We start from the raw sequence: 54974 nt of genomic DNA on the forward strand, positions 1-54974 counted from the left end.
TGGTCGGTCAGCGGGCGCATGCGCTCACCACGCCCGGCCGCCAGAATCATTGCTTTCATGCCCACACAATCAGCCCTTGACGCTCAGTACCGGGTAGGCCGATTGCAACTCGGCATCGGTCTCGTCCTTGCCCACCAGTTGCAACAACAACTGGTACAGCGGAGCCAGCTCCTGATAGCGGCGGGTGGTGCGTTTGAGGTATTTGATGAAGCGCGGAATCTCGCTGCGATACTTTTCCTTGCCGTCACGGTGGTAAAGTCTTGCAAAGATTCCAGCCACTTTCAGGTGGCGCTGCACGCCCATCCATTCGAAATCACGGTAGAAATCATCCACGCTTTCCGGTACCGGCAAGCCAACGGCGCGGGCTTTTTCCCAGTAGCGGATGGCGACATCCAGCACGAAATCCTCTTCCCACTCGATGAAGGCATCGCGCAACAAGGACACCAGATCGTAGCTGATGGGGCCATAGACTGCGTCCTGGAAATCCAGCACACCGGGGTGGCCGGAGGTCAGCATCAGATTGCGCACAATGAAGTCGCGATGCACGAAAACCTTGTTTTGCGGCAGGATGGCGGCCAGCAGTTTTTCACAGCCGGCATCCCATAACTGGCGCTGCGCAAAGTTGAGCGGCTTGCCCAGTTCCTTGGCGCAATACCATTCCGGAAACAGGCTGAGTTCCCGGCGCAGCAAGGCTTCGTCGTACTCTGGCAACACATCGGGACGGCTGGCTTGCTGCAAGGCTACAAGGGTATCCACCGCCTCCAGCAGCAGATGACGATGCACCAGCGGACGCGCGTCGTGTTCCAGCGCTGCCAGCAGGGTGATCTTGCCCAGATCCTCCAGCAACATGAAACCTTGCTCGCGGTCGCGGGCGATGATCTGCGGGACATTGACCACCGCAAAAATCTCACGAACCTTCACATAAGGATCGGTATCCATTTTCTCTGGCGGCGCATCCATGACGATGCGCGAAGTACCATCCGGGAAGTGGGCACGGAAGTAGCGACGGAAGTCGGCGTCGGCCGCGGCAAACTCCACCATGATGTCGGTTTGCGGATACAGGCTGTCAAGCCAGCTCTTGAGTTGTTCCAAACGTTGCATGTCGGTTCGTCACGATGCTGATAGAATCTGCTGATTTTAACCTGCTCACCTGTCCACACGATATGGCTTTGTGCATGCTCAAACTGCAGCCCACGAAAATGACGCTGGCTCTGGCAGCCGCTTTCTCGGTTTCTGCCGCCCAGGCCGCAGACAATGCGCCGGAAGCGCCTAATACCCCGCCCACCACCCAGGGGCAAACGCATGTCACTGCCGACCACATGGACGGGCAGATGCAGGACAAGCTGAAAGCCAGTGGCGATGTGGTGGTGATTCGCGACAACCAGACCCTGGAAGCTGACTGGCTGGACTACTACCAGCAACAGAACCGGGTCAAAGCCGGTAATCACTTCCGCCTGACCCGCGACAAAGACGTCGTCACCGGTACCACGCTGGACTACTGGATGGATGAACATACCGGTTCGGCCCAGCAGCCATCCTTCCAAATGGGCAACCCGGATACCAATAACAAACCCGGCGGTGCCAAGCGCAGCCTAGCGAAATCTGGCGTTGCCTTCCGTGGTGATGGCAGTGAAGCTCAGTTCACCGGGCCGGACCAGTACCGTCTGATCAACAGCCGGGTGAACTCCTGCGTAGTCGGCGATGACTCCTGGTACCTGAAGTCCTCCACGCTGGACCTAAATTACGCCACCAATATCGGTGTAGCCCGCAATGCCCGGCTGGAATTCCAGGGTGTTCCCATCCTGTACACGCCCTGGATCGACTTCCCGCTGGATGGCAGCCGCAAATCCGGCCTGCTGACGCCCACCTTCCGCTCCGGCACCACCGGCTTTGACATTGCGTTGCCCTATTACTGGAATATCGCGCCCAATTTCGATGCCACCTTCACCCCGCACATCAACCTCAAGCGGGGAACCATGCTGGCTGGTGAGTTCCGTTACCTGGAACCGGACTACGAGGGCAGCATTTATACCGAGCAATTGCGCAACGACAAGCTGACTCACACCAACCGCTACGCCTGGTACGCCACCCACAAGCAAACCCTGCTGCCGGGCCTGACCTTTGGCTACGACTACAACTACGTATCGGACGTCAATTACTTTAACGACTTTGGCGATCGCACCCTGCAGGCCACCAATGTCAACCTCAAGCGCGAAGCCTGGGTGAAGTACAGCACAGGCTGGCAGGGTGGCAATGTCGACACCATGCTGCGCACTCAGCGCTACCAGACGCTGGAAGATCCGGTCATTGCCGCCGACCAGCCCTATGCACGGCTGCCGCAAATAACCTTGGTGGCCAATCAGAAGCTCCCGGACGGGCTGAGCTTCAACCTGCAAGGTGACCTGACGCGTTTCTCGCACCCCACTTTGCAAACCGGTGATCGCTTTGTTGCCTATCCCAGTGTCACATGGAATGTATTAAGTAAAAGTTGGGGCTTCCTCCGCCCCAAATTCGGCGTCAACTACACCAAGTACGATCTGAATCCACTGGGCAGCAATACTACGCCAGGCAGCACCATCACCCGTACCTTGCCGATTTTCAGCACCGACTCCGGCTTGTACTTTGAGCGTGATACGCAATTTAGTAGCAGTGATTATGTGGAAACCTTGGAACCGCGTCTGTTTTACGTCTATATCCCAGCCAAGGACCAAAGCATGATTCCGAACTTTGACAGTTCGGAAAACGACTTCAACTTCGCCCAGTTGTTCTCGGAAAACCGCTTTTCCAGCTGGGACCGCATCAATGCCGCCAACCAGTTGACAGCAGCCCTGACCAGCCGCCTGATCAGCAGTGAAACTGGACGCGAACGCCTGCGGGTGATGCTGGGTCAACGTTATTACTTCAAAAACGAAGACACCTCGCTGTATGGCAACCAGATCACCCTGCAGAACAACAGCAAGGGCCTGCTGGGCAGCCTGGGCGGCGATCTTGACCAGGCCTGGCGCCTGGACAGTACCTATGAGTACAACCAGGATCTGGCCAAAACCCAGCGCTACAGCATGCAGGTCCGTTACAACCCGGCACCGGGCAAAACCGTCAGCTTGCGCTACCGCTATGGCCGTTATGAACAAATTGGCGATACCACTCAATATGGCCCGCTGCGTCAGATCGACCTGGGTGTGCAATGGCCGATCGTACGCCAATGGTATGCCGTGGCACGCGAGAACTATTCGCTGATCGACAACAAGCCTCTTGAGCATCTGCTCGGGGTAGAGTACAACGACGGCTGCTGGACGGCTCGAGTGGTACTCAAACGTGACTCGACTCTGGCGACAACCATCTCTTCGGCCACCAAGAGCACCGGTGTATTCTTCCAGCTGGAACTGCGCGGTCTGGGCAGTCTGGGCAGCAGCCCGGCATCCGACCTGAAGCTGGCCATTCCGGGCTACTCCAACATTTCTGATACCCGACCCAATTGACCATGAAAAAAACCCTGCTTGCTCTGTTGATTGCAACACTCGTCCAGACGACCCACGCAGCACCGGCCAACCCGGTCAATGAAATGGATCGTATCGTGGCGGTGGTCAACAAGACCGTCATTACCAATCTGGACCTGCAAAACCGCATTGATGCCGTCATCCAGCAACTGAAGGGGCAGAATATTACCCCGCCGTCGCGTGACGTTCTGGCGCATCAGGTGCTGGAACAGATGATCACCGAGCAGACGCAGCTGGAATACGCCAGCAGCAACGGCATCCGTGTTGACGACCATGACCTTGACCTGGCGATTGCCGACCTGGCCAAGCAGAACAAGCTGGATGTAAAAGGCCTGCAAGCCCAGCTGGCCAAGGAAGGCGTGCCGTTTGCCCGCTTCCGTGAGGAAATCCGCCGCGAAATCATCCTGGCCCGACTCAAGAACAATGAAATCGGCTCGCGCATCAACGTGACGGACAGCGAAGTGGATCAGGTACTGAAAAGTGCCCAGAGTGCCAATCGCAACGAATACCACCTGGCCACTATTCTGGTCAGCACCCCGGAACGCGCTGACGCCAAGCAGCTGGACAACCTGGCGGCCAAGGCCAGCAAGGCACTGGCCGAACTGAATGACAAGCAGCCGTTTGCCAAGGTAGCAGCCACTTACTCCGACGCACCAAACGGCATCAAGGGTGGTGACCTGGGCTGGCGTCCTGCCGCCACCTTGCCGCAGGAATTCGTCTCCTTGCTGGACAGCCTCAACCCGGGGCAACACACCGGGGTGATTCGCACGCCGCAAGGTTTCATGATTTTCCAGCTGATTGAAAAGCGCGGTGGTAACCAGCCCATGCTGGTGGAGCAATATCACACCTCGCACATTCTGATCCGCACCAATGAAGCGGTTTCCGACACCGACGCCAAAAACCGCATCCTGCAAATCCGCGACCGCATTCTGCGCGGTGCCAAGTTTGCCGAAATGGCCAAGCTGTATTCCGAAGACGGCAGCAATGTCAAAGGTGGCGATCTGGGCTGGGTGAACAAGGGCGACATGGTGCCGGAATTCGAAAAAGCCATGCTGGCGTTGCCGGTGGGCACCGTATCCGAACCGGTACGCAGCCCGTTTGGCTGGCACCTGATCCTGGTGGATGCCAAACGCAACCAGGATGTTTCGGCCGATCGCGAACGCCAGACCATCAAGCAACAGCTGCGCCTGCGCAAGCTGGACCAGGCGTATCTGGACTGGGTGCGTCAGCTGCGTGATTCAGCCTTTGTCGAACAGCGTCTGGATGACAAGTAAACCATGACTGCGGCACGCCCCCTGCTGGCCGTCACCGCTGGTGAGCCAGCCGGCATCGGTCCGGATCTGGTCCTCACACTAGCCGATCTGGCGGTAGACGCCCGGCTGGTGGTGATTGCCGACCTGACCTTGCTGCAACAGCGTGCAATTCAGCTGGGCTTGCACCAGCTGCACTTTCAGGCTTGCCAGCCCGGCCAGCCTGCCCCGGCTGCAGGTACGCTGGAGGTGCTGCATGTCCCGCTGGCTGTGCCGGTCACGCCGGGCGTGCTGGATGCGCGCAATGGCCGTTATGTGCTGGATACGCTGGATGCAGCCATTGCCGGTTGCCTGTCCGGTGAGTTTGCCGGCATGGTGACTGCGCCAGTACACAAGGGCGTGATCAACGATGCGGGCGTGCCATTCAGCGGCCATACCGAATACCTGGCAGAACACACCGCCACCCCACGCGTGGTGATGATGCTAGCCGGGGCCGGCATGCGGGTGGCGCTGGTCACCACCCATCTGCCGCTGCGTGCCGTGGCCGACGCCATCACCAAGCCGGAGCTGGAAGCCGTCATCCGCATCCTGCATGGCGATTTGCAGCACAAGTTTGGCCTGGAGAATCCGCGCATTCTGGTGGCAGGGCTCAACCCGCATGCCGGGGAATCCGGCCACATGGGGCGCGAGGAAATCGACGTCATCGAACCGGTATTGCAAGCATTCCGCGCCGAAGGCATGCAGCTGATCGGCCCGCTACCGGCTGACACCCTGTTCAACCCGGACAAGCTGGCCACGGCTGATGCGGTACTGGCCATGTACCACGACCAGGGCCTGCCGGTGCTCAAGCACGCCAGCTTCGGCGCCGGTATCAATATCACGCTGGGCCTGCCCATCATCCGCACCTCGGTGGACCATGGCACGGCGCTGGACCTGGCTGGCACCGGCCAGGCCGATCCGGGCAGCCTGTATGAAGCCGTGCGTCTGGCTGCACAGCTGGCTGCCACACAGCCGTGAAACTGCCGCCAAAACACCACAGCCCCTGCTAATAACAGGGGCTTTTCCTTTTGTGGCAATACCTTAAGGCTGACGGGCCTGTTTTGTCGGACAACATCCAGAACAGGTCGGTATCTTTATATCAAAATGTAAAAATGACGTGAACGGCATTTTTCGCAACGCAGCAATTGGGCTAAACTAGCCGCTAATGTATTCAAACAATTACAGCAGCACGGACCATGACCACCAGCACCCATCAGCGTCTCCGCGAGATCCCCTATAACTACACATCGTATTCGGACCGGGAAATCTTCATCCGGCTTCTGGGCGCACCCATGTGGGCGCTGCTGGAAGAGTTGCGCAGCGAGCGCAAAACCGGCCGTTCCGCCCGCATGCTGTTTGAAGTGCTGGGGGATATCTGGGTGGTGGACCGCAACCCCTACCTGGTAGACGACCTGCTGGACAACCCCAAGCGCCTGTCCGCGCTGGTGGAAGCCATGCACCACCGCCTGCAGGAAGTGGAAAAGCGCCGCGAAGGCAATGACAAGGTAGGCCAGCTGATTGCCGCCGCCCGTGAAGCGGTGAACCGTTTCGAGCATCAATTTGCCGAAACTCGCGACCTGCGTCAGGCCATCCTGAAAAAGCTTAGCCGCCACACCCGCCGCGACAACATCCTGTTTGACGGCCTGGCTCGTGTGTCGCACGTGACCGACGCCACCGACTGGCGCGTCGAATACCCCTTCGTGGTGCTGTCGCCGGATACCGAAGAAGAAATCGCGCCGCTGGTGCGGGCGCTGATCGAGCTGGAACTCACCATCATCCCGCGTGGCGGTGGTACCGGCTACACCGGCGGTGCTGTGCCGCTGGACCGCCGCAGCGCCGTCATCAACACCGAAAAGCTGGTACAACACAACGGTGTGGAATACATCGCCCTGCCCGGCCTTGACGGCCAGCGCGCCACCATCCAGTGTGGTGCCGGTGTGGTGACTGCGCGGGTGGCCGAAGCCGCCAGCGCATCAGGTCTGGTGTTTGCCGTAGACCCCACTTCGGCCGAAGCCTCCTGTATTGGCGGTAACGTCGCCATGAATGCCGGCGGCAAGAAAGCCCTGCTATGGGGCACCGCGCTGGACAACCTGGCCAGCTGGAAAATGGTGGACCCCAACGGCAACTGGATGTTCATCGAACGCGTCGGCCACAACTACGGCAAGATCCACGACGTGGACGTCGCCAGCTTCCGCATCACCCGCTACAAGGAAGACGACAAGACCGTCCTGTCCACCGAGCAGCTGGACATCCCTGGCCCCACCTTCCGCAAGGTGGGTCTGGGCAAGGACGTGACCGACAAATTCCTGGCAGGCCTGCCTGGCGTACAGAAGGAAGGTACCGACGGCATCATCACCAGCGCGCGTTTCGTGCTGCACCGCATGCCGGCGCACACCCGCACCGTGTGTCTGGAATTCTTCGGCACCGTGGCACAAGCCACCCCAGCCATTGTGGAAATCACCGACTACTTCAAGCAAGGCGGTGCCGGTCATGCGGCCGGTGTGCAGCTGGCAGGCCTGGAGCACCTGGACTGGCGCTATGTGCGCGCCGTGGGCTATGCCACCAAGGCCAAGAGCAAAGGCCGCCCGAAGATGGTGCTGATCGCCGACATTGTCTGCGATGATGAAAACGCGGTGGCAGAAGCCGCCAGCCAGGTGGTGCGCTTTGCCAATGCCCGTACCGGCGAGGGCTTTATCGCCGTCACGCCGGAAGCGCGTAAGAAATTCTGGCTGGACCGTTCGCGCACTGCCGCCATCTCGCGCCATACCAACGCCTTCAAGATCAACGAAGACGTGGTGATTCCGCTGCCGCGCCTGGGCGATTACTCCGACGGCATCGAGCGCATCAATATCGAACTGTCCATCGCCAACAAGCTGCGCCTGCTGGACACGCTGACTGAATACTTCCAGGGCAATCTGCCGGTGGATACCGAAGGCGGTGCTGTCTCGGCTGACGAAATCATCGGCGAGCGCCGCAGTGCTGCGCTGGAGCTGATCACCACCCTGCGCCAGCGCTGGCAGTGGCTGCTGGACAATCTCGACGCCCCGTTCGCCCAGTACCGCAGCTTGTGGCCGGATGCACCGCTGGTGGATGCCAATGCCAGCCCGTCCAGCGTATTCATCGCCATGCGTGACTTCCAGCTGCGCGTCAGCTGGAAGGACGAGCTGCTGAACGATCTGGAAAACCTGTTCTCCGGCAAGGCCGACGCGCCGATTCTGGATGCCGTGCACGCGCTGCACCAGAAAGTGCTGCGCGGTCGCGTGTTCGTGGCGCTGCACATGCATGCCGGTGACGGTAATGTGCACACCAACCTGCCGGTCAACTCTGACGACTACGACATGCTGCAAACCGCGCACAAGGCGGTGGCACGCATCATGGACCTGGCACGCAGCCTGAACGGTGTGATTTCCGGCGAGCACGGCATCGGCATCACCAAGCTGGAATTCCTCACCGAAGACGAAATCGCCCCCTTCCGCGCCTACAAACAGCGCGTGGACCCCAAGGGCCATTTCAACCGTGGCAAGCTGCTGCCGGGTGCCGACCTTACCATGGCCTACACCCCGTCGTTCTCGCTGCTGGGGGCGGAATCGCTGATTCTGGAGCAGTCCGACATCGGAGCCATTTCCAACAGCGTCAAGGACTGCCTGCGTTGCGGCAAATGCAAACCGGTGTGCTCCACCCACGTACCGCGCGCCAACCTGCTGTACAGCCCGCGCAACAAGATTCTGGGCGTCGGCCTGCTGACCGAGGCCTTCCTGTACGAAGAACAAACCCGCCGTGGCGTCAGCCTGAAGCACTTTGACGAGCTATCCGACGTGGCGGATCACTGCACGGTATGCCACCGCTGCGTGAAACCCTGCCCGGTGAAAATCGACTTCGGTGATGTCTCGGTCGCCATGCGCAATTTCCTGCGCAAGACCGGCAACAAGCGCTTCAACCCCGGCACCGCGCTGGGCATGGCCTTCCTTACCGTCAAGGACCCGTCCACCATCAAGGCCATCCGTGGCGGACTGGTCGGCTTTGCCTACAAGGCACAGCGCCTGGGTTACAGCGTGGGCAAGAAGCTGCACCTGACCGGCGGGCAGACCAAGCAGCCGCCGTCCACCGTCGGCAAGGCCCCGGTGAAGGAACAGATCATTCACTTCATCAACAAGCCGATGCCTGGCGGCCTGCCCAAGAAAACCGCCCGCGCCCTGCTGGATGTGGAAGACGCCAACGTGGTACCGGTCATCCGCAACCCGCAGCTGGCGGAAGACGCCGAAGCGGTGTTCTACTTCCCCGGCTGCGGCTCGGAACGCCTGTTCAGTCAGGTGGGCCTCGCCACCCAGGCCATGCTGTGGCATGTGGGTACCCAGACCGTGCTGCCGCCGGGCTATCTGTGCTGTGGCTACCCGCAAACGTCGGCAGGCTATGCCGACAAGGGCGAAGCCATCACCACGGAAAACCGCGTGCTGTTCCACCGTCTGGCCAATACGCTGAACTATCTGGACATCAAGACCGTGGTAGTCAGCTGCGGTACTTGTTACGACCAGTTGGCGAAATACCGCTTCGAGGATATTTTCCCGGGCTGCCGCATCATCGACATCCATGAATACCTGATGGAGAAGGGCCTGAAGCTGGAGGGTATCGGTGGTCAGAAGTATATGTACCACGACCCCTGCCACACCCCGATGAAGGCTTACCAGCCGCTGGACGTAGCCAACAAGCTCTTGGGCGGCGGCGTGACGCTGAACGACCGTTGCTGCGGCGAATCCGGCACCTTTGCCGCCAGCCGTCCGGACATTGCCACCCAGGTGCGTTCGCGCAAGGAAGAGGAAATCAACAAAGATCTGGCCAAGATCGGCACGACCGAACAGCCGGTGAAGATTCTCACCTCCTGCCCGTCCTGCCTGCAAGGCCTGTCGCGCTACAGCCCGGATACCGGCACCGAAGCCGACTACATCGTGGTGGAAATGGCCAAGCACATCCTGGGCAAGAACTGGATGAAGGACTACGTGGAAAAAGCCCGCAACGGCGGTATCGAACGCGTGCTGCTGTAAGCCGTCACCCTGGCATTACCCTACAAACCGCAGGCTACGTCACGGCCTGCGGTTTTTTCATGGCTGAATGCAAGACGCCGGGCGATGCAGGTGATAGGTGCGCTGCAACCAGCCGTATAGCGGGCGCTGCACCAAGCCCTGCCGCCATTGACCCACGGCATCGGGCAGGCAATCCCGCATGGCCGCTTCATCACCATTCCATGGCAGCATCGGCCACAACAGGGCAGCAGCGGTCAGATCAGCCCGACTGAAGGCATTACCCACCAGATAGTCCCGTCCGTGCAAGGCAGCTTCCAGCGTATCCAGTGCCCGCTCCAGCTGTGGCAAGGCGGCGGCGGCACTGTGCGGGTTGATCTGCATCTTGTAAAACATGGCATGGCGGATCAGGCCGAACAGGGCTTGAAACACCAGGCCCTGGCCACGCGACGCACCGCGCAGCAAAAAAGCCATCGCGTACTGGCGCTGCCGCAGCACATGCGAATAGAACCACAAACGCAAGGGCACACCGATTTCCTCGCCCAGCCAACGCTCCCACTCCCGCGCTTGCCCGGCCAGTGCTGGTTCTGTCGGTGTCAGGCCAAGCTGCGGCCAGCGCAAATCCAGGAAGTCGATGATGGCCGACGAATCCTGCACGATGTACGCACCATCACGCAAAATAGGCAGCGAACTGGCACTGGCCATGCGCCGGCTCCACAACAGGTGCAAGGCAGGCAACAGGTTTACCACCCGGTAGGGCTGCTGCTTGAGGTCGAGCGCCCAGCAGGCTTTTTCGCAGAAATGGGAAAAGGGGAATTGGTAGAGTGTCAGCATCAGCCAGTCCGGCCCGTATTGGCAAAGCCTGCATGATGCCATGCAATGACATCAGCATTGACATCTGTTTGACTGGGTATTGCGCCAGATCAGACCGGTCATCACGCGCGGACCAAAAGAAAAGAGGAGGCTTTCGCCTCCTCTTGCTTGGGCACTACTTACTGCGAGTGAGCTGCCGCTGAACGGCTATTAATGCTGTTTGTGAGCAATCTTGTGGTGATGCTTCACCGCATGGCGATGGTGATGCTTGTGCACATGTTTTTTGGCAGCTTGCGCTTTTTGTGCGGCAGGTGCCGAAGCGGCCTTGCCCGCCTTCTTCACCTGATGATGTTTTTTCTTGGCATGGTGTGCCTTGGCATGCGCCTTGGCCGGAGCGGCTACAGCAGGCTTGGCAGCCGGGGCAGAGGCGTCAGCCGCAAAACCGGCAGCGGAAGCCAGACCAAACACGGCGGCAAGGGCAAGGGCGGCGATCTTTTTCATGGTCATTCTCCCGTGAGGCGACTTTGTTGGGTTCCGGGGGCAGCGTGTTTGCTGTCTCCATGAACTGCATCTTAGGGAGGGCCGCGCTGCGCGTCTGTGAGACTCTTGTAAGCCCGTGTAAGCAATCGTAACCGGTTCAGCCCGCCGCCGAAGCCGGTGTCTGCACACGGGTGACCAGTAGCTGGTCGATACGGTAATTGTCGATATCCACCACTTCAAACTTGTAGCCCGCGTACTCGACATGGTCGGTGCGCTTGGGAATCTTGCGCAGCATATACATCATGAATCCGGCAATGGTTTCGTAGTTTTCGTCATCCGGGAAGCCATCGATATCCAGCGCCCGCAGCACGTCCTCCACCGGCGACGCACCATCCACCAGCCAGCTGTCAGCATCGCGCTGCACGATCTGGTCTTCCTGGCTTTGCGATACCAGGTCGCCCATCACCGTGCTCATCACGTCGTTGAGCGTGATGATGCCCACCACCAGCGCGTACTCGTTCATCACTACGGCAAAGTCTTCACGCGAGGCCTTGAAACGCTCCAGCAGCTCGGACAGGGTGAGACTGTCCGGGATGATCAGCACATTGCGGATGGTCAGCTCGCGCTTGATCGACACGCTTTGCTGGTTTACCAGCCGGGTCAGGATGTCCTTGGAGTCGACATAGCCAACGACAGCATCCACCACGCCGTCACATACCAGATACTTGGCATGCGGGCTTTCGGCAATCTTGCGCTTGATGCTGGCTTCTTCTTCCTGCAGGGTGAAATACACCACGCTTTCCCGCGCCGTCATCGACGAAGGTACGGTACGGCTTTCCAGCTCGAACACATTTTCAATCAGGTGATGTTCCTGCTCCTGCAGCACACCGGCCTCTGCCCCGGCCTCCATCATGGCCACAATATCGTCCGGCGTCAGGTCGTCCGGCCGCGCCGTGGGCAGGCCAAACAGGCGGAACAAGGCATTGGCCAGACTGTTGAACAGCCACACCAAGGGCATGAACAAGCGCACGCAGGCCTGCATCGGCCGTACCACGCGCACCGCAATCTGCTCTGGTGCCGACATGCCCAGCCGCTTGGGCATCAGGTCGGCAAACAGGACGAACAGCGCCGTGACGGTGACGAAGGACAGTAAAAAGCTGACCCGCTCCACCCAGTCGGCGGAAAACACCAGATGCAAGACCTGGGCAAAATAGGGGGTAAAGGCCGCTTCACCCATGATACCGGCCATGATAGCCACGGCATTCAGGCCGATCTGCACCACGGTAAAGAACAAGCCCGGCTGCGCCTGCAAGGCCAGTACGCGCTCGGCACGCGCATCGCCCTCTTCGGCCATTTGCCGCAGTTTGATCTTGCGTGCCGCCGCCAACGAGATTTCCGATACGGAAAAGAAGGCACTGATCAGAATCAGTACGGCAATCACCATCAGGTTTTGAACCAGATTCACACAGTATTTCCAGGGGGTTAGCGACGGGATGTCTTGTACAGGATAGCAACCCCGCATGACAGGACTGAACATACGGACAGTTAAAGCAGTATAACAGACGAATAAAAACCGCAAGGCCGCGGCACGGTAGAATGAGCGACATCCTTCAACAGAATAAGGCGATCCGCTCATGACTTGTCCGCTTTGCACCCTGCCTGCCGGTGAATTGCTGTACGAAGATGCCCGACTGTGGGTTTTGCTGGTAGAAGAAGCCGGTTATCCCGGCTTTTGCCGCGTCATCTGGAAACAGCATGTGCGCGAAATGAGCGACCTGCCCGCGGCCGACTGTGCCCATATGCTTGACTGGGTACTGCGCACCGAAAAAGCCATCCGCCACGTCATGCAGCCAGACAAGATCAATCTGGCCAGCCTGGGCAATGTGGTGCCGCACCTGCACTGGCATGTGATTCCGCGCTTTGCCGATGATGCCCATTTCCCCAGCCCGATCTGGGCCAGCCCGCAGCGCGCAGGGGCCGACCATGATCAGCCGCAACTAGCCAGCCTGCTGCGCACTGCGCTGTTAAATCAGCGTGCAGCCTGAGCCCGTCACACCCCCGTCAACTTGCCCGCAGCCATGGCTTCTGTGTAGGCTAGAGCGATCATGCTGGTGGCACACACCACCAGCCATGACGCGGAACCGCTTTCAAGCCGGCCCCTGGGCCGGCTCGTAAGCGGCTCCTCCCGAGACCGGCAGGTCGATACGACCCACCCATCACTCACACAGGAGTTGCCGATGTACACCACCCTCATCAGCCCCGCCCAGTTACAAACGCTGGACCCGGAACATACCGTCATCCTTGACTGCCGCTTCCAGCTGACCGACCCGGAATATGGTTCGCATGCTTACGAAGCCGGCCATATTCCCGGTGCCCTTTACCTCAACCTGGATTACCACCTGTCCGGCGTGAAAACCGGCAGCAATGGCCGTCACCCGCTGCCGGATGGTCAGCGTCTGGCAGTGGACCTGGGTGCCGCCGGCATCACCGGCGATGTACAAGTAGTGTGTTATGACGACGCCGGTGGCATGTATGCCGCCCGTGCCTGGATGCTGCTGCGCTGGCTGGGCCACGGCGCAGTCGCAGTACTGGATGGCGGCATCCAGGCCTGGCAACAAGCTGGTGCCACCCTGGAAACCGACAAGAAACGTCACATGCCGCGTCGCTTCCCGGTCAATGCCAGCCTGGTTGAAACGGTTGATGCCGATCAGGTGCTGGCCAATCTGGATGAACAGGCTTTTGTGGTGGTGGATGCCCGCAGCCCGGAACGTTTCCGGGGTGAAGGTGAAACCATGGACCCGGTGGGCGGCCACATCCCCGGCGCACGCAACCGCTTCTTCCAGCACAATCTGGATGGCAATGGTCGCTTCAAGGACCCGGCGATCTTGCGCAGTGAATGGGAAGCCGTACTGGCAGGCCTGCCGCCGGAAGAGATCGTCCACCAGTGCGGCTCTGGCGTCACCGCCTGCCACAATCTGCTGGCCATGGAACATGCCGGACTGACCGGCAGCCGCTTGTATCCGGGTTCATGGAGCGAATGGTGCAGCGACCCGGCGCGCCCGGTGGCCCGCTAAGTCACCATGATGTATGGCAAAACCGCCGTCCAGAGTATTCCGGGCGGCGGTTTTTTCATGGACGTCCGGCTCAGGCCAGAATAAAACGCTGCAACAACTGCTGACCTGCCGCCCAGCTTCCCAGCCCGGCATGGCTGCCCATATGACCGGCATGACCGGCATCCAGCAAACGCACACCCCAGCCTGAGGCCATGGATTCGGCAGTGGCGAAATCACAAAACAGATCATCCCGACTGGCCACCATCACCGCCGGTACCGGCAATGCGCCAGCGTCGGGCTGTTCGAAACCGGTAAATGCCGGCATGGCCGCAGCGGCGGGTAATTCGCCACTGGCACGCGCCTGCGCCTCGGTAATCGGCAAGGCCGGTGGTGCGACCAGCAATATTCCCTTGATGCGCCGCTGGGTGACAAAATCCACCGTGCGCAGCCAGGCAACGGTGGTATGGCAGCCCAGACTGTGTGCTGCCAATACAATGCGGCCCGGCGTATCGCGCACCAACTGATCCAGTGCCGCCACCCATGCCTCACGCTCCGGGTACAGCCAGTCCTGCTGCTGCACGCGTCGTGCCAGCGGGTAAGTCAGCTCCCACAAGGTTTGCCAATGCTTATCCCCGGAATTGCCCCAGCCTGGCACCGTAATCAACACTACATCATCATCGTCCAGCATCACTGACCTTGTCTGTTGCCGTTAGCCCGGCCAATCCCGGCGCTAGCGTGTGTTTTATCCTGCCAACAGGCTAAGGCCGTTTGCCACAGAATGCAAAAACAGCCAGCAAACTGGCGGTTTTAAGCAAAGGGAACAACATCAATGACGACCGGGACCGCCTTGATCTGGCCAGGGCTCGCCCGGGCGCCCGTCCCGCTGCCCATGGCCGCGGTGGTCTTCTCCCTCATGTCTGCCATTGTCATGGTGATCATGCGGATGCTCGCGCTGATAACGCGGTGCATATTCCTGGCGATACCACTGGTCCTGCACGAAATACACCCGGCGGTCGCAAGCATGGTAACGGCTGCAATAGCGTTCCCAGTGCCGGGCATGGCCAGGCGGCACGCGCAGGTAAATGGGAGGTTGAGCCACCACCACCGGGCGGACAATCACCGGTTGCGGATACAACAAGGCCGGTGGCGGATAATCACCAATATCCAGCTGGCCGTAAAAGCCAGGCTCTCCGATATTAACCGAAATGCCGACATTGGCCGCCAGCACCGGAGTGGCGGCGGTCAATGCCAGCAAGCAAAACAGCAGACGATGTTTCATGGCGCGTCCTGAGATAAGTGTTGTTCACGCTCACCTGCGGCAGGCCGAAGGTGCCGCAGGCAATCTGCCCCGATGCCTTCATCCTAGTCCCGGCGACGTCCCGCAGGTGAAAACAATCATTGCGATGTGTGAGCAATCGCAGTCGGCTCAACACAAATTCATCAAGCAGCGCCCGGCATCACTCAGGCTGGCAAGTCCAGCGCGTAATCCACGAGCAGCGGGGCATGGTCGGAAAATTTCTCCTGCTTGTAGACCGATGCAGTCTGCGCCACGGCCATCAACGAAGGAGTGACAATGTGGTAGTCGATACGCCAGCCCACATCCTTGGCATAAGCCTGGCCACGGTTGCTCCACCAGCTGTAACCTGGCTGCTCAGGATACAGAGTGCGCCAGACATCACACCAGCCCACACGGCTCAGCAAGTCGGTCATCCAGGCACGCTCCTCGGGCAGGAAGCCGGAATTCTTCAGGTTGCCCTTCCAGTTCTTCAGGTCAATTTCCTGATGGGCGATGTTCCAGTCACCGCAAATCACGATATCCCGGCCAGCCGCCTTGAGTTGCTCCAGATGCGGCATGAACACATCCAGGAACTGGAACTTCACCTGCTGGCGCTCATCGCTGCTGGAGCCGGAAGGCAGATACAGCGACACCACACTCAGATTGCCAACATCCAGCTGCAAAAAGCGGCCTTCGGCGTCGATCCAGTCCACCCCCAGGCCTTCAATCACGGCATCCGGCTGGCGACGAGTGTAGATCCCCACTCCGCTGTAACCTTTTTTCTCGGCATAGTGGAAATAGCCGGTCATGCCGTGAGGCGCCCGCATGCGCTCGCTCAGGTCCCCTGCCTGTGCCTTCAGCTCCTGCACACAGACAAAATCCGCCCCGATGGTGGACATCCAGTCAAAAAAACCCTTCTTGTCCGCCGAGCGGATACCATTGAGATTGGCTGAAACGATTCGAAGCAATGCAGTCTCCTGTGCTATCCTTGCCGGCAAATTTTCCAGCCGTTCAGATAGTTAACTAGTTTCTAAGAGGAATGATATGAGCGATTTCCGCCAAGATTTTATCCGTTTTGCACTCGACAAGCAGGTTTTGAAATTTGGCGAGTTCATCACCAAGGCCGGGCGCAAATCGCCGTACTTCTTCAATGCCGGCCTGTTTAACGACGGCCTGTCCACCCTGCACCTGTCGCGCTTCTATGCCAAATCCATAATGGCGAGTAATATCGCGTTCGACATGCTGTTCGGACCGGCATACAAGGGTATCATTCTGGCAGCGGGTGCCACCATGGCCATGGCAGAAGAAGGCCGCAACGTTCCCTTTGCCTATAATCGCAAGGAAGCCAAGGATCATGGCGAAGGCGGCACGCTGGTAGGCGCTCCGCTGCAAGGCCGTGTCCTGATCATTGATGACGTGATTTCGGCCGGCACTTCGGTACGTGAATCCGTGGAATTGATTCGTGCAGCAGGTGCCACCCCGGCCGGTGTCGCCATTGCACTGGATCGCATGGAGCGTGGCTCGGGCGAACTGTCTGCCGTGCAGGAAGTGGCACAGCAATATGGCATGCCGGTGGTCGCCATCGCCACCCTGAAAGACCTGCTGGGCTTCCTTGAAGGCAGCCCGGAGTTGGCACAACATCTGGCTGCGGTACGTGACTACCGCGCCCAATATGGAGTGAATGATTAAATGACCAAGCACCTGCCCGCCCTGTTGATTCTGCTAAGTTGCGGTGCCGCCATGGCAGGCGGCCTGTACAAGTGGGTGGACGATGCGGGCAAGGTGCATTACAGCGATGCACCGCCGCTGCAGTACCAGAAACAAGGCGTGGCAGAGCTGAACCGTCAGGGCGTGATACGCAAGCAGGCGGAGAGCGAGCAGGCCCGTCAACAACGCGAAGCCAGTGAAGCCGTGCGCAAGCAGGAGCAACAACGCCAGCGGGATAGCGCCCGTTACGACAAGGGCTTGCTGGAAAGCTATCGCAATGTGGACGAACTGCGCCAGGATCGCGAAAAACAGCTGGGTATTCTGCAAGCTTCACTGGATGCCCAGTATTCCCGCCTGAAATCCCTGAACCTGCAGCTGCGCGACATGCTCAAGGAGCAAAATGTCAGCCAGTTGCAACACCGTCCAGTACCTGCCGGCCTGCAACACAATATCCAGATCATTCAGCAAGAGCAGAAGGGCCTGGGGGCACTGATTGCCACCAAACAGGCTGAATACAACAGCGTGCGACAGAAAATGCAGGAAGACATTGCGCGTTACCAGCAGATCTCACACAGCAAGCAGTAAAGCAAAAAGCCGGACTAACCGGCTTTTTTTAATGCTGTTGTGGCCGCTTACTGACCACCAGCTTCCTTGCGTTTCCAGGCTTCATTCAATTGCTGGGTCTGCTGCTGCATCTGCTGCTTGGCAGCCGCGTCGGCGCTGCCGGCCGCAGCCAGTTCATCAGTAGCCTTCTGTACGGCATCCTGGGCATCAAGCAAGCGCTGATCAGCTTGCTGCTTGGCGGCTTGTGCCTGCCGGAGACGATCGGCTGCCTGCTCCTGCTGATTATTGGCTTGCTGATAAGCCATCTGGGCCGACAGCAATTGCTCATCGACCGTCTGTGCCATCAAGGGCAGCGGTGCTGCCAGCAACAGTACAACAGCAAATTGTTTGATCATTGCCTGGGCCCTCTCACAGCCATGTTGACCCCGTCATTATCCACACCACAGCCAGCCTTGACGACCCTGGCGTGCGGCCCAGAACAAGCGCAAGCACAAAACAAAAGCCCGGTCACCTTGGCGACCGGGCTTTTGCTGATTCTGGTGGGTTGTGAGTGGCTCGAACACTCGACCTACGGATTAAGAGTCCGCTGCTCTACCAACTGAGCTAACAACCCGCTTGAAGCGGTGGTGGGTCGGGCGAGATTCGAACTCGCGACCAACGGATTAAAAGTCCGCTGCTCTACCGGCTGAGCTACCGACCCGCGTCTTGCCTTGCAGCAAAACGAGAAAAACTGGTGGGTTGTGAGTGGCTCGAACACTCGACCTACGGATTAAGAGTCCGCTGCTCTACCAACTGAGCTAACAACCCGGATGAAACGGTGGTGGGTCGGGCGAGATTCGAACTCGCGACCAACGGATTAAAAGTCCGCTGCTCTACCGGCTGAGCTACCGACCCGCGTCTTGCCTTGCAGCAAAACGGGAAAAACTGGTGGGTTGTGAGTGGCTCGAACACTCGACCTACGGATTAAGAGTCCGCTGCTCTACCAACTGAGCTAACAACCCGGATGAAACGTGGTGGGTCGGGCGAGATTCGAACTCGCGACCAACGGATTAAAAGTCCGCTGCTCTACCGGCTGAGCTACCGACCCACGAAAGAGTTCGCAACTATAATAAAACAGCCTTTTTCAGTCAATACTTTTACCGAATTAATTTGAAAAAACCGAGGCATAGACCCGAAATTCGCTCAAACAAGCCGGAACCTGACGATAAGCAAGGCTGTCGAAAATAATTGTCGCCATGGCTCAGCGCTCACTTGAAACCACTTCGGAAGATACCCATGTCAGGTAGGCAGGCAAGCCCTGCACGACTGGTAATGCAATGATTTCGGGCACATCATACGGATGCACTGCCTGCAAGCGCAGCTCCAGTGCAGCATAATTCGCAGCAGTGGTTTTAATGAGCAAGGGATATTCGCTGCCTTCCTGCAGCGCACCCTCCCAGCGATACACCGCCTGACAGGGCGGAAGAATATTGACGCAGGCGGCCAACTGCTCCTGCACCAGAACATGGGCAATGTGTCTGGCCGTTGTTTCATCCGGCACATTGCAAAACACCATCAGACAATTCATACGGATACCCTGATTCATGCGCGCAATACTGTTGTTGTTACTGCTTTATCCCTTGCTGGAAATTGCCACGCTGGTCACGCTGGCCCACCACCTTGGTGGCGGTGTGGTCTTCCTGCTGGTAGTGGCCAGCAGCCTGCTCGGCATCTGGATGCTGCGCAACCAGAAACTGGGCGCACTGATCACCCTCACCAGCGTCGTGCGTCAGGGGCAGCAAGTTTCCCTGTATTCCTTGCTCTGGCCCTTGCGCTATGCGCTGTCGGGCCTGCTGTTTGCCATTCCGGGCATCCTGAGTGATGTACTGGCCGTCTTGTTGCTGCTGCCATTCAAGGGCCCGCAGCTGAACTCGATGGCAAATCCCGGAGCAATGGCCGATGATGTGATAGAAGGTGAGTTCAGCCGGGTTGACCCCAAACGCAGTGACGCGCAACGTCACCTGCACTGACGCTACACTCACTGGACTTGTAGCAATTTGAGCACAGCAGCTTCATCCAGCACCGTGTCAATGGAAACCACCTTGTGGCGACTCTTGTCACCAGACTGCAGGCTGACAGCACGCTTGCCAACCGAAAAGCAGTCCGCCAGCCAGGCCAGCAAGGCAGCATTGGCCTTGCCATCCACCGGTGGCGCTGCCAGACGGATTTTCAGGCAGTCGCCATGCTCACCGGCAACTTCGGTTTTTCTGGCGCCAGGCTGAACATGCAGCGTAAGGCGCACGGTATTGCCGCTACAGACCAACCAGGGTTTCATGGTGTATTTTTTCGCAAAATGGCAATTCTAGACGATACGGGCCTCATGCTGGCAAACCGTCGTTCCGGAATGGCTACCAACAGGAGTTTGCATATGGATATCGGCATCAACGAACAAGACCGTCAAGACATTGCGCATGGCCTTTCCCGGCTGCTGGCTGACACGTATACCCTGTACCTGAAAACCCACAACTTCCACTGGAACGTGACCGGGCCGATGTTCAACACCCTGCACCTGATGTTTGAAACCCAGTACAACGAGCTGTCACTGGCTGTCGACCTGATTGCAGAGCGCATCCGCGCACTGGGACATTTTGCCCCGGGCAGCTATGCCGATTATGCCAAGCTGACCGCCATTGCCGAAGCCAACGGCGTGCCCAAGGCCGAAGAAATGCTGGCCCAGCTGGTGGATGGCCATGAAATTCTCTGTCGCACCGCCCGCAGCATTTTCCCGCTGGCTGACCGCGCCGCAGACGAACCCACCGCCGACCTGCTGACCCAGCGCCTGCAAGTGCATGAAAAAACCGCCTGGATGCTGCGCAGCATGCTGGACAAATAAGTCCCCCGTCATCCCGTCAACGCCGCGCCAGTCGCGGCGTTTTTCTTGCTGATGGCTGCCGCATGTTAAACTGCAGCAGACCTACGGAGCCTGCCGCACAACCATGACTGCCCATCTGCGCAACCCTGCCAGCCACAACCAGAAACTGACGCTGATCATCATGATCGCCGTTTCGGTACTGGCTCATGTCTTGCTGTTTGGTTCCAGCATGATTTCATGGGTACGGCCGCTGCAATTGGCAGAAAGCCACACCATCAGCGTGAACCTGGCCAGCACGCCCAGCAAGACCGCGCCGGACACCCGCCGCCTGGGCACCGACAATAATCAGGGCAGTGGCAATACCACCGAAAAACTCCGCCAGGCCAGCCATCGCAATCTCAACGAACAGCCGACACCCGCCGCACAGGCGGCGGAGCCTGCCCAGGCCGCGCCACAGCAACGCCAGGTACACACTATTCGCCAATCAGGCAACAAGCAGGCTGCTACCTTGCCCCCCCCCAGCGCGGGTGACAACAGCAATCCGCCAGCAACAGTGAATGCAGCTGCATTGCTGGCGCAGGTGGGCGGGCTGAACAGTGTGCAACGGGGTGATGTGGCGCTGAACGACAGTGCTCAGGAGTCCGGCAGCAAAAGCGGCAGCGGCGACAGCACCCACCGCTACGAATGGGCGCGCTACCAGACCGACTGGCGCCTGCGCATCGAACGGATCGGCAACCTGAATTATCCGGAGGAAGCGCGCCGCCAGAACGTCCATGGCTCGGTGACGCTGGAAGTGACCGTCGCCGCAGATGGCAACCTGGTCAAATGCCGTATCCTGCGCGGCTCCGGGCATAGCGTACTGGATGAAGGTGCGCGGCGCATCGTGCAGATGAGTGCGCCATTCAGCCCCTTCCCGCCGGCACTGGCAGCGCAAGGTGCCAAAATCATTGTGCAAACCTTCGCCTTCACCCGCGACAACCAGCTTTCCAGCCATTAATGCAAGGATTCACCATGTTTGAAGTCAATCGCAGCATCGCCCTGATTCGTCCCCGGGCACCGTTTCTCGCATGGCTGCAACAATTGCCCGGCGATCTGGACGGCCAGCTGGAGCTCGAAAGCCTCACCCGGGATTGCAATGCCCTGCTGATTCCGGCGGCGGACGATTATGAATCCGCCCATGACTTTGTGCTGCAACACTACCGCATGCTGTTTCAAGCCGAGCTGGCCGACTGGTGCGATGATGAAACACTGTGGCCGGCGCAACTGACACCGGCCCTGTTCCTGGAGTGGTTCGATGTTGAAATCCACTCTGTTCTTACCGATATGGTCGAGACGCCGCTAGAGCGCGAGCCATTCGTTCCGCTGGACCTCAATGCCGAGGATTGAGACCCAGCTTCACACCGAGGGGAAACACATGACACATGAAACAAATATCAAGGTCCGTGGCTATCACCTGGACCTGTACGGCCACGTCAACAACGCCCGTTATCTGGAATTCCTGGAAGAAGCCCGCTGGACTTTCTTTGAAGAGCGCGGCGACCTGCCCTGGTTCCTGCAGTCCGGCCTGGCACTGGTGGTGGTCAACATCAATATCGACTACCGCTATCCGGCTACCATGGGCGATGCGCTGGCCATTGCCACCTCGGTCAAGACCATTGGCAGCCGCAGCGCAGTAATGCACCAGCGCGTCACCCTGGCGGGCACTGACAAAGTCGTCGCAGAAGCCGATGTCACCTTTGTAGTATTTGACGCCAAGCAGAACAAGGCGGTGACACTTGAGGGACAATTGAAGGAACTCCTGCAATCCATGCTGGACCAATAGTGCCGGTTGCCCCACGCCTGTGGGGCTGCCGTTTTTCCACCTCCCGGATGACCCCGCATGAAGAAGGTTCTGCTCTCGCTCCTGGCCGTGGCCGTAGTCGGCCTGATTGCCTACACCACACTGTTCGACCGCAATGCAGCTCCACAGGTCAGCTACACCTCGCTTAACGGCCAGCGCGCCGATACCGCCTCGCTCAAGGGCAAGGTGGTGCTGGTGAATTTCTGGGCTACCAGCTGTTCGGGCTGCGTGGAAGAAATGCCGGAAATCAAGAAGCTGCACCAGCAGTATGGCAGCAAGGGCTTGCAGATCATGGCGGTCGCCATGAGTTATGACCCGCCCAACTACGTGCAGGCCTTTGTGCAGAAATACCAGCTACCCTTCTTTGTCGCCCTGGATGGAGAAGGCAGTATTGCCAAGGCCTTCGGCGATATCCAGCTAGCACCGACCACCTTCCTGATCGACAAGCAGGGCAATATCCTCAAGCGCTATGTCGGCGTGATGGATTTCAAGGAAGTGCACCAGATACTCAACCAGCAACTGGGTGCCTGAGCCATTCAACACAAAGCCCCGCCAATGCGGGGCTTTGTGTTGGTCAGAACCGGGGAAGCTCAGGCCGTAGTACACACCGGGCAGGCCGGATCCCGGCTGAACTTCATCTGGCGGAATTCACCAGTCAATGCATCGTACAGGGTCAACCGGCCAAGTACCGGCGCACGCCCGGCCAGCAGCTTCACTGCTTCCACCGCCTGCAAGCTGCCAATCACGCCTACCAGTGGTGACAACACGCCAAAGGTGGCACACGGGCCATCGGAGGCCTCACCCTCCTCGGCAAACAGGCAGTGATAACAGGGTGAACCTGCCACGCGCGGATCAAACACCGCCAGCTGTCCGGCAAAGCGCACGGCGGCACCGGACACCAGCGGCACCGCGGCTGCCACGCTGGCACGGTTGACCGCATGACGGGTAGCGAAATTATCCGAGCAATCCAGCAGCAGGTCATGCGCCCGGGCTTCCTCCTGCAAACGCGTGGCATCCAGACGCTCGCCCAGCGCACGTACGGAGATGTCCGGATTGAGTGCCAGCATGCGGGCACGGGCCGATTCAGCCTTGTTCTGCCCCAGCGAGGCCATATCGTGTACCACCTGGCGCTGCAGATTGCTCAGCTCCACCGCGTCATCGTCCGCCAGCGTGATATGGCCGACACCGGCACTGGCCAGGTACAGCGCCACCGGCGAGCCCAGCCCGCCAGCACCAATCACCAATACCCGCGCCGCAGCCAACCGCTGCTGGCCTTCGATATCGATTTCCGGCAGCAAGATGTGCCGGCTATAGCGCAGCAGCGCCGCATCGTTCAGATCTGTCATGAGGGTGAAGCTTAGTCAAATCAGCAGGCAGACGCCATAGTTCCTGCGAGCTAGCCGGAAAAACAAAACGCCAGCACAAGGCTGGCGTCTGGTGGAACTGATGGCGGATTATTCTTCCACCACCTTGCGGGCGAACTTGATGCCCAACTGCTTGAGCTTGCGATACAGGTGAGTACGTTCCAGGCCCACTTTCTGTGCCACGCGGCTCATATTGCCGTTTTCCAGCGAGATGTGGTACTCGAAGTAACGACGCTCCAGCTGTTCGCGCAATTCACGCAAAGGCATGTTGAAGTCGAAGCCGGACTCTTCCACCGGTTTTTCATGGCGGAACTGGGCCAGTACCTTGTTGACTTCCGGGGCATCCACATCGTCCGACTCGGAGGTCAGCGCCAGGCTCTTGATGATGCTGCGCAGCTGTTCCAGATTCCCCGGCCAGTCATACTGACGCAGGGCATTCAGCGCCGCAGTGGTCAGTTTCTTGTTGGGAATCTGCCGTGACTCCACCAGCTCGATCAGGATCTGTTCGGCGATGAAGATGATGTCCTCTGCATGCTCACGCAGCGGGGGAATCGGCACAATCACGCTGGACAATGCAGTCAGCAGACGGTTATCGCATTCCGGGTCCACCAGCAGTTCCTGCAAGGGGCGGCTGCAAGAACACAGCAGACGCACGTTGAAGCGATCCAGCTTGGACAGCAGGAACAGCAAACCTTGCTGTACCCGGCGGTTGTATTGGCCGATTTCCGGCAGGAACAACACGCCGTTATTTGCCTTTTGCAGCAACTCCAGCGGTGCGTCTGCCAGTTGTTCCGGTTTGGCCGGGGTTACCCAGGGGGTATTGCCCTGATGGAAAAAACGCGCCACCAGCTCGAACCCGGAACCCGGCTCGCCGGTCAACAGCACCGGCGACTTGACCTTGGCAACCCGCTCCAGCTGACGCTTGAGCTCCTGGATGGGTTCGCTGCGACCCAGCTTGTCCAGGTTCAGCGAGGTATTGGCCTGCATGTCGCCATACTTCAAAGCCCGCTGTACGGTGGTCAGCAGCTTTTGCAGGGCGATAGGTTTTTCCAGGAAATCGAAAGCACCGATGCGGGTGGCTTCCACTGCCGTATCAATACTGGCGTGGCCGGACATCATCACCACCGGCATGTTCAACTGACCTGACTTTGCCCATTCCTTCAGCAGTGTCACGCCGTCGCAGTCGGGCATCCAGATATCCAGCAACACCAGTGCCGGACGTGTCTGGTTGCGCAACTGCCTGGCAACCTCGGCGTTTTCCGCCAGGGCAACCGTGTATCCCTCATCCTGCAGGATCTCCGAGAGCAGTTCACGAATCCCGATCTCGTCATCAACAATCAATATATCGCTGCTACGCATTAGGCCTCCAGCAATGGCAGGGTGAGAAGAATGCGCGCGCCGTGCTGCTCGCCATTCCCCAATGTGACCTGACCATGGTGTTCCTCCGCTATTTTCTTCACCACCGCCAGTCCCAGCCCCGTGCCCTTGGGCTTGCTGGTCACATAGGGCTCGAACGCGCGTGGCAGGAGCTCGGCGGGAAAGCCCGAACCGTTGTCCTGCACGCAGACGATCGCGTTTCTTCCTTCTTGTCGGCTGCTAATGTGAATCATCGGGATGTCAACGTCAAGGACCGCATCCTGTGCATTCTGCATCAGGTTATGCAATACCTGCCGTAATAGTGCGGCGTCCCCCATGATCATCAGCGGCCGTTCTTCCAGTTCAATCTTAACAGCCGGATTGGATTCGTACAGCGTACTTACCTCTCTCACCACCTGATTGAGATCAAGTTCACTGAGTTTGATGCGCGGTGCCCGGGCATAATCGCGGAAGGCATCCACCATGTTTTTCAGTGCCGCAACCTGTTTGATGATGGTATCGGTTGAACGCTTGAGCATGTCCGCATCGGCAGTTTCGAGTTTGGCAGAAAGTTTCATCGCCAAACGTTCGGCCGACAGCTGGATGGGCGTGAGCGGATTGCGGATTTCATGCGCCAGCCTCTTGGCCACTTCGCCCCAGGCAGCGTCCCGCTGCGCCCGCGCCAGCTCGGTAATGTCATCGAACACCACAACATAACCGCTTCCGGAGCGTTCGGGCAAGCGCGCACCGCGTACCAGCAGGCTACGCGGCCCCTGCCCGGTCATGTAATCGAGCTGGGTTTGCCATTCTTCTTCCTGCTTGTTTTCACCATGCTGCAGCATGGTGTCCACCAGGGGAATCAGGGCGGGAACCCGGGTGGACCACTGCGCAACCGGGTAGGGCACCAGTTCGGAGAAGTCAACACCCAGTATGCGTCCGGCGCTGGTATTGGCAGCACGCAGCTGCCAGGCGGCATCCAGTGCAATCACCCCGGCAGAGAGATTGGCCAGGATGCTTTCCAGGTAAAGCTTGCCGCTTTCCAGTGCCTGTTGGGTCTGGTTGGCGGTCTGGCGTGCTTCATCCAGCTGCTGGGTCATGCGGTTGAACAGCGTGGTCAGCATACCCAGTTCGTCACGCCGATAGACCGGGTGGCGCTTGGAGAAGTCCCCTTGCGCGACGGCGCGGGTACCGGCGGCCAGCTCGGACAACGGTGCGGACAAGCGTTCGGACAGAAACAAGGCAAATGCCAGGGCCGAGGTCAGTGCCAGCAGACAGGCCAAAGCCAGCGTCAGCATGTAGAAGGTTTTCAGGCCATCACGCGACAGCAGCAACTGATGGTATTCGGCCCGAGCGGTTTCGATCTGCTCGGCATCGCGGGCAATGGATTGCGGCGCGGCCTGCACCACTTGCAAGACACGCCACTCGCCATCCAGCGTGCGATAGGGCAGCAAGACACGCAAGGTGAGCCCGGCGGCGTCATTTTCTACCGATTTGCTGCCTTGGCGGAGCTTCAGGCCGCGCAGGGCATCACGGGATGGGGCCTGCGGCAATTGCCGGGCATTGCTGCTGGCAAAGTTGAGCAGTTGTCCGGATTTATTAAAGATGGCCACCTCGAGCAAGCCCAGTTGTTCGCGCAGGCGCTCCAGCCGCGACGGCAGCATCAGGGAGGGCATGCCGTCAATATCGTCCAGTACCACGCGGCTCTTGCGGGCTACATCTTCCAGTACGTAGTTAAGCGCGCCCTTGCCCAGTTCCAGTCCGCGATCCAGCGCGGATTCCACCCGCACGTCAAACCAGCTTTCGATACTGCGGGTGAGGAACTGCGCAGAAATGGTGAACACCAGCATGCCCGGCACCAGGGCGACCACGGCAAACATCATTACCAAGCGCTGGGTCAGCTTGGCACCGAACACCCTGCCCTTCACCCGCTGGCGCAGCCGCAGCAGCTGTCGCCCCACCACGGCCAGCAGGCCGACCAGCAACAGGCTGTTCAGCCCGAACACCCACCAATAGTATTCGGCCAGCTTGGAGGCATTGCCGGTGGCAATGGCCAGCAGGTAGAGCATGATGGCTCCGAACGTCGCCAAGGCAATGGCGGCGTAGCGCATCAGCTACTTTCTTTCATGTTGATGCTGGTCCAGTTGGAGGACAGGCTCCATTCCCCGGAGCCAAGGGCATTGAGCTGGAAGGGCTTGGGCAACTCGCTGATATCCAGTACCAGCCGCACCCGACCGGCCACGCTACCGGGGCTGCGTGGATCGAGCGCACCACTTTGCAGGACGCGCCAGTCCTGGATGGAGCCCAGGGCACCCATGGCCTCGGACAGGGAACGGTAATAATTTGAAAAGCTGCCGATGGTAACGCGATAGCGACTGGTCAGGGACTGATAGGACAGCTTGAAGGTGAGGCTGGCGTGCGGCTCGAACCACTCTTTCAGATTCAGATAGTAGGCAGTACTACGGGGCCGGGTCAGTTCGAACTCCAGCCGGAAGGTCAAGGTGACACCTTGTGCCAGCGCATCATTCAGGCTGCTGGATAACTTGGTCTGGAAGCGGGTGCTGAGCGAGAGCTGGCCGTCTTGCGTCAGTTCGGCATCGGCACGGCGCGCCAGAATGCCATCGGCCTGCGCCGTGGGAACGGCACAGACCAGTAGCCATAGCAACAGGCTAATGCTTCGCAAGCAACGCGTAATAGAAACCGTCATGACGCTCACAGGGCAACAATTGCTGCTGATCCAGGCATTCTGCATCGGCATGACGCGCCAGGAATGCGGCCAACTGTTGCTGATTTTCTTCCGGAAAAATCGAGCACGTAGCGTATAGCATTTTCCCGCCGGACGCGAGTAGCCCCCATAGCGTGTCAACCATCTGCGCCTGCTGGGCAGCCAGGGTGGCAAAATCGCCCGGACGGCGCAGCCACTTGATATCCGGATGACGACGCACGACCCCGGATGCCGAGCACGGCACGTCAGCCAGGATGCGATCGAACGGTTTGCCATCCCACCAGTCAGCCGCCTGCCCGGCATCAGCCGCGTGCAGGCTGGCGTGCAAGCCACCGCGCTGCAGGTTCTCTGCCACCCGTTGCAGTCGCTGCGGGTCGATATCCAGCGCGGTCATGTCTACATCTACCATTTCCAGCATATGACAGGTTTTGCCACCCGGCGCGGCGCAAGCATCCAGCACACGCTGTCCGGCTTGCAGATCCAGCAGGCGGGCTGCTTGCTGCGCGCCCCAGTCCTGTACCGATACCACGCCATCTGCAAAACCCGGCAGTTCGCGCACATTCACCGGCTTGTCCAGCAGGATGCCGCTCTGGTCATCCAGTGCTGTTGCACGCATGCCCAGCGCTTCGAGCTGGGCCAGATAGGCGGCCACCGTGCTCTTGCGGGCGTTGACGCGCAAGGTCATCGGCGGATGGCTGTTATTCCACTCCAGGATGGACGACCACGCTTGCGGATAGGCCTGTTGGATGGCTTTTACCCACCAGCGCGGGTGATTGGTGGCAGCCTCCAGATCTTTCTGTGCCAAGCGCAGCATTTCCTCGCGCTGGCGCAAAAAATTGCGCAGCACGCCATTGACCAGGGCTTTGAACTTGCCGCGGGCCAGCCGCTCCGCCAGCTTTACTGCCTCGTTGACGACGGCGTAATCTGCGGCGCGGGTATACACCAGTTGATAGAAAGCCACCTGCAATACCCGCTCCAGCTGGGCATCCGGCAAGGCCTTGGGCACCAGGCGGCGCAACCAGAAACGCAGGCGTGCCAGTTGACGCAGGCTGCCGTAGCAAATGTCCTGCAAAGCAGCGCGCTCTTGCGCCGTCAGGTCTGCGCCCTGACGTTGAGCCTGAGCCAGCGCCTCGGTCAGGGTACGGCCGGATTCCACCTGGCCCAGCACTTCGGCGGCCAGTTGCTGTATGCGATGCATGTCAAAACCTTGAAATGGCAAACGGCGAGGACTGTGCTCTCGCCGTATGAAAACGGCCGGTATCCGCCTGGCGGTACCGGCCCGTGTGTTTGTTCAGATGCGCATGATACGTTCAGCCCACGCCGCGCGCCATAGCGTACAAGCGGGCAATGCGCTCCTCGGTATGCGGATGGGTACGGAACAATTCGCCCACATCCAGTCCGGCCAGCGGGTTGATGATCATCATCTGGGCGGTTTCCGGATGAGCCTGTGCGGTTGGCATGGCAATACCTTGAGCGTAGTACTCAATCTTTTGCAGCGCAGCCGCCAATGCCAGCGGATCACCAGAAATTTCGGCCCCACCACGGTCGGCTTCGAATTCGCGGGCGCGGGAAATGGCCATCTGGATCAGGCTGGCAGCCAGCGGCGCCAGGATGGCCAGCAAAATGCCGGCCAGCGGATTGACCGGACGGCCGCTCTCGTCACGTCCGCCAAAGAACATGGCAAAGTTGGCCAAGGCCGACACCGCACCGGCCATGGTGGCGCTGATGGTGGAAATCAGGGTATCGCGATGCCGCACATGGGCCAGCTCGTGCGCCATCACCCCACGCAATTCACGGTAGTCCAGCATACGCATGATGCCGGTGGTGGCTGCGACAGCAGCATGTTCGGGATCGCGCCCGGTGGCAAAGGCGTTGGGTTGCTCTTCGTGAATGACATAGACCCGTGGCATGGGCAGGCCGGCACGCTGAGCCAGCTCGGCCACCATGCCGTAAAACTCTGGTGCCGACTGGGCATCGACCTCCTGGGCGTTGTACATACGCAACACCATTTGGTCTGAATTCCAGTAGGCGAACAGATTCATGGCACCGGCAAAAAACAGCGCCAGCATCAAGCCGTTCCGCCCTCCAATCAGCGCACCGATGATGCCGAGAAAAGCGACAAACGCGGCCATCAGCATGGCCGTCTTGAACATATTGTTCATGTACCCTCCTTGTGCTGTGACCAGTGAAAGACGCTTACTGCCCCAGACGGGTTCCCGCCAGCGTGGCGCGGCCTGCAGCAAAGTCGCGCGCACTCAGCCGCTTGCCACCAGCAGTTTGCAATTGCGTCAGCACTATCAGCCCGTCGCCACTGCCCACCACCACGCCATCGGCATCCGCACGCACCACCAGGCCAGGTTCGGCCTGACCGGCAATGGCATGGGCCTGCCACAGCTTGAGCGGCTCACCAGCCAGTTGGGTAAACGCACCCGGTGCCGGGTTGTAGGCACGGATGGCACGGACAATCTCGGTAGCTGACAGTTGCCAGTTCACCTCGGCCTCGGCCTTGGTCAGCTTGTGCGCGTAGGTGATGCCTTGTTCCGGCTGCGGCTGCGCATTCAGGCCATCCAGTGTCGCCAGGGTGCTGACAATGGCCTCGGCACCGCACACCGCAAGCTTGTCGTGCAGGCTGGCTGCCGTATCGTCCTCGGTAATGGCCAGCGGGTGTACCGACAACATGGCACCAGTATCCAGCCCCACATCCATCTGCATGATGGTGATGCCGGTTTCACTGTCGCCGGCCAGAATGGCCCGCTGGATAGGCGCAGCACCACGCCAGCGCGGCAGTAGCGAGGCATGAATGTTCAGACAGCCGCGCGGCGGAATGTCCAGCACCGCCTTGGGCAGCAACAGGCCGTAGGCCGCCACCACCATCAGTTCGGCACCGATCTCGCGCAGCATGGCCTGGGCTTCGTCGATCTTGAGCGACAAAGGCTGCTCCACCCGCAAGCCGTGTTCCAGCGCTACTTCCTTCACCGGACTGGGTTTGAGCTTCATGCCCCGCCCGGCCGGACGGTCCGGCTGGGTCAGCACCAGGGCAATTTCATGACCGGCGGCCAGCAAGGCGCGCAGTGCGGCAGCGGCAAATTCCGGCGTACCGGCAAAAATCAGTTTCATCGTCAACCCGCAATCAGCAAGACAGGACACACCTGTCTTTATCAGCATCACCCGTCCGACCAGTTCCGGACAGGTTCATTCATCACATATTCTGTTTTTCGCGCTTTTTCAGCTTGGTGCGAATCCGGCCTTGCTTGAGTTCGGACAGGTACTCCACAAAGACCTTGCCATCCAGATGATCAATTTCATGCTGAATGCAAATGGCCAGCAAGCCGTCGGCTTCCAGTTCATACTGGGCACCGGTGGCATCCTGAGCACGCACCTTGACCCGTTCGGCCCGGGTAACCTTGTCGTAGATACCCGGCACCGACAGGCAGCCTTCTTCGTAAACCGTCTCACCTTCTTTTTCGATGATGACCGGGTTGATGAAGACGCGGCGTTCGTTATGGTCTTCGGAAATATCCATCACCACCAATCGCTGGTGATAGTCCACCTGGGTAGCAGCCAGGCCAATACCCTTGGCCTCGTACATGGTTTCAAACATGTTGTCGATCTGGGTCTGCAAGGCAGCGTCAAAGGTCTCGACCGGCGTGGCCACGGTGTGCAGACGCGCATCCGGATAATGCAAAATGTTCAGCAGCGCCATCGGTTTTATTGCTCCAAGTTGTCTTAATGCCATCAGCACATCGATAATAGACATGTCTGACGCATGCTCGTTTGTCAAAGGAGCGCTCGCGGGCGCTCATTACACTCAATATTGGGGCACTTTTCATGCGTAAAAGTATTATATCGCTTGCTTTGGCTCTGGGACTGGCTCTCCCGGCTTTTTCCGATACCCTGACCATCAAGCCCGGCGCACCGGCGCGTTACACCGTAGTGAAAGGCGACACGCTGTGGGGTATTTCCGGCCGCTATCTCAAGAGCCCGTGGAAATGGCCCAGCTTGTGGCAGATGAACAAGAGCGAAGTCAAGAATCCGCACTGGATCTACCCTGGTGACGTCCTGGTACTGACCTATGTAAACGGCAAACCGCGTCTGACCCTGGAAAAGGGCCGTCAGGGTGATGTACGCCTGTCTCCGCAAGTCAGGATGACTGACATCGACAAGGCCATCTCCAGTATTCCGGCCAAGGCCATCGAGCCCTTCCTCTACCGCCCGCTGGTAGTGAACGAAGAAGAGTTCCTGACCTCGCCGCGTCTGGTGGCGGGCCCGGAGGAACGTCTGGCCTTTGGTTCTGGCGACCGCATTTATACCAACGGTGTAGCCAGCACCGGCACCTGGCAGGTGTATCGCGCCAGCAAACCGCTGATTGACCCCGTGACCAAGGAAAACCTCGGCTACGAGGTAATGTATGGCGGCGATGCCGTGGTGGACAAATTGGGTGAAGAAATCCAGACCATGCACCTGACCAAGGTCAATAGCGAAATTTTGGTAGGCGACCGCCTGATCAAGGCGCCCAGAGACCAGTTTGTCAGCTACGTTCCCCACAGCCCGGATGCAGGCATCCAGGGGCAGATCATCTCGGTGTATGACGGTGTGGATGGTGCGGCCCAGTATTCCAACGTAGTGATCAACCGTGGCCAGCGTGAACAGGTGGAACCGGGTGACGTGTTCAACATCGTCAAGAACGCCAAACCGGTTACCCTGATCATGGCGGATGGACAGAAAAAAGAAGTCACCTTGCCAGGCCAGAACATTGGCAAGATTTTCATCTACCGCGTATTCGACAAGGTTTCCTACGGCCTGGTGCTGGACAGCACCGACGCAGCCAGCGTGGGGGATGTGGTCAACGCGCCGGAAAGCGAATGAGCCGGCATAACGAAGACTGGCTGCTGCTGGCCCTGACACCGGGCATTGGTCCGGCCAGTTTTCTCAAGTTGATCGCCACTTTTGGTAGCGCCAGCCATGTTCTGGCGGCCAACACGGCACAAACCGCACCACTGATCGGACAGGACATCGCCCTGGCACTGCGCGAGCGGCGTGCCGAAGCCGATGCCCAGGCGGCCCTCGCCTGGGCCGAACAGGAGAATTGCAGCCTGCTGAGCCTGCAGGATGACGATTACCCGCAAGCCCTGGCAGAAACCGCGGCTCCGCCTCCACTGCTGTTTGCACGCGGACAGCGCGCCTTGTTGCAACGCCCGATGCTGGCCATGGTGGGCAGCCGCAGTGCCACTCCGCCGGGCAAGCAGATTGCCGAGGATTTTGCCCGCCAACTGGCAGCACACGGCTACACCATAGTCAGTGGCCTGGCCAGTGGCATTGATGCCGCTGCTCACCGGGGAGCCTTGCAGGAGTCAGGCTCCACCATTGCGGTCATCGGCACCGGGATAGACCGGGTTTATCCGGCCAGTAATCGTGAGCTTGCCCACCAGATCGGCCGTTCCGGCCTGATTTTGTCCGAGTTTCCACTGGGTGCAGGCCCTGTCGCCGGCCACTTCCCACGCCGCAACCGCATCATCGCGGGCTTGTCGCGCGGTTGTCTGGTGGTGGAAGCCAATATCAATTCCGGCTCGCTGATAACCGCCAGACTGGCCGCAGAAAGCGGGCGCGAGGTCATGGCGGTTCCCGGTTCGATTCACAACCCGCAAGCGCGCGGTTGTCACCGTTTACTGCGTGATGGTGCCCGCCTGATCGAAACCGTGGATGACGTGCTGGATGAAATCGGCCGCGTGGTTTTGCCTCCAGTCACGCTGGCAGAAACAGAATGGACAAATCCGCCGGTGGATGACCCGATTCTGGCCCTCATGGGCTTTGATCCGGTCAGCAGCGAGGCGCTGGCAACACAACTTGGGTTGACGCAGGGGGAGGTTTACGCGATGCTGCTGGAGCTGGAACTTGCCGGCAAGCTGACCAGCCTGCCCGGCGGGCGGGTTCAGCGACTGGTCTGATCCGGACCAGCCCCTGTAGCAGTTCATTTGAAGAAGACCTGATGTTTGACGTTCTCACTTATTTGTTCGAGCAGTATCGTGATCCTGATGCCTTTGGCGACCGCGGCTCGCTGATGCGCCAGCTGGAAGCCGCTGGCTTCGAAGACGAAGAAATCAACGATGCGCTCGACTGGCTGGACAATGTTGCCAATATGGTTGACGGCCTGTATGCCAGCGCGGATGACGCGGTTGGCATGCGTATTTACGCCGATGCCGAACTGGAGCGCCTGCCCACCGATGTGCGCGGCCTGATCCAGTTTCTGGAAGATCACGGCGCGCTGTCGCCATCGCAGCGGGAAATGGTGATAGACCGGCTGTGCGAACTACCCGATGACGACATCAATGTCGGCTCGGCCAAGCTGGTGGCACTGATGGTGCTGTGGGCACAAAAAGCGGAACTGCCCATCCTCTTGGGGGAAGAACTGCTGGATGCCATTCATGGCGAACCCACCATGCAATGACTTGTCAGCGCTGGCGCTACGGGCTTACCATCCCGCCTCGCCTGACAGTTACGGCAGGGAATTTTTACAAGAGCGCCAATTGCGCTCTTGTTTTATTTGCGCTCTTGCTTTATTTGATAGATAGAACCGCTATCAACCGGATGTTTCCGGTACACACTGAAACGAAAACATGCCCTCCAGCCTCTTGATCGTTGAGTCGCCATCCAAGGCAAAAACGCTGAAGAAATACCTGGGACCGGACTTTGAAGTCCTGGCCTCCTACGGTCACGTGCGCGATCTGGTACCGAAAAACGGTGCGGTAGACCCTGAAAAGGGTTTCGCCATGAAATACCAGCTGATCGCCCGCAACAGCAAACACGTTGATGCCATCGTCAAGGCCGTGGCCGAAGTCGACCATGTCTACCTGGCAACTGACCCGGACCGCGAAGGCGAAGCCATTTCCTGGCACCTGGTGCAAATCCTCAACAGCAAGAAGCTGCTGAAGGACAAGACCGCCCAGCGCGTGGTGTTCCACGAAATCACCAAGAATGCGGTTTTGGAAGCCATCGGCAACCCGCGCGAAGTGGCGCAGGACCTGGTGGATGCCCAGCAGGCACGCCGGGCACTGGATTATCTGGTGGGTTTCAACCTGTCACCGCTACTGTGGAAGAAAATCCGCCGCGGCCTGTCGGCAGGGCGGGTACAAAGCCCGGCACTGCGCCTGATCTGCGAACGCGAGAACGAGATCAAGGCCTTTGTGCAGCAGGAATACTGGTCAGTGCATCTGGACAGCCACAAGGGTCGCACCAAGTTTTCCGCCAAGCTGACCCAGCTTGGCGGCAAGAAGCTGGACCAGTTCGACATTCCCGGTGATGCCGAACACGCCGACATTCTGGCCCGTTTGCAAGACCAGCCGGCCACCGTCACCAGCATCGAGAAGAAAAAGAAGTCGCGCAGCCCCGCCGCGCCCTTCACCACTTCCACGCTGCAACAGGAAGCCGTGCGCAAGCTGGGCATGACTACCGACCGCACCATGCGTACCGCGCAGCAACTGTACGAAGGTATCGACATCGGCCAGGGCACGGTCGGTCTGATCACCTATATGCGTACCGACTCGGTGGCACTGGCCAACGAAGCCGTTGAAGAAATCCGGACTTATATCGGCGACACTTTCAACAACGACTTCCTGCCCAAAAACCCGGTTGCCTACAAGAACAAGTCCAAGAACGCACAGGAAGCGCACGAGGCCATCCGCCCGACGTCCATCCTGCGCACGCCCGAATCGGTCAAACCCTTCCTCACCACCGACCAGTTCAAGCTGTACGACATGGTGTGGAAGCGCACCCTGGCCTGCCAGATGGCACCGGCCAAGTTTGACACCACCAGCGTGGACATCGCCGTAGGCGAAGGCATTTTCCGCGCCAGCGGCCAGGTACAAACCTTTGCCGGCTTCCTGGCTGTGTACGAAGAAGACGTGGACGATGCCGAGGACGAAGACAACGCCAAACTGCCGCTTTTGGAAGAAGGCGACAGCCTGCCGGTAGACAAGCTGTACGGCGAACAACACTTCACCCAGCCGCCGCCGCGCTTCTCCGAAGCCAGCCTGGTAAAGGCGCTGGAAGAATTCGGCATTGGCCGTCCGTCCACCTACGCCAGCATTATTTCCACGCTGAAAGACCGTGAGTACGTGATCCTGGACAAGAAACGCTTCTTGCCCACCGATACCGGCGACATCGTCAACAAGTTCCTGACCGAACATTTCAGCCAGTACGTGGACTATAACTTCACCGCCAAGCTGGAAAACCAGCTGGACGATATTGCCAGCGGCCAGCGCGAGTGGGTGCCGGTGATGGACAGCTTCTGGAAAGGCTTCTCCAAGCAGATTACCGAGAAGGAAAGCATTTCCCGCGCGGAAGTCACCACCGAAAGCCTGGACGAAGCCTGCCCGAAATGCAGCAAGCCTTTGTCGATCAAGTTTGGCAAGCGTGGCCGCTTCATTGCCTGTACCGGTTATCCGGACTGCGACTACACCCGCAATATCGGTGAAACCGCAGAGCAGGCGGCAGAAGAAGCCGAAGCGCCGACGGTGATCGAAGACCGCGTCTGCCCGGACTGTGGCGGTGCGCTGCACATCAAGAAGGGGCGCTATGGCAAGTTCATCGGCTGCGCCAACTACCCCAAGTGCAAGCACATCGAACCGCTGGAAAAGCCACGTGACACCGGCGTGGAATGCCCGGAGTGCAAATCCGGTCATCTGATTGAGCGCAAGAGCCGCTACGGCAAGCTGTTCTACAGCTGCAATACCTATCCCAAGTGCAAGTACGCCACCTGGAACCCGCCGGTCGCCGAGCCCTGCCCCAAGTGCAACTGGCCGATTCTCACCATCAAGACCACCAAGCGTCGTGGTACCGAGAAAGTCTGCCCGCAGAAGGAATGTGGCTACAGCGAGGTGATTGCCCCGCCGGAAGCCAAGCCTGCGGAAGAATAAATCGCCGCCTGCGAATTGCACCAGATAACGCCACCTTCGGGTGGCGTTGTTTTTTTGGCCATGGCAGCCAAACCATGCAACGGCAGGAGCTACGCCAACAGCATTGGTAATGGCCTGATTTTATTAATCAAGTTCAGAAAAGCCGCCATATAATTCGGATGTCAGGCTAAACCGTAAACAGCTAAACAGTCTGAAGGCTCTTGCGACGGGCCACATCGTTTCCGAACCATACGCCGCCGCCATCACAGGCGGCGTTCGTCGTTTTACGCCCCCCCCCCCGGCAAAGCACACATCATGAAAACACATAGCAGCTTCTTTTTTACCGGCGCATCGGTACTGACTCTGTTTGGCCTGGCCAGCGGCCATTGGCTGATGCTTCCCATTGCCTTCCTGCTGGCATTCTGCGGCATGGTGGTGGCAGACCGGGAGCAACTGGCAGACATGGATGAGCGCACGGCCGCCATGTTGCTGGTGCTGCCCAGCCAGCACCCGTTATTGCCACTGGACCATTTCCACGGCAACGACCTGATGTTTTACCAGGCCGGTAGCCCGGTTTACCGCGTTTTGCAGGCCGATGGCGCCCGTTGGGAGCTGGTGGGTGAATACGGCAAGGTAGAAGACGATAGTGGCTGCATCCGCGTTTACCCGGGCTATCTGTACCGCCGCCAGCCTCACGTGAATGTTCAGGACTGATCCGGCCGCCGTTCTTCGCCCTCGTGCTCGGTATCGCGGATTTCCTTGCCCAGGAAATAGTTGAGCGCGGTACGCAGCACGGCAATGGCGGCCAGCTTGCCGATCTGGTCCCAGCTTGGCGCCACGGCGGTAGAGAGTATGTCGGCTGCCAATTGTAATTCCAGCGCCAGTGCCAGAAAGCGGGCAAAACTCAGCCGTACCGCATTGAATTGCGCCACCCCCGGCTCAAAACAGCGCTGCAAATAGCGTACCCCGGCCACCAGTACACCAATGCCGATCACCACGGCACCGCTGGCTTCCACCGCCAGTTTCAGCCATAGCACCAGATTGAGCACCAGTTCTTCCACTCCGGATTCAGTAGGTGACAGCATGGGTTTTCCTCGTGCTTGATGGGGAATGCCCCAGCATACACACAAGGCGGACCGAGGACAGCTACTGACAGCCTGACCATGCTTATAGCATGTTATGCTATTGAATTAGCCAGCCTATCCCACTGCATGCTGTTACTGAAACTGACGCTGGTTCCTGCTTTTCTCTACCTGCTAGCCCTGGTGGCACGACATTGGGGGCCACAGCGCGCCGGCTGGATGGCCGGCCTGCCGGTGGTGGCCGGCCCCATCCTGTGGTTGCTGATGCAGGAGCACGGCCCTGCGTTTGCGGCCAGTGCGGCGCTGCAAGCCATTGCCGCCATTGCCGCCTCCGAACTGTTCAACCTGATCTATGCCCGCTTGGCTAGCCGCTTTGCCTGGCCGCTGACGCTGATGTTTGCCCTGTGCGGCTGGTTGCTGGGCGCTTGCGTGCTGCAAAGCATGACATTGACGCTCGCTACAGCCCTTGCCATGGCGGTGCTGGCAGTGCTGATCAACAGCGTTTGCCTGCCCCGCCCGGCCCTGTCTGGCGTGGCGACTGCGGTGAATGAAACCCTGGGTTTGCGCATGCTGGCTGCCGCCGTGCTGACTTTGCTGGTCAGTCTGGCCGCCAGTCATCTGGGGGCAGGCTGGAGCGGCATGCTGGCGGTCTTTCCGCTGCTGGCCGTGGTAATGGCGGTGGCCACCCAGCGGGCACAAGGGGTAGCCGCCACCCAGGCCTTGTTGCGCGGCATGCTGCTGGGGCGGCTTGGTTTTACCGGCTTTTGCCTGGCACTGCTGCTCTTGCTACCGCGGCTGGATGGGAATCTGGTGTTTTTGCTGGCGGCCTGCACCGCCATCGGGCTGCAGCTGCTGTCACGCCGTTTGCTGCTGGTCTAGTGGCCGAACAACACCAGCGCCCACATGGCGGCAAGATTGATCAGGCCCAATAATTGGGCCGCGCTGCCCATGTCCTTGGCGCGCTTGGCCAGCGGGTGGCGTTCCAGCGAGGTGTGATCTACTGCCGCCTCGATGGCGGAGTTAAGTAGTTCGATCACCAGCGTGGCCAGCGAACTGGCCACCAGCAGGGCGCGGGCCAGCGGGCTGGCCGGCACGACAAACAGGGCGGTGGGGATGAGGATGATGGCCAGCAAGGCCAGTTGGCGGAAAGCATCTTCATGACGGAAGGCCGCCCTGATGCCATCCAGCGAATAGCCGAAGGCGTTGATCAGCCGGCGAATGCCGGTCTTGCCCTTGAACGGGCTTTCCTCATGCTTGCTCATGTCGGGTCCTGTGATTGCGCAGTGTCAGCGGGGTGGTGCCAGTCTGGCGAGCGGCATGTTAAGCGCTGCCGCCATCATGGGCAAGCGCTGGCCATCAAGCCATGCCAGCGGCGATGGTGCCGCCGGCAGATGACAGGCTGATGGCAAGGCTTAGAGCCGCTAACAAAACGTCGTAGAGCACCCGAGTCAAGGCGCGCCGACGCAGACAGTACAGTGAGTATGGCAAGTCGGCGCAACGCAGAATCGGGGGTTTTGTGATCGGGTCTTAATGTGCGGTGGCGCGCTCTAGTGCATCGATATACAGGCCGGCAACGTTCAGGCCGGTCTGATCCATGATTTCGCGGAAGCAGGTGGGGCTGGTGACATTCACTTCGGTCAGGTAATTGCCGATGACATCCAGACCGGCCAGCAAGATGCCGCGCTTTTTCAGCTCCGGGCCCACTGCCTCGGCAATTTCGCGGTCACGGGCGCTCAGCGGACGCGCTTCGCCACGACCACCGGCAGCCAGGTTGCCACGGGTTTCACCGGCGGCCGGAATGCGTGCCAGGCAGTAATCCACCGGCACGCCGTCAATCACCAGCACGCGCTTGTCACCATCGCGGATTTCCGGGATATAGCGCTGGGCCATGATGGTGCGTTTGCCGCGCAGGGTGATGGTTTCCAGAATCACCGACAGATTAGGGTCGTTCGGTGTCACGCGGAAAATGCTGTCGCCGCCCATGCTGTCCAGCGGTTTGAGAATCACGTCCAGATGCTGGCGGATAAAGGCTTTCAGACGCGGGGTTTCACCGGTGATCATGGTGGGCGCGGTCAGCTCGGGGAAATTCAGGATGGCCAGCTTTTCGTTGAAATCACGCAGGGCCTGACCGCTGGTGAATACCTTGACGCCCTGCGCTTCGGCCAGCGTGAACAGCTGCGAGGCATACAGGTATTCCATGTCGAACGGCGGGTCCTTGCGCATCACCACCGCATTGAAGGCGGTCAGCGGCTGGCGGTGCACATCATCCAGCTTGTACCAGGCCGGGTGATCGCCCTTGCGCTCATCGGTGACAGTGAGGCCACGGGCATCCACCAGCAGGCGACCACCCTCTACGGAAAGCTGGTGCGCCTGGGCATAGCTGATGGCATGGCCACGGCGCGCCGCCTCTTCCATCATGGCAAAGGTGGTGTCCTTGTAAATCTTGAACTGTTCCAGCGGATCGGCGATGAACAGGATACGCATGCTGCTCTCCAAAGTGGGATGGCGGCCGGGCTGGGGCCGTCGGATTCATTGATGATAGTAGGCGTCCAGCGCATATCGCCGGGTGGATGTTTTCCAGCGGCCATTGACCAGGGTTTCTCGAGTGACGCGAACCACTTTGCCTTCCGGGTCCTGCGCGTCTTCAATCAGCTTTTCCACCGCCTGCAAGTGATGGCGGGCGTCAAACTGGTAATCGATGGTTTCATGGTAACAGCAGCCGCTCTTGGCAAAGGTACGCAGCCGCTTGCGCTTGGCATCCACCTGGAACAGGCCCAGGTTTTCTTCGGTCAGCGTTGATAATTCATCGTTGAGCGCAAATTGCTTGCTGGCCGTGTCGTACAGGTAAACCCGGTAGGTAGGTCCGCCATAGGGGCCGTCATTGCCGTTCTGAATGGCGAAATCGAAATGACCGTCAAAGTCGAAGTCAGCCGCATTGATCACGCCCTGAAAATCATACAACCGCGCCGTGTTGACCAGCGGTTTGCCATTGTCGCCATGCGCCATATAAACATTATCCAGCCGCAGCTGCTGGATGCGACGCTGGCTACGCTGGTCGATGATGTTGATGATGGCCGGGCCTTCGGCTGCCCAGTCACGCTCGCCCCAGTTGAGCAGCGTGATGTCAAAGCGATATGCCGGCATGGCATTGTCGATGCGCTGCTGGATCAGCTGCGCGTGCTGCAATTGCGCCAGTCGCTCTTGGTAACGGCTTTGCAGACAGGCGGCATCGCCATTGCACTCGGCACGCGGGCCAGCCAGCCACTGGCGCTGGTTATCTTGCAGCAAGCCTTGCTGATTGTGCTGCCGGTAGGCGGTAGCCACTTGCTCGTCCAGCGTGGAGAGTTCCGGCTGGCGGCAAATGGCCTGCTCAGTAGCCGTTGCCGCCTTGCTGCAATCAAAGCTGGCCGCCGTCGCCAGCGTGGGCAACAGCAACAGCAGCAGCCAGCGTAGGGTCGGCATGGCCTCAGTCGCGCTCGGGGTCGGTGTTTTCCAGCTCCAACGCTGCCGCCAGCAGCGCCAGACGGGCAATCACACCATAGGCGTAGAAGCGGTTGGGCGCACAGTCCGGCGAGCCGTGCTTGTCCGGCAGGCAGGGGGTTTCGAACGACAGCGGCACAAACTGCATGCCCGGTGCATTGAGGTTTTCGTCAATGCCACGACCGGTATGCACGCGGTAGAAACCACCGGTGACAAAGCGGTCCATCATGTACACCACCGGCTCGGCCACCGCGTCGTCCACGGTTTCGAAGGTATATACGCCTTCCTGCACGATGACTTCGGAAACTTCCAGCCCCTCTTTCACCACCGACATCTTGTTGCGCGCCTTGCGGTTCAGGCCGATGACTTCTTCCGGGCTCTTCACGCTCATCACGCCCATGCCGTAGGTGCCGGCATCGGCCTTGACGATGACGAAGGGGTCGTTCTTGATGCCGTATTCACGGTATTTGACGGCAATCTTGTCCAGTGTGCCGGCCACGGCTTCAGCCAGCGCGTCCTCGCCCTGACGGGCATGGAAATCCAGCCCGCTACAGTTGACGAAGTAGGGGTTGATCATCCACGGGTCGATGGAAATCAGCTGGGCAAACTGGTCGGCCACCTGATCGTAGGCGGTGAAGTGATTGCTCTTGCGGCGCACGGCCCAGCCGGCGTGCAGCGGTGGCAGCAGGTTTTGTTCCAAATCCTTCAGGATGTCGGGAATACCACCGGACAGATCGTTGTTCAGCAGCACCACGCAGGGGTTGAAGCCATCGGCCAGCCGCAGGCGATTGCCCTGGCGCAGGATGGGTTCCAGCTTGACAATGTCGCCGCCGGCGCTGGTCAGCTCGGTGACTTCGGTGATTTCCGGGTTCAGCGTACCCAGGCGCACGCGCAGACCGGCCTGCTCGAAAATATGTACCAGCGTGGCCACATTCTGCAGGTAGAAGGTATTGCGGGTATGGTTTTCCGGAATCAGCAGGATGCTGCGTGCTTCCGGACAGACCTTTTCCACCGCAGCCTGCGCGGCCTGGACGGAGAGCGGCAGGAAGTCCGGATTCAGGTTGTTGTGTCCGCCAGGGAACAAATTCATGTCTACCGGGGCCAGCTTGAAACCGCTGTTGCGCAGGTCCACCGAGCCGTAAAACGGTGCAGCATGGTTATGCCACTGACTACGGAACCAGTGCTCGATATGGGGTTGGGCGGTCAGGATGCGGCTTTCCAGCTCCAGCAGCGGGCCGGTCAGTGCGGTGGACAGATGTGGGACGGTCATGGGCTCCCCTTGGCGTCGGATGACTTGCGAGTAATTGGTCTATGGTGGGGGTTGGCCTGGGGGAATTCAACCCTTTTGCATGAAGGAATGCTTCATCGCGTGCCATGGGGAAGCGCGCGGTGTGCCATCAGGCACGCGCTTCCCCCTGCGTGATGCTGGCCGCTCAAGCCAATGGCCATACTTCCCCGTAGGTGCGCTGGTACATGGCCTGCAGCTGTTCCCAGTCGAAGAAGTGGTTCTGGCAACCGGCGGTGGTCACCTTGATGGCGCCGATCATATTGGCCAGACGCCCGGTCAGTTGCCAGTCCAGCTGACGGCTGATGCCGAACATCAGCCCGGCGCGGAAGGCATCGCCACAGCCCATCGGGTCCACCGGCGGCTGCGGCATTTCCACCCGTGGCAGATGGATGTGGTCGGTCCCCACGTAGAGATCCGCCCCGCGCGAGCCACGCGTCACCACCACCGCCTGCACCTTGCGGCGCAAATCATCCACCGTCAGCCCGGCACGTTCGCGCATCAGTTCGCTTTCGTAGTCATTGATGGTGATATAGCTGGCCAGTTCGACAATCTGGTGGATTTCTTCACGCGACAGCAGCGGCAGCTCCTGGCCCGGGTCGAAAATGAAGGGAATGCCAGCTGCGGACAGCTCCTGCGAGTGCTGCAGGAAGGCAAGATGGCCACCGGGCGACAGGATGGCCAGCTCTACCGGTTGCTGGATATCCGCGATGTGATTTTCAGTGGAAAAATCCATCGCGCCGGGATGAAATGCCATCAGCTGGTTGCCGTCTTCATCGGCAATGCCGAAGCACTGAGCGGTATATTGCTTGCGGATCAGCCGGATATGGCTGTCATCCACCCCGGCGCGCAGCAGGTGCTGGCGATAGGGCTGGAAGTCCTCGCCCACCGTGCCCATCACCAACGGCTTTTCGCCCAGCAGGGTAAGGCTGTAGGCGATATTGCCCGCCATGCCGCCAAATTCGCGTCGCATGGTGGGAGCCAGGAAAGTGGTGGAAATCTTGTGCAGCTGATCGGGCAGGATCTGACTGTCGAATCGACCGTGAAACGAGAACAGCGTATCGTAGGCGAGCGCCCCGCATACCAGGAGAGACATGCTCACTCCGAATAAAATTCAACTGAACATTTTAACATGAAACTTTTTTGTGCATGCGGAGCGAAACTTGCGCCTGCGCCCTCTCTCCAAAGGCAGCAAACCCGTTTTCCCATTCTGCAAGCCCGTTCCGGAGGCCACATGAACCTGACATCCTTGCGCGCCACGCTGCTGGCCGCCCTGCTCTGCCTGCTGCCGCTGGCTGCCAGCGCCGCCCCCACGCTGGCGCAAACCCGTTTTACCGACCAGAGCGGCAGTTCGGTGTCGCTACGAGCGTATCAGGGCAAGGTGGTGCTGGTGAATTTCTGGGCCACCTGGTGCAGCCCCTGCCGCGAAGAAATGCCCATGCTCAATGCGCTGCGCGAGAAGCTGGCTCCCAAGGGTGTGGAGGTAGTGGGTGTGGCGCTGGACAACAAGACGGAAACCTACAATTTTGCCCGCCAGCTGAAAATCAACTACCCCATCGTGCTGGGCGACAGCGACACCCTCAGCCTGCTGCGCAGCCTGGGTAATCCGGCTGGTGCGCTGCCTTACAGCATCATCCTGGACCGCAATGGCAAGCAGGTGGGCAGCCTGCTGGGCCGCCTGAACGAAAAGAACCTGGAAGACACGCTGCGGCACTTCCTGTAAGCCTTGCGCCAGCCCGACAACAAAAATCCCCGCCATAGTCGGCGGGGATTTTCATTGCTGCTAGCTGGTGGCTGAAGCAATCAGAGGCTGGCCGCCAGCTCGCTGCCTTGCCGAATGGCACGCTTGGCATCCAGTTCTGCCGCTACATCGGCACCGCCAATCAGGTGTACCGTTTTACCGGCATCCAGCAAGGGCTGTTGCAATTCGCGCAGCGGGTCCTGACCGGCACAGATGATGACGTTATCCACGGCCAGCACTTGCGGCTCATCCTTGATGAGCACATGCAGGCCGGCATCGTCGATCTTCTGATAGCTGACGCCGGACAGCATCTTCACCTTTTTCATTTGCAGGCTGGCGCGATGAATCCAGCCGGTAGTCTTGCCCAGGCCATCCCCCACCTTGCTTTGCTTGCGTTGCAGCAGGTAAACCTCGCGCGGGCTGGCATGCGGCTGCGGGCCTTGCGGGCTGAGGCCGCCAGGGTTTGCCACCTGCATGTCCACCCCCCATTCCTGCATGAAAGCAGCCACATCCAGGGAAGTCGACTTGCCTTCATGCGTCAGGAATTCCGCGGTATCAAAACCGATGCCGCCAGCCCCGATGATGGCGACACGCTGGCCCACCGGCTTGCCGTGCTTGAGCACGTCCAGATAATTCAGCACCTTGGGGTGGTCGATGCCGTCGATCTGCGGCAGGCGCGGCGCAATGCCGGTGGCCAGCACCACCTCGTCGAAGTCACGCAGCACGGCGGCATCGGCGCGGGTGTTCAGCCGCAAGGTCACACCGGTTGCAGCCAGACGACGGTCGAAATAACGCAGGGTTTCGTAAAATTCTTCCTTGCCGGGAATGCGCTTGGCCACATTGAACTGACCGCCGATTTCACTGGCGGCATCAAACAATGTCACCTGATGGCCGCGCTCGGCGGCAACGGTGGCACAGGCGAGGCCAGCCGGGCCGGCACCCACTACGGCAATCTTCTTGGGTTGCACCGCCGGAGTGTAGTTGAGTTCGGTTTCACGGCAGGCACGCGGGTTCACCAGACAGCTGGTGAGCTTGCCCTGGAAGATGTGGTCCAGGCAGGCCTGATTGCAGCCGATGCAGGTGTTGATTTCATCGCCCTTGCCTGCCGCCGCCTTGTTGACGAAATCCGGATCAGCCAGAAAGGGGCGTGCCATCGACACCATGTCGGCACAGCCACTGGCCAGAATATCTTCCGCCACCTCCGGGGTGTTGATGCGGTTGGTGGTGATGAGCGGAATCTTCACCTGACCCATCAGCTTTTTGGTGACCCAGGCAAAGCCGCCACGCGGCACCATGGTGGCAATGGTGGGCACACGCGCTTCATGCCAGCCGATACCGGTATTGATGATGCTGGCACCGGCGCCTTCGATCTCCTGTGCCAGCTGCACCACCTCCTCCCAGCTGCTGCCGTCCTGCACCAGGTCCAGCATGGACAGGCGATAGATGATGAGGAAATCGCTGCCCACCGCGGCACGCACGGCCTTGACGGTTTCGATGGCGAAGCGGATGCGGTTTTCAAAGCTGCCGCCCCAGTCATCTGTACGCTTGTTGGTGGCACGGGCGATGAACTGGTTGATCAGATAGCCTTCCGAACCCATCACCTCGACGCCATCGTAACCGGCTTGCTGGGCCAGTCTGGCGCAGCGGGCGAAGTCGGCAATGGTTTGCCACACCTCGGCGTCGCTCAATTCACGCGGGCGGTAGAAGTTGATGGGCGCAATCAGCGGCGAGGCCGACACGCACTTTTCCTGAAAGCTGTAACGACCGGAATGCAGAATCTGCAGCGCAATCTTGCCACCTGCCGCATGCACGGCATCCGTTACCTTGCGGTGGTCCGGCACGTGCTGTTCATCGGCCAGCATGGACGCGCCTTCGGCCACACAGCCTTCCGCATTCGGTCCCACCCCGCCGGTCACGATCAGGCCGACACCGCCACGGGCGCGTTCGGCGTAGAAGGCGGCCATCTTGTCGAAACCACCGGGCGCTTCTTCCAGGCCGGTGTGCATGGAGCCCATCAACACGCGGTTTTTCAGTGTGGTAAAGCCCAGGTCCAGCGGGGCCAGCAAATGCGGATATGCAGTCATGTTTCGTCCTCGTCGACGTGGCGAGCAGGCGCTCACCCTGATTGTGGTTCAGCCGCCGGTCGTTTGCCGGCATGGCGTGCATTATTGTCACTCGACAATACTTACTAGTAAGTAAGTTGTCAACGCAAGCCATTTCCGCAGTCTGCTGCTGATTACCCTGCCCAGCAGGCTTGGCCTGCCATGACAGGCTGCTTACACTGTGTCTTTTTGCTGGAAAACCCATGCCCCTGCCCCGCCCGCTGGCCAATCTGCTTGCCCTGCCACCCTTGCTGGCTGCCGGCAGCTTTGCGCTCACCGACAGCCTGTTCTGGCCTGTCCTGCTGTACCTCACCATGAGTGTGCTGACCTTTGCCGTCTATGGCTGGGACAAGCGCCAGGCCGTGCATCACGGTCGGCGCACACCGGAAAAACTGTTGCACTGGCTGGAGCTGGCAGGCGGCTGGCCGGGTGGTTTGCTGGGCCAGTACTGGCTGCAGCACAAATCCAGCAAGGGCAGTTACCAGCTGATGTTCTGGCTGATCGTGCTGGCCCACTGGCTGTTATGGGGCAGCTGGATTGCCTGGCGCTGGCATGTGGCGCATGCGGTCTAAGCGCGCCGTCGCATTGCCGCCTGAATGGCCGTATCCAGCCATTGCAGCAGGTCGGTCACCACTTCTTCCCGATTGGTTTCGTTGAACATCTCATGCCGGCCGCCGAGGTAAACCTTGCTGCTGACATTCAGCAGGCCGGCCTCCCGATAGCGGATTTCCAGCTGACCCAGCGCCAGCTGCCCCAGGCTGACCGGGTCGCGGCTGCCTGCCAGCAGGTAGACCGGACAATGCCGGGGCAAACTATCGCGGGCTTTGGCCTCGCCCCTTTCCAGCGCGATGATGCCGCCAAACAGGTCCGCCCACAGTCCGGGCGTGGGGTCGAAACCGCATAAGGGATCGGCCAGATAGGCATCCACTTGTGCCGTATCGCGCGACAACCAGTCCGCCGTGGTACGGGCCGGGAAAAAGCCCAGATTGAAGCTGCCAAAAATCAGTCTTGCCATGAAAGCGGATGGTGCATCGTCCCCACCCAGCTTGCCTGCCAACCGGGCCAGCTGGCGCAGCAGCCAGGCCAGCGGACGCTGGCGGTAACCGGTGGCCGACAACACCAGCCCATCCAACACCGCCCCGTATTGCAAAAAGTAATGCCGCGCCATGAAGGAACCCATGCTGTGGCCCAGCAGGATCAGCGGCACGTCCGGATGCTGGCTGGCGACAAACTGGCGTACATGGTCAATATCGGCCAGCACCTTGTTCCAGCCATCCTGCGCAGAGAACCAGCCATGCCGGGCCGCGTGCGGGCCATGGCCGCGATGGTCGTGGGCGTAGACCGCAATACCGTGTTGCGCCAGTTGCTCCGCCACGCGCTGATAACGGGCAGCGTATTCGCTCATGCCATGGCAGATCAGCAAAGCGGCACGTACCGCCATGCCTGCGGGCGGCTGCCAATTGCAGCCATGAATGCGGTGGCCATCGGCCATCTGCAAGGTGAAGTGCTCCATGTTTTCCTCGTTGCCGGTGGTGCGCTTGCCGGCCATGCCGGGGACGCAGCTGTCGTTATCAGGCTGCGCGCAGGCGCAGGCATGGCTTAAGAAAACACGAATCGGCAGGGAATGACAACCGCAATACTGCAATCAGGCCAGCATCCGCGCAGGGTCGAACTGCGGATTGGTCAACGAGGTGAGCACATGGTCGCGCCATGCGCCGTTGATATACAGGTAATTGCGCGCCAAGCCTTCTTCGACAAAACCCAGGCGCTGCAACAGGGCAGCGCTGCGCTGATTATGCGGCTGGTAATTGGCTTGCAAGCGATGCAGGCGCAAGTCGTCAAAGGCAAAGCGGATGATCTCGCTGACCGCCTCATGCATCAGCCCCTGTCCTTGCAAACTGTGGTCGATGCCATAGCCCAGGTGGGCGGCCTGAAACACACCGCGCACGATATTGCTCAGACTCACCGTCCCGACGATGCGCTGCGGCTCTTCCGGCAAGGTGAGCAAATAGCGCGCACACACGCCCTGCTCCCAGCCCAGTGCCTGCTGGCGAAGCTGCATTGTCCAGTACAGCTCGGTAAAGAACATGTCGCCGGGCTTGGGGTCCCACGGGGCAAAGTGCTGGCGGTTGGCCACCTGGTAGTCCAGCACAGCACGGGCCAGCCCGGTATGGGGTGGCAGCAACTGCAAACGCGGTGTGACCAGCACGGCTTGCAAGGTGGTCATGAGGCTCATCCTTCGACAATGAGGGCAGACAGGCAGTGTAAGCGTTGCGCCATGCCACACTCAAGCGCCACCCAGGATGCGACAACGCCCGGACAGGCCGGGCGTCGGGTCTTGCAGTGCTGCGCGTGGCGGCTTAGTTGCCGGTCAGGCGTTCCAGTGCCTCGCGGTATTTAGCCGCGGTCTTTTCGCGCACGTCCAGCGGCACGGCCGGGGCCGGGGCCTGCTTGTTCCAGCCGGAGGCTTCCAGCCAGTCACGTACGAACTGCTTGTCGAAGGACGGCGGATTGGTTCCGGCAGCATAGCTGTCAGCCGGCCAGAAGCGGCTGGAATCCGGAGTCAGCGCTTCGTCCATCAGCACCAGGGTGCCGTCTTCGTCCAGGCCGAACTCGAACTTGGTATCGCAGATGATGATGCCGCGCTTGGCTGCAAATTCCGCTGCGGTCTTGTACAGCAGGATGGCAGTATCACGTACTTTGGCGGCCAGTTCGGCACCGACAATGGCTTCGCACTGTGCGTAGCTGATGTTTTCGTCGTGGTCGCCCACCGCGGCCTTGGTGGACGGGGTGAAGATGGGCTCGGGCAACTGGCTGGATTCCTGCAGGCCGGCCGGCAGCGCAATGCCGCACACGGTGCCGGACTTCTGGTATTCCTTCCAGCCGGAACCGGCCAGATAACCGCGTACCACGGCTTCAATCGGCACGGCCTTCAGGCGCTTGGCCACCACGGCGCGGCCTTCCACTTGCGGCAGGTCTTCGGCGGACACCACGTCTTCCGGCTTGTCACCGGTCAGGTGGTTGGGCACCACGTCCTTCAGGGTTTCAAACCAGAAGTTGGAGATGGCGGTGAGGATCTGGCCCTTGGCCGGAATCGGGTCGTCCAGAATCACGTCGAAGGCGGACAGACGGTCGGTGGCGATCATCAGCATGCGCTTGTCGTCGATCTCGTACAGATCGCGTACCTTGCCGGAGTAGATTTTCTTCAGGCTTTTCAGATTGGTGGTGTTGAGTCCGCTCATGACACGTCCTTGCTAAAGGCTGGGCCACCCTGCCTTGTGGGCGGGCTGGCGATTTTGAAAACTTGTCGGCTCCGCAGCCAACGGCTTGTCAGCTGGCGGAGCCGGAATGGCTTACAGCGTATCCTTCAGCGCCTGTGCCTGTTCCAGTGCCTCGTCGGCAGTGGCGGCCATCACGTTGAAGTGGCCCATCTTGCGGCCCGGACGCGCCTGCTTCTTGCCGTACAGGTGCAGCTGGGCGTTGGGGGCCTCGGCCAGCACGTCCCAATTGGGTTCGCGGCCGTCTTCCTTCCATACATCACCCAGCAGGTTCACCATCACCACAGGGCTAAGCAGGTCGGTACGGCCCGGCAGCAGGCCGCACATGGCGCGCACTTGTTGCTGGAACTGGTCTGTGAGACAGGCTGTCAGGGTGTAGTGGCCGGAGTTGTGCGGGCGCGGGGCGATTTCATTCACCACCAGGCTGTCGTCAGCCAGCACGAAGAATTCCACCGCCAGCACGCCGATGTAATCCAGCGCTTCGGCCAGGTTTTGCGCCATCTCTTGGGCGGATGCCGCCAGTGCCGGGGCAATGCGCGCCGGGACAATGGACACGTCCAGAATGCCGTTTGCGTGGCTGTTTTCTGCTACCGGAAAGACTGCCATCTGCGCTGCGCTGACACGGGTGACAATGGCCGATACTTCCAGCTTCAGGTCCAGCATTTTTTCCAGCACACAGGCCTGGCCACCCAGATTGGCATAGGCGGCGCGGGCTTCGTCCTGGGTGCTGACCCGTACCTGGCCCTTGCCGTCGTAACCCAGACGGGCGGTTTTCAGGATGCCGGGCAGATAGGGCGTAAGGTCGACCTGGATGTCTTCCATGCTTTCAATGGCCAGATAGGGCGCAGTCGGCAGACCGGCCTTGTTGATCCAGGCTTTTTCGGCAATGCGGTCCTGCGCGATGGCCACGCAATCACCGGACGGCGATACACGGGTGGTGCGGGCCAGCTCGCGCATGGCGTCGGCATTGACGTTTTCAAACTCGGTGGTGACGGCAGCACAGGTCTGCGCCAGCGTCTTGAGTGCAGCGGCGTCATTGAACGGGGCGCACAGATGTACGTCGGCAAACTGGGCGGCCGGCGCATTGGCGTCCGGGTCCAGCACCGTCACGCGGTAGCCCATGGTCTTGGCCGCCACGGCGAACATGCGGCCCAGCTGGCCGCCACCGAGAATGCCCAGCATGGACGGTGGCAGGATGGCCGCCATTTATTCCACCTCCGGCAAGGTCATGCCCAGCACGGTTTCTTCCTGGCGCTTGCGGAAGGCAATCAGCTTTTCCGCCAGTTCCGGCACGGCATTGGCCAGCATGGCCACGGCAAACAGCGCGGCATTGGCGGCACCGGCTTCACCGATGGCAAAGGTGGCCACCGGAATGCCCTTGGGCATTTGCACGATGGACAGCAGCGAATCCTCGCCACGCAGGTATTTGGACGGCACCGGCACGCCCAGCACCGGCACATGGGTCTTGGCGGCCAGCATGCCCGGCAGGTGGGCAGCACCGCCGGCACCGGCGATGATGGCTTTCAGACCGCGCGCGGCGGCAGTTTCAGCGTATTGGAACAACAAATCCGGAGTACGGTGGGCGGAGACGACGCGGGTTTCGAAAGCGACACCGAAGTCTTTGAGCACGCGCGCGGCGTTCTGCATGACTTCCCAGTCGCTATTGCTACCCATCACGATGCCGACTTCAATCATGGCGGTGAAGCTCAGGGAGGAATAAAGACGTGATTTTACCTGAGAGCCGGGTAGTGCCGGAATGGTTTTTTATTTTGATATCAAGACAGTTGCACCATCTGTCGCAGACGCTGTCTCTGGCTCAGCCCGGACGCGGGTAGGTAAACAGCAGCAAGTGCGCGGTATTGAAGGCCAGATGGGCCAGTGCGGCCAGTGCCACCTGCCGGGTGGCGGCATACACCAGGCCGTAGCCCAGGCCTGCCAGACTGGCCAGCCCCACCCAGCCCCAGCCCCCCGCCACATGGGCTGCGCCAAACAATAGCGAGGCCGCAATCAGTGCGGGCAGAGGCTCCACCCGGTTTTCCAGCCAGCGTTGCAGGCCATGCCGGAACAAGGCTTCCTCGGGCAAGGCGGTCAGGAAGAAATTGGCAAACAGCCAGGGTAACAGCCAGGCTGGCAGCTTGGGGGCATAGGCGACCATGCCGCTTTCCTGTGCCAGCGCCAGCACCAACACCAGCAACAGCAAGCCCACCGCCGCCACGGTGCCACCCCAGGCCCGGCCACGATGGGGAGCATCATGCAGGCCCAGCAGCAACAGCCAGCCGGCCACGCCCTTGTCAAAACTCCAGAACAGCCGATAGGGCTGACTGTCCGGTGTCAGCTTGCCCTGCCACAGCAGTGGATTGTCAAAACCGGGTAGCAGATGCAAGGCCAAGGCCAGCAATAGCGCCACCCACAGCACAAACCATGCAGGGCGGGGAAAGCGGTACACCACGTAGCTGAGTCCAGCTGCCAGTAGTACAGCCAGCAAGCCCAGCAGCTGCAACAGGCCGCAATAAGCCGCCAGCCCGATGGCAGCAGTACCGGCGAGCAGCGAGGAGCGCGGCAGACCAAGGCATTGCAGCAGCAAGGCCATGGCCAGCAGGCCAAAGCTGGCCTGTTCGATAAGGGCGGGTAGCATCATGAGGTGGGCTCAGCCCGCCTGCCGACATGTGCCGTGCAAGCAGGCTGTAAGGACTTACATCTTGGTGAGCTGCTCGCGCGCTTTCTGGGCGGCGGAGCTGGACGGATACAGCTTGATCAGCCGTTTGAGTGTGGCCTTGGCAATATCCACCTGCCCCAGATCGCGCTGGCAGTTGGCAACGTTGCGCAATGCATCAGGTGCCTTGGGGTTGTCCGGATATTGCTCGGCAAAGCGGCGGTGGATTTCGATGGCGGCATCGTACTGACGCTGTGCAGTATGGGCGACACCCAGCCAGTACAGGGCATCGATCGCCTGCGGTGCGCTGGGGTTTTGCTGGATGTACAGGCTGAGTGCCGCCGTTGCCTTGGGAAAATCACGCGCGCGCAACAGGTTCAGCGCCTTGTCGTAGTCCGGGCTGGTCTGGGTATCGGTCGCAGCTGCAGGCTGGCTGCTGGCCGGCTGGCTGGCCGCCTGCTGGGCGGCGGCTTCCTTGCCGGCGCTCTCCAGATGGCTCAGACGGCCATCCAGATCGTTATACAAATCGTTCTGACGCTTTTGCGTGGTTTGCAGATTGTAGTTGGCCACTTCCACTTCGCCGCGCAGCTTGGCGACTTCGGCTTTCAGGCTTTCCACCTGATTGACCATTTCCAGCAGCTTCTCGTTGGACAGCTTGCTTTCCACTTCGGTAAGGCGGGCATTGGCCTGACGATTGACCTGGTCGATCTGGTAGCGGGTGGCTTCGATATCGCTGGTGGTGGCGCAGGCAGACAGGGTAAGCAGCAGCGCCGCGCTGAGGGCAAGGCGTTTCATGGGGCGGTTCTCGGTCCGTTGCATACAGGATGGCCGGACATCATAGCAGCCTGAAACAGGTTTCTGGCTAGATGTCCGGCCTGATGGAGTGGCAAGTCGGCAAGGCCGCAACAGCCTGCCCTACCCTGCCTTATTCGCCGTTGTACAGAATGTCGGCGCGGCGGTTCTCAGCGAAATCAGCCTCGGTATTGCCGGTAGCCTTCGGCTTTTCCTTGCCCAGGCTCACTGCTTCAACCTGGCTGTCCTTCACGCCCAGTACTTCCAGCGAGCGCTTCACGCTTTCGGCACGGCGTTGGCCCAGGCCCAGGTTGTATTCGCGGCTGCCGCGGGAGTCGGTATTACCCTGGATGATCACCTTGCGGTCGGCATGGTCCTTCAGGTAGCCGGCATGGGCTTCCACAGTGGGCTTGTCGCTGCTCTTGACAGTGGAGGAGTCAAAGTCGAAATACACGCTGCGCTTGGACAGCGGGCTGTTCGGGTCGTGCAGCGGGTCGGCATTCAGCTGGCCTTGGTTGCTGCTGCCGGTATCAGCCGGAGCCACGCCCTGATTGGCAGTAGCAGCCGGGGCGGTGTTGCTGGTGACGGCGGCCGGCTTGGTGCTGGCGCAAGCAGCCAGCAGGGTAACCGTAGCGGTGCCGAGTACGAGTTGTTTCCAGTTCATGCCTTCGCTCCTTGGATTTGAATGCATTACATCATTGCGGATTGTTGAAAGGGCCCCACGACGGGTCCTGCACTTCGCCATTAATCACTGCCAGTCTGACCTTGCTGCTGCCATCCAGCGTGGTGGCATACAACACGCTCTTGCCGCCGGTGTCGCTGGCATACAGCACCATGCGGCCATTGGGGGCAAAACTGGGTCGTTCGTTATAACCACTATCCGACAATGCACGGACATCACCGGTGGTGAGATCCTGCGCCATCACCCGGAAACGCCCGGATTCGCGCCGGATGAAGGTCAGGGTGCGACCATCCGGCGAGACGCGCGGTGAAACATTGTAGTTACCTTGCCAAGTAACGCGCTGGGCGGCTCCGCCGCTGACAGCCATGCGATAAATTTGTGGCCCGCCGGTACGGTCGGACACAAAGTAAATCTGGCTGCCATCCGGGGTAAAGGTCGGTTCGGTATCAATCCCATCGCTGTAACTGATACGGCGCGGCGCGCCACCCAGGGTGTTGACTAGGTAAATCTGCGAATTGCCGGTGGTGGTCAGCACCACCGCCAGCTTGCTGCCATCCGGGCTCCAGGCCGGGGCAGAATTGCTGCCCTTGAAATTGGCCACCGCACGGCGCTGGCCGGTGGCCAGATCCTGCACCCATACCACCGGCTTCTTGCTCTCGAAGGAGACATAGGCCAGATAACGGCCATCCGGACTCCAGCTGGGCGAGATGATGGGTTCTTTGGAGCGCAGGATGGTTTGCGCCCGGTTACTGTCCACATCAGTAATCAGCCCGACTTGCAGCATGTAGTTGCGGCCACTCTTGAGCACATACACCACGCGGGTATTGAAAATGCCCTTCTGCCCGGTGATGGCCTCGTAAATCATGTCGGCAATGGTGTGCGCTACTTCGCGGCTGCGGTCCGGCGTCACGGTGAATTCGCCCGAAGTCAGCTGCTTTTTCTGCGCCAAATCCATCAGCCTGAAGCTGACCTTCACCTGACCACCGGCCACGGCTTCGACCTTGCCGATGGCGATGGACTGCGCTCCGGCGGCCTGCCACAGCGGGTAACGGATATCCACCGGCTCGACCGGCACATTGGCAATGGCCGAACCATCCACCATACGGAACACGCCAGACAGTTCCAGATCGCTGCGAATGATGGGGGTGAGCGCCTCACGCA

Annotated in this window: 57 protein-coding genes and 6 tRNA genes (2 of these 63 cut by a window edge); 22 read left to right on the forward strand and 41 right to left on the reverse strand. The window is 59.9% G+C overall.

All coding sequences use genetic code 11. The features are described 5' to 3' along the window. Together murU and amgK are read right to left on the reverse strand one after the other, a co-directional pair. Positions 1 to 59 carry the start of an N-acetylmuramate alpha-1-phosphate uridylyltransferase MurU gene (gene murU / locus HWX34_RS05810; protein WP_178971367.1) on the reverse strand. It extends 640 nt beyond the left edge of the window, so only the first 59 of its 699 coding nucleotides appear in the window; it begins with the start codon at positions 57 to 59; its stop codon lies off the left edge, out of view. Positions 60 to 69: 10 nt separating this feature from the next. Further along, positions 70 to 1101, reverse strand: a complete 1032-nt coding sequence (amgK, locus tag HWX34_RS05815; protein ID WP_178971368.1) for an N-acetylmuramate/N-acetylglucosamine kinase AmgK — start codon at positions 1099 to 1101, stop codon at positions 70 to 72. 74 nt (positions 1102 to 1175) lie between these two features. On the opposite strand from amgK, the gene HWX34_RS05820 reads away from it, so the two are divergent. The 4 genes from HWX34_RS05820 (at position 1176) to HWX34_RS05835 (ending at position 9825) form a co-directional block, all read left to right on the forward strand. Further along, positions 1176 to 3479 (forward strand): LPS-assembly protein LptD, encoded by a 2304-nt coding sequence (locus tag HWX34_RS05820; RefSeq protein WP_178971369.1) that lies wholly within the window; start codon positions 1176 to 1178, stop codon positions 3477 to 3479. A 2-nt stretch (positions 3480 to 3481) separates the two neighbouring features. Further along, positions 3482 to 4771, forward strand: coding sequence for a peptidylprolyl isomerase (locus HWX34_RS05825; RefSeq protein ID WP_178971370.1), 1290 nt, complete (start codon positions 3482 to 3484; stop codon positions 4769 to 4771). Between the two features lie 3 nt (positions 4772 to 4774). Further along, positions 4775 to 5764: a 4-hydroxythreonine-4-phosphate dehydrogenase PdxA gene (pdxA, locus tag HWX34_RS05830; RefSeq protein WP_178971371.1), complete on the forward strand. Its 990-nt coding sequence runs from the start codon at positions 4775 to 4777 to the stop codon at positions 5762 to 5764. Positions 5765 to 5982: 218 nt separating this feature from the next. After that, on the forward strand, positions 5983 to 9825 hold the full coding sequence (locus HWX34_RS05835; protein ID WP_178971372.1) for a DUF3683 domain-containing protein: 3843 nt from the start codon (positions 5983 to 5985) through the stop codon (positions 9823 to 9825). A gap of 57 nt (positions 9826 to 9882) precedes the next feature. Here HWX34_RS05835 and HWX34_RS05840 read toward each other — a convergent pair whose 3' ends face one another. The 3 genes from HWX34_RS05840 to HWX34_RS05850 form a co-directional block, all read right to left on the reverse strand. After that, a complete protein-coding gene (locus HWX34_RS05840) occupies positions 9883 to 10635 on the reverse strand; it encodes a glutathione S-transferase family protein (protein ID WP_178971373.1) in 753 nt (250 codons plus the stop codon). Positions 10636 to 10824: 189 nt separating this feature from the next. After that, positions 10825 to 11115 carry a hypothetical protein gene (locus HWX34_RS05845; protein WP_178971374.1) on the reverse strand — a complete coding sequence of 97 codons (291 nt, stop codon included), beginning with the start codon at positions 11113 to 11115 and terminating at the stop codon, positions 10825 to 10827. Between the two features lie 136 nt (positions 11116 to 11251). Further along, positions 11252 to 12559 (reverse strand): hemolysin family protein, encoded by a 1308-nt coding sequence (locus HWX34_RS05850; protein ID WP_370459676.1) that lies wholly within the window; start codon positions 12557 to 12559, stop codon positions 11252 to 11254. Positions 12560 to 12728: 169 nt separating this feature from the next. On the opposite strand from HWX34_RS05850, the gene HWX34_RS05855 reads away from it, so the two are divergent. Continuing rightward, on the forward strand, positions 12729 to 13139 hold the full coding sequence (locus HWX34_RS05855) for an HIT family protein (RefSeq protein WP_178971375.1): 411 nt from the start codon (positions 12729 to 12731) through the stop codon (positions 13137 to 13139). A 192-nt stretch (positions 13140 to 13331) separates the two neighbouring features. Continuing rightward, positions 13332 to 14168 (forward strand): sulfurtransferase, encoded by an 837-nt coding sequence (locus HWX34_RS05860; protein ID WP_178971376.1) that lies wholly within the window; start codon positions 13332 to 13334, stop codon positions 14166 to 14168. Between the two features lie 70 nt (positions 14169 to 14238). Here HWX34_RS05860 and HWX34_RS05865 read toward each other — a convergent pair whose 3' ends face one another. The 3 genes from HWX34_RS05865 to HWX34_RS05875 form a co-directional block, all read right to left on the reverse strand. After that, positions 14239 to 14835 (reverse strand): alpha/beta hydrolase, encoded by a 597-nt coding sequence (locus tag HWX34_RS05865; protein ID WP_178971377.1) that lies wholly within the window; start codon positions 14833 to 14835, stop codon positions 14239 to 14241. Between the two features lie 138 nt (positions 14836 to 14973). Further along, positions 14974 to 15426 carry a hypothetical protein gene (locus tag HWX34_RS05870; RefSeq protein WP_178971378.1) on the reverse strand — a complete coding sequence of 151 codons (453 nt, stop codon included), beginning with the start codon at positions 15424 to 15426 and terminating at the stop codon, positions 14974 to 14976. Positions 15427 to 15608: 182 nt separating this feature from the next. Then, complete coding sequence (locus HWX34_RS05875; RefSeq protein WP_178971379.1) at positions 15609 to 16391, reverse strand: exodeoxyribonuclease III; 783 nt, start codon at positions 16389 to 16391, stop codon at positions 15609 to 15611. Positions 16392 to 16467: 76 nt separating this feature from the next. Here HWX34_RS05875 and pyrE point away from each other — a divergent pair, with 76 nt between their 5' ends. Both pyrE and HWX34_RS05885 read left to right on the forward strand, forming a co-directional pair. Further along, on the forward strand, positions 16468 to 17112 hold the full coding sequence (gene pyrE / locus HWX34_RS05880; protein ID WP_178971380.1) for an orotate phosphoribosyltransferase: 645 nt from the start codon (positions 16468 to 16470) through the stop codon (positions 17110 to 17112). Beyond that, positions 17113 to 17715, forward strand: coding sequence for a DUF4124 domain-containing protein (locus HWX34_RS05885; RefSeq protein WP_178971381.1), 603 nt, complete (start codon positions 17113 to 17115; stop codon positions 17713 to 17715). Between the two features lie 47 nt (positions 17716 to 17762). Here the strand turns inward: HWX34_RS05885 and HWX34_RS05890 are convergent, their stop codons facing one another. The 8 genes from HWX34_RS05890 to cutA form a co-directional block, all read right to left on the reverse strand. Next, positions 17763 to 18089 (reverse strand): hypothetical protein, encoded by a 327-nt coding sequence (locus HWX34_RS05890; RefSeq protein ID WP_178971382.1) that lies wholly within the window; start codon positions 18087 to 18089, stop codon positions 17763 to 17765. Between the two features lie 142 nt (positions 18090 to 18231). Continuing rightward, a tRNA-Lys gene (locus tag HWX34_RS05895) sits at positions 18232 to 18307 on the reverse strand. An 11-nt stretch (positions 18308 to 18318) separates the two neighbouring features. After that, positions 18319 to 18394: transfer RNA gene (locus HWX34_RS05900), tRNA-Lys, on the reverse strand. A 31-nt stretch (positions 18395 to 18425) separates the two neighbouring features. Continuing rightward, positions 18426 to 18501: transfer RNA gene (locus HWX34_RS05905), tRNA-Lys, on the reverse strand. Between the two features lie 11 nt (positions 18502 to 18512). Next, positions 18513 to 18588: transfer RNA gene (locus HWX34_RS05910), tRNA-Lys, on the reverse strand. A gap of 31 nt (positions 18589 to 18619) precedes the next feature. Beyond that, a tRNA-Lys gene (locus HWX34_RS05915) sits at positions 18620 to 18695 on the reverse strand. Positions 18696 to 18705: 10 nt separating this feature from the next. Then, positions 18706 to 18781, reverse strand: a tRNA-Lys gene (locus tag HWX34_RS05920). Between the two features lie 153 nt (positions 18782 to 18934). Beyond that, positions 18935 to 19279, reverse strand: coding sequence for a divalent-cation tolerance protein CutA (gene cutA / locus HWX34_RS05925; RefSeq protein WP_218645070.1), 345 nt, complete (start codon positions 19277 to 19279; stop codon positions 18935 to 18937). Here cutA and HWX34_RS05930 point away from each other — a divergent pair. Further along, positions 19278 to 19703 (forward strand): FxsA family protein, encoded by a 426-nt coding sequence (locus tag HWX34_RS05930; RefSeq protein ID WP_178971383.1) that lies wholly within the window; start codon positions 19278 to 19280, stop codon positions 19701 to 19703. The genes cutA and HWX34_RS05930 overlap by 2 nt on opposite strands. Before the next feature lie 8 nt (positions 19704 to 19711). On the opposite strand, the gene HWX34_RS05935 is transcribed toward HWX34_RS05930, so the two are convergent. Next, positions 19712 to 20008 carry a DUF167 domain-containing protein gene (locus HWX34_RS05935; protein ID WP_178971384.1) on the reverse strand — a complete coding sequence of 99 codons (297 nt, stop codon included), beginning with the start codon at positions 20006 to 20008 and terminating at the stop codon, positions 19712 to 19714. 93 nt (positions 20009 to 20101) lie between these two features. Between HWX34_RS05935 and HWX34_RS05940 the strand changes: the two genes are divergently transcribed. The 5 genes from HWX34_RS05940 to HWX34_RS05960 all read left to right on the forward strand — a co-directional run bounded on the left by HWX34_RS05940 (position 20102) and on the right by HWX34_RS05960 (position 22916). Further along, a complete protein-coding gene (locus HWX34_RS05940; protein ID WP_218645071.1) occupies positions 20102 to 20566 on the forward strand; it encodes a Dps family protein in 465 nt (154 codons plus the stop codon). 103 nt (positions 20567 to 20669) lie between these two features. Next, on the forward strand, positions 20670 to 21542 hold the full coding sequence (locus HWX34_RS05945; RefSeq protein WP_178971385.1) for an energy transducer TonB: 873 nt from the start codon (positions 20670 to 20672) through the stop codon (positions 21540 to 21542). Positions 21543 to 21556: 14 nt separating this feature from the next. Continuing rightward, positions 21557 to 21931: a VacJ gene (locus HWX34_RS05950; RefSeq protein ID WP_178971386.1), complete on the forward strand. Its 375-nt coding sequence runs from the start codon at positions 21557 to 21559 to the stop codon at positions 21929 to 21931. Between the two features lie 28 nt (positions 21932 to 21959). After that, entirely contained in the window at positions 21960 to 22367 is a 408-nt protein-coding gene (locus HWX34_RS05955) for a thioesterase family protein (RefSeq protein WP_255496589.1), read from the forward strand. 57 nt (positions 22368 to 22424) lie between these two features. Next, the gene (locus HWX34_RS05960; RefSeq protein WP_178971388.1) at positions 22425 to 22916 is read left to right on the forward strand and encodes a TlpA disulfide reductase family protein; all 492 of its coding nucleotides are present in this window, start codon (positions 22425 to 22427) and stop codon (positions 22914 to 22916) included. 59 nt (positions 22917 to 22975) lie between these two features. Here the strand turns inward: HWX34_RS05960 and HWX34_RS05965 are convergent, their stop codons facing one another. The 8 genes from HWX34_RS05965 to def form a co-directional block, all read right to left on the reverse strand. Beyond that, entirely contained in the window at positions 22976 to 23731 is a 756-nt protein-coding gene (locus HWX34_RS05965; protein ID WP_178971389.1) for a molybdopterin-synthase adenylyltransferase MoeB, read from the reverse strand. Positions 23732 to 23839: 108 nt separating this feature from the next. Further along, positions 23840 to 25108, reverse strand: a complete 1269-nt coding sequence (locus HWX34_RS05970; protein ID WP_045846398.1) for a sigma-54 dependent transcriptional regulator — start codon at positions 25106 to 25108, stop codon at positions 23840 to 23842. Next, positions 25108 to 27213 carry an ATP-binding protein gene (locus tag HWX34_RS05975; RefSeq protein WP_178971390.1) on the reverse strand — a complete coding sequence of 702 codons (2106 nt, stop codon included), beginning with the start codon at positions 27211 to 27213 and terminating at the stop codon, positions 25108 to 25110. The genes HWX34_RS05970 and HWX34_RS05975 overlap by 1 nt, the downstream gene beginning before the upstream one ends. Beyond that, entirely contained in the window at positions 27213 to 27767 is a 555-nt protein-coding gene (locus HWX34_RS05980; RefSeq protein WP_255496590.1) for a DUF4390 domain-containing protein, read from the reverse strand. Before HWX34_RS05980 ends, HWX34_RS05975 begins: the two co-directional genes overlap by 1 nt. 4 nt (positions 27768 to 27771) lie before the next feature. Beyond that, positions 27772 to 29025 carry a 16S rRNA (cytosine(967)-C(5))-methyltransferase RsmB gene (gene rsmB / locus HWX34_RS05985; RefSeq protein WP_178971392.1) on the reverse strand — a complete coding sequence of 418 codons (1254 nt, stop codon included), beginning with the start codon at positions 29023 to 29025 and terminating at the stop codon, positions 27772 to 27774. Between the two features lie 112 nt (positions 29026 to 29137). Continuing rightward, positions 29138 to 29989 (reverse strand): zinc metalloprotease HtpX, encoded by an 852-nt coding sequence (gene htpX, locus HWX34_RS05990; protein WP_178971393.1) that lies wholly within the window; start codon positions 29987 to 29989, stop codon positions 29138 to 29140. A 34-nt stretch (positions 29990 to 30023) separates the two neighbouring features. Beyond that, positions 30024 to 30944, reverse strand: coding sequence for a methionyl-tRNA formyltransferase (gene fmt / locus HWX34_RS05995; RefSeq protein ID WP_178971394.1), 921 nt, complete (start codon positions 30942 to 30944; stop codon positions 30024 to 30026). 82 nt (positions 30945 to 31026) lie between these two features. Next, positions 31027 to 31530: a peptide deformylase gene (gene def / locus HWX34_RS06000; RefSeq protein ID WP_178971553.1), complete on the reverse strand. Its 504-nt coding sequence runs from the start codon at positions 31528 to 31530 to the stop codon at positions 31027 to 31029. A 125-nt stretch (positions 31531 to 31655) separates the two neighbouring features. On the opposite strand from def, the gene HWX34_RS06005 reads away from it, so the two are divergent. The 5 genes from HWX34_RS06005 to HWX34_RS06025 all read left to right on the forward strand — a co-directional run bounded on the left by HWX34_RS06005 (position 31656) and on the right by HWX34_RS06025 (position 37432). Then, the gene (locus HWX34_RS06005; RefSeq protein WP_178971395.1) at positions 31656 to 32693 is read left to right on the forward strand and encodes a LysM peptidoglycan-binding domain-containing protein; all 1038 of its coding nucleotides are present in this window, start codon (positions 31656 to 31658) and stop codon (positions 32691 to 32693) included. Continuing rightward, complete coding sequence (gene dprA / locus HWX34_RS06010; protein WP_178971396.1) at positions 32690 to 33772, forward strand: DNA-processing protein DprA; 1083 nt, start codon at positions 32690 to 32692, stop codon at positions 33770 to 33772. Before HWX34_RS06005 ends, dprA begins: the two co-directional genes overlap by 4 nt. Positions 33773 to 33813: 41 nt before the next feature. Then, the gene (locus tag HWX34_RS06015; RefSeq protein WP_045846407.1) at positions 33814 to 34272 is read left to right on the forward strand and encodes a DUF494 family protein; all 459 of its coding nucleotides are present in this window, start codon (positions 33814 to 33816) and stop codon (positions 34270 to 34272) included. Between the two features lie 169 nt (positions 34273 to 34441). Next, complete coding sequence (topA, locus tag HWX34_RS06020; RefSeq protein WP_178971397.1) at positions 34442 to 36739, forward strand: type I DNA topoisomerase; 2298 nt, start codon at positions 34442 to 34444, stop codon at positions 36737 to 36739. 294 nt (positions 36740 to 37033) lie between these two features. Beyond that, on the forward strand, positions 37034 to 37432 hold the full coding sequence (locus tag HWX34_RS06025; protein WP_178971398.1) for a hypothetical protein: 399 nt from the start codon (positions 37034 to 37036) through the stop codon (positions 37430 to 37432). On the opposite strand, the gene HWX34_RS06030 is transcribed toward HWX34_RS06025, so the two are convergent. Then, positions 37423 to 37803 (reverse strand): DUF1622 domain-containing protein, encoded by a 381-nt coding sequence (locus tag HWX34_RS06030; RefSeq protein ID WP_178971399.1) that lies wholly within the window; start codon positions 37801 to 37803, stop codon positions 37423 to 37425. The two genes, HWX34_RS06025 and HWX34_RS06030, sit on opposite strands and share 10 nt — an antisense overlap. Positions 37804 to 37929: 126 nt before the next feature. Between HWX34_RS06030 and HWX34_RS06035 the strand changes: the two genes are divergently transcribed. Continuing rightward, positions 37930 to 38679, forward strand: a complete 750-nt coding sequence (locus HWX34_RS06035) for a hypothetical protein (protein WP_178971400.1) — start codon at positions 37930 to 37932, stop codon at positions 38677 to 38679. Here HWX34_RS06035 and HWX34_RS06040 read toward each other — a convergent pair. From HWX34_RS06040 to HWX34_RS06060, 5 genes are all read right to left on the reverse strand, one after another. After that, positions 38676 to 39062, reverse strand: coding sequence for a diacylglycerol kinase (locus HWX34_RS06040; RefSeq protein WP_178971401.1), 387 nt, complete (start codon positions 39060 to 39062; stop codon positions 38676 to 38678). The genes HWX34_RS06035 and HWX34_RS06040 overlap by 4 nt on opposite strands. A 265-nt stretch (positions 39063 to 39327) precedes the next feature. Next, positions 39328 to 40284, reverse strand: coding sequence for a glutathione synthase (gshB, locus tag HWX34_RS06045; protein ID WP_062788398.1), 957 nt, complete (start codon positions 40282 to 40284; stop codon positions 39328 to 39330). Between the two features lie 45 nt (positions 40285 to 40329). After that, on the reverse strand, positions 40330 to 41262 hold the full coding sequence (locus HWX34_RS06050; RefSeq protein WP_178971402.1) for a lysozyme inhibitor LprI family protein: 933 nt from the start codon (positions 41260 to 41262) through the stop codon (positions 40330 to 40332). Positions 41263 to 41266: 4 nt separating this feature from the next. Beyond that, positions 41267 to 42550 (reverse strand): glutamate--cysteine ligase, encoded by a 1284-nt coding sequence (gene gshA, locus HWX34_RS06055; RefSeq protein WP_178971403.1) that lies wholly within the window; start codon positions 42548 to 42550, stop codon positions 41267 to 41269. Positions 42551 to 42713: 163 nt separating this feature from the next. Next, complete coding sequence (locus HWX34_RS06060; protein WP_178971404.1) at positions 42714 to 43661, reverse strand: carbohydrate kinase family protein; 948 nt, start codon at positions 43659 to 43661, stop codon at positions 42714 to 42716. A gap of 138 nt (positions 43662 to 43799) precedes the next feature. On the opposite strand from HWX34_RS06060, the gene HWX34_RS06065 reads away from it, so the two are divergent. Then, positions 43800 to 44288, forward strand: a complete 489-nt coding sequence (locus HWX34_RS06065; protein WP_062788406.1) for a TlpA disulfide reductase family protein — start codon at positions 43800 to 43802, stop codon at positions 44286 to 44288. Positions 44289 to 44368: 80 nt separating this feature from the next. Here the strand turns inward: HWX34_RS06065 and HWX34_RS06070 are convergent, their stop codons facing one another. Continuing rightward, positions 44369 to 46390 carry an NADPH-dependent 2,4-dienoyl-CoA reductase gene (locus HWX34_RS06070; protein ID WP_178971405.1) on the reverse strand — a complete coding sequence of 674 codons (2022 nt, stop codon included), beginning with the start codon at positions 46388 to 46390 and terminating at the stop codon, positions 44369 to 44371. A 221-nt stretch (positions 46391 to 46611) separates the two neighbouring features. Here HWX34_RS06070 and HWX34_RS06075 point away from each other — a divergent pair, with 221 nt between their 5' ends. Then, positions 46612 to 46980 (forward strand): DUF1294 domain-containing protein, encoded by a 369-nt coding sequence (locus HWX34_RS06075; RefSeq protein WP_178971406.1) that lies wholly within the window; start codon positions 46612 to 46614, stop codon positions 46978 to 46980. Here the strand turns inward: HWX34_RS06075 and HWX34_RS06080 are convergent. From HWX34_RS06080 to tolB, 9 genes are all read right to left on the reverse strand, one after another. Next, positions 46977 to 47957, reverse strand: a complete 981-nt coding sequence (locus HWX34_RS06080; RefSeq protein ID WP_255496591.1) for an alpha/beta hydrolase — start codon at positions 47955 to 47957, stop codon at positions 46977 to 46979. The genes HWX34_RS06075 and HWX34_RS06080 overlap by 4 nt on opposite strands. A 96-nt stretch (positions 47958 to 48053) precedes the next feature. Then, positions 48054 to 48635, reverse strand: coding sequence for a GNAT family N-acetyltransferase (locus HWX34_RS06085; protein WP_178971407.1), 582 nt, complete (start codon positions 48633 to 48635; stop codon positions 48054 to 48056). 133 nt (positions 48636 to 48768) lie between these two features. Next, complete coding sequence (locus HWX34_RS06090) at positions 48769 to 49650, reverse strand: phosphoribosylaminoimidazolesuccinocarboxamide synthase (RefSeq protein ID WP_178971408.1); 882 nt, start codon at positions 49648 to 49650, stop codon at positions 48769 to 48771. Positions 49651 to 49761: 111 nt separating this feature from the next. Then, entirely contained in the window at positions 49762 to 50892 is a 1131-nt protein-coding gene (locus HWX34_RS06095) for a 5-(carboxyamino)imidazole ribonucleotide synthase (protein WP_178971409.1), read from the reverse strand. Further along, positions 50893 to 51381 carry a 5-(carboxyamino)imidazole ribonucleotide mutase gene (gene purE, locus HWX34_RS06100; RefSeq protein ID WP_159880069.1) on the reverse strand — a complete coding sequence of 163 codons (489 nt, stop codon included), beginning with the start codon at positions 51379 to 51381 and terminating at the stop codon, positions 50893 to 50895. 121 nt (positions 51382 to 51502) lie between these two features. Beyond that, positions 51503 to 52324 (reverse strand): CPBP family intramembrane glutamic endopeptidase, encoded by an 822-nt coding sequence (locus tag HWX34_RS06105; protein WP_178971410.1) that lies wholly within the window; start codon positions 52322 to 52324, stop codon positions 51503 to 51505. A gap of 54 nt (positions 52325 to 52378) precedes the next feature. Continuing rightward, entirely contained in the window at positions 52379 to 53134 is a 756-nt protein-coding gene (ybgF, locus tag HWX34_RS06110; RefSeq protein WP_178971411.1) for a tol-pal system protein YbgF, read from the reverse strand. A gap of 130 nt (positions 53135 to 53264) precedes the next feature. Continuing rightward, positions 53265 to 53795: a peptidoglycan-associated lipoprotein Pal gene (pal, locus tag HWX34_RS06115; protein WP_178971412.1), complete on the reverse strand. Its 531-nt coding sequence runs from the start codon at positions 53793 to 53795 to the stop codon at positions 53265 to 53267. A 31-nt stretch (positions 53796 to 53826) separates the two neighbouring features. Continuing rightward, a protein-coding gene (tolB, locus tag HWX34_RS06120; RefSeq protein WP_178971413.1) for a Tol-Pal system beta propeller repeat protein TolB crosses the window boundary here: on the reverse strand, positions 53827 to 54974 show its 3' portion. 154 nt of this gene lie beyond the right edge of the window; 1148 of the gene's 1302 nt are visible here — the last part of the coding sequence; the start codon falls outside the window, past its right edge — the gene reads right to left on this strand; the stop codon is at positions 53827 to 53829.

Source organism: Aquitalea sp. LB_tupeE (assembly GCF_013391415.1).
Classification (GTDB): Bacteria; Pseudomonadota; Gammaproteobacteria; order Burkholderiales; family Chromobacteriaceae; genus Aquitalea.

Excerpts from the sequence above, each read along its gene's own strand:
- amgK (WP_178971368.1), bottom strand. The coding sequence starts at position 1,101 with ATGCAACGTTTGGAACAACTCAAGAGCTGGCTTGACAGCCTGTATCCG.
- HWX34_RS05820 (WP_178971369.1), top strand. The coding sequence starts at position 1,176 with ATGCTCAAACTGCAGCCCACGAAAATGACGCTGGCTCTGGCAGCCGCT.
- HWX34_RS05825 (WP_178971370.1), top strand. The coding sequence starts at position 3,482 with ATGAAAAAAACCCTGCTTGCTCTGTTGATTGCAACACTCGTCCAGACG.
- pdxA (WP_178971371.1), top strand. The coding sequence starts at position 4,775 with ATGACTGCGGCACGCCCCCTGCTGGCCGTCACCGCTGGTGAGCCAGCC.
- HWX34_RS05835 (WP_178971372.1), top strand. The coding sequence starts at position 5,983 with ATGACCACCAGCACCCATCAGCGTCTCCGCGAGATCCCCTATAACTAC.
- HWX34_RS05840 (WP_178971373.1), bottom strand. The coding sequence starts at position 10,635 with ATGCTGACACTCTACCAATTCCCCTTTTCCCATTTCTGCGAAAAAGCC.
- HWX34_RS05845 (WP_178971374.1), bottom strand. The coding sequence starts at position 11,115 with ATGAAAAAGATCGCCGCCCTTGCCCTTGCCGCCGTGTTTGGTCTGGCT.
- HWX34_RS05855 (WP_178971375.1), top strand. The coding sequence starts at position 12,729 with ATGACTTGTCCGCTTTGCACCCTGCCTGCCGGTGAATTGCTGTACGAA.
- HWX34_RS05860 (WP_178971376.1), top strand. The coding sequence starts at position 13,332 with ATGTACACCACCCTCATCAGCCCCGCCCAGTTACAAACGCTGGACCCG.
- HWX34_RS05865 (WP_178971377.1), bottom strand. The coding sequence starts at position 14,835 with ATGCTGGACGATGATGATGTAGTGTTGATTACGGTGCCAGGCTGGGGC.
- HWX34_RS05870 (WP_178971378.1), bottom strand. The coding sequence starts at position 15,426 with ATGAAACATCGTCTGCTGTTTTGCTTGCTGGCATTGACCGCCGCCACT.
- pyrE (WP_178971380.1), top strand. The coding sequence starts at position 16,468 with ATGAGCGATTTCCGCCAAGATTTTATCCGTTTTGCACTCGACAAGCAG.
- HWX34_RS05885 (WP_178971381.1), top strand. The coding sequence starts at position 17,113 with ATGACCAAGCACCTGCCCGCCCTGTTGATTCTGCTAAGTTGCGGTGCC.
- HWX34_RS05890 (WP_178971382.1), bottom strand. The coding sequence starts at position 18,089 with ATGATCAAACAATTTGCTGTTGTACTGTTGCTGGCAGCACCGCTGCCC.
- HWX34_RS05930 (WP_178971383.1), top strand. The coding sequence starts at position 19,278 with ATGCGCGCAATACTGTTGTTGTTACTGCTTTATCCCTTGCTGGAAATT.
- cutA (WP_218645070.1), bottom strand. The coding sequence starts at position 19,279 with ATGAATCAGGGTATCCGTATGAATTGTCTGATGGTGTTTTGCAATGTG.
- HWX34_RS05935 (WP_178971384.1), bottom strand. The coding sequence starts at position 20,008 with ATGAAACCCTGGTTGGTCTGTAGCGGCAATACCGTGCGCCTTACGCTG.
- HWX34_RS05940 (WP_218645071.1), top strand. The coding sequence starts at position 20,102 with ATGGATATCGGCATCAACGAACAAGACCGTCAAGACATTGCGCATGGC.
- HWX34_RS05945 (WP_178971385.1), top strand. The coding sequence starts at position 20,670 with ATGACTGCCCATCTGCGCAACCCTGCCAGCCACAACCAGAAACTGACG.
- HWX34_RS05950 (WP_178971386.1), top strand. The coding sequence starts at position 21,557 with ATGTTTGAAGTCAATCGCAGCATCGCCCTGATTCGTCCCCGGGCACCG.
- HWX34_RS05955 (WP_255496589.1), top strand. The coding sequence starts at position 21,960 with ATGACACATGAAACAAATATCAAGGTCCGTGGCTATCACCTGGACCTG.
- HWX34_RS05960 (WP_178971388.1), top strand. The coding sequence starts at position 22,425 with ATGAAGAAGGTTCTGCTCTCGCTCCTGGCCGTGGCCGTAGTCGGCCTG.
- HWX34_RS05965 (WP_178971389.1), bottom strand. The coding sequence starts at position 23,731 with ATGACAGATCTGAACGATGCGGCGCTGCTGCGCTATAGCCGGCACATC.
- HWX34_RS05970 (WP_045846398.1), bottom strand. The coding sequence starts at position 25,108 with ATGCGTAGCAGCGATATATTGATTGTTGATGACGAGATCGGGATTCGT.
- HWX34_RS05975 (WP_178971390.1), bottom strand. The coding sequence starts at position 27,213 with ATGCGCTACGCCGCCATTGCCTTGGCGACGTTCGGAGCCATCATGCTC.
- rsmB (WP_178971392.1), bottom strand. The coding sequence starts at position 29,025 with ATGCATCGCATACAGCAACTGGCCGCCGAAGTGCTGGGCCAGGTGGAA.
- htpX (WP_178971393.1), bottom strand. The coding sequence starts at position 29,989 with ATGAACAATATGTTCAAGACGGCCATGCTGATGGCCGCGTTTGTCGCT.
- fmt (WP_178971394.1), bottom strand. The coding sequence starts at position 30,944 with ATGAAACTGATTTTTGCCGGTACGCCGGAATTTGCCGCTGCCGCACTG.
- def (WP_178971553.1), bottom strand. The coding sequence starts at position 31,530 with ATGGCGCTGCTGAACATTTTGCATTATCCGGATGCGCGTCTGCACACC.
- HWX34_RS06005 (WP_178971395.1), top strand. The coding sequence starts at position 31,656 with ATGCGTAAAAGTATTATATCGCTTGCTTTGGCTCTGGGACTGGCTCTC.
- dprA (WP_178971396.1), top strand. The coding sequence starts at position 32,690 with ATGAGCCGGCATAACGAAGACTGGCTGCTGCTGGCCCTGACACCGGGC.
- HWX34_RS06015 (WP_045846407.1), top strand. The coding sequence starts at position 33,814 with ATGTTTGACGTTCTCACTTATTTGTTCGAGCAGTATCGTGATCCTGAT.
- topA (WP_178971397.1), top strand. The coding sequence starts at position 34,442 with ATGCCCTCCAGCCTCTTGATCGTTGAGTCGCCATCCAAGGCAAAAACG.
- HWX34_RS06025 (WP_178971398.1), top strand. The coding sequence starts at position 37,034 with ATGAAAACACATAGCAGCTTCTTTTTTACCGGCGCATCGGTACTGACT.
- HWX34_RS06030 (WP_178971399.1), bottom strand. The coding sequence starts at position 37,803 with ATGCTGTCACCTACTGAATCCGGAGTGGAAGAACTGGTGCTCAATCTG.
- HWX34_RS06035 (WP_178971400.1), top strand. The coding sequence starts at position 37,930 with ATGCTGTTACTGAAACTGACGCTGGTTCCTGCTTTTCTCTACCTGCTA.
- HWX34_RS06040 (WP_178971401.1), bottom strand. The coding sequence starts at position 39,062 with ATGAGCAAGCATGAGGAAAGCCCGTTCAAGGGCAAGACCGGCATTCGC.
- gshB (WP_062788398.1), bottom strand. The coding sequence starts at position 40,284 with ATGCGTATCCTGTTCATCGCCGATCCGCTGGAACAGTTCAAGATTTAC.
- HWX34_RS06050 (WP_178971402.1), bottom strand. The coding sequence starts at position 41,262 with ATGCCGACCCTACGCTGGCTGCTGCTGTTGCTGTTGCCCACGCTGGCG.
- gshA (WP_178971403.1), bottom strand. The coding sequence starts at position 42,550 with ATGACCGTCCCACATCTGTCCACCGCACTGACCGGCCCGCTGCTGGAG.
- HWX34_RS06060 (WP_178971404.1), bottom strand. The coding sequence starts at position 43,661 with ATGTCTCTCCTGGTATGCGGGGCGCTCGCCTACGATACGCTGTTCTCG.
- HWX34_RS06065 (WP_062788406.1), top strand. The coding sequence starts at position 43,800 with ATGAACCTGACATCCTTGCGCGCCACGCTGCTGGCCGCCCTGCTCTGC.
- HWX34_RS06070 (WP_178971405.1), bottom strand. The coding sequence starts at position 46,390 with ATGACTGCATATCCGCATTTGCTGGCCCCGCTGGACCTGGGCTTTACC.
- HWX34_RS06075 (WP_178971406.1), top strand. The coding sequence starts at position 46,612 with ATGCCCCTGCCCCGCCCGCTGGCCAATCTGCTTGCCCTGCCACCCTTG.
- HWX34_RS06080 (WP_255496591.1), bottom strand. The coding sequence starts at position 47,957 with ATGGCCGGCAAGCGCACCACCGGCAACGAGGAAAACATGGAGCACTTC.
- HWX34_RS06085 (WP_178971407.1), bottom strand. The coding sequence starts at position 48,635 with ATGACCACCTTGCAAGCCGTGCTGGTCACACCGCGTTTGCAGTTGCTG.
- HWX34_RS06090 (WP_178971408.1), bottom strand. The coding sequence starts at position 49,650 with ATGAGCGGACTCAACACCACCAATCTGAAAAGCCTGAAGAAAATCTAC.
- HWX34_RS06095 (WP_178971409.1), bottom strand. The coding sequence starts at position 50,892 with ATGGCGGCCATCCTGCCACCGTCCATGCTGGGCATTCTCGGTGGCGGC.
- purE (WP_159880069.1), bottom strand. The coding sequence starts at position 51,381 with ATGATTGAAGTCGGCATCGTGATGGGTAGCAATAGCGACTGGGAAGTC.
- HWX34_RS06105 (WP_178971410.1), bottom strand. The coding sequence starts at position 52,324 with ATGATGCTACCCGCCCTTATCGAACAGGCCAGCTTTGGCCTGCTGGCC.
- ybgF (WP_178971411.1), bottom strand. The coding sequence starts at position 53,134 with ATGAAACGCCTTGCCCTCAGCGCGGCGCTGCTGCTTACCCTGTCTGCC.
- pal (WP_178971412.1), bottom strand. The coding sequence starts at position 53,795 with ATGAACTGGAAACAACTCGTACTCGGCACCGCTACGGTTACCCTGCTG.